Genomic DNA, 56,022 nt, shown 5'->3' on the forward strand with positions numbered 1-56,022 from the left:
GGGTCACTTCGCCATGCACCAGCAGCGGCATGCCCACTTCCGCCATTGCCTCTATGGCCGGGAAGATGTTGTCGATGCTGGTCACGCCCGAATCGGAGTTGGTGGTGGCGCCGGCCGGGTACAACTTGGCGGCGTACACGAAACCGCTGGCCTTGGCCGCGCGGATGTCCTCGGGGCTGATGTTGTCGGTGAGGTACAGCACCATCAGCGGCTCGAAGCGGCTGCCGGCCGGGCGGGCAGCCAGAATGCGCTCACGGTAGGCGCCGGCCTCGGTGGCATTGCGCACCGGCGGCACGAGGTTGGGCATGATGATGGCACGGGCGAAGGTACGCGCCACGTCGCCAACGGTGTGGGGCAGGACGGCACCATCGCGCAGATGGATGTGCCAGTCGTCGGGGCGCAGGAGGGTCAGGCGATCGGACATTGGGGATTCCAGGCGGGTCGAACTCAAGCCCCAATCCTACCGGAAAACCCCGGGGCGAGCACGGCTATCAAGTTTTCCGGACAGCGTCCGATAGCCTGCTGGTAAGCCGTCAGAATTTGTGGAGCCGCCCGTGCGCCAGCGTTACCTAGCCCTGTTGACCCTATTCGCCAGCCTGCCGGCCGGCGCACTGACTTTCCAGACGCGCATGGAGAACATTGCCTGGAAGGTCGAGGGTGACCAGTTCGAGTGCCGTCTGAGCCAGCCGATCGAAGGTTTCGGCAGCGGTACGTTCGTGCGTCGGGCAGGCGAGCAGCCGGTGTTTCAGCTGCGGTCGGACAGCAACGTACTCGGTGCCGGCACCGCCAGCCTGCTGGCTGCGGCAGCGCCGTGGCAACCTGGGCGTGGCGATATCAACCTGGGCAATGTGCGAATGGCCCGCAGTGGCGTGCTGTTCAGCTCCTCCCAAGGGCAGGCCAGCCGGCTGATCAACGGTTTGCTCGACGGGCGTAGCACCGTTGTGCGCAACTACACCGGTGAGGCGGGCAGGCCGATGGAGGTGCGTGTGCTGCCGGTCAGCTTCGCCAAAGCCTACAATGACTATCAGGTCTGTGCTGGCAAGCTGTTGCCGATGAACTACGACCAGGTGCGCCAGACACAGGTGGGTTTCCCCGGGGGCGGTATCGAGCTGGACGCAGCAGCCAAGGCGCGGCTGGACGTGATCCTCGATTACATGAAAGCCGACCCGACGGTGAACCATGTCGAGCTCAATGGGCATTCCGACAACAGTGGCAACCGCCTGGCCAACCGCGACCTGTCGCGCCGCCGCGCATTGGCCGTGGCCGATTATTTCAAGGCTAACGGTGTGCCGGAAGAGCAGATCACTGTGCGCTTCCATGGCGAGCGTTATCCGCTCGCGAAGAACAACAGTGCGTCGAATCGGGCGCGTAATCGGCGGGTGAATATCGAGCTGGATCGGGTGGCGGTGGTTGAAAAAGCCGTGGAAAAGCCGGTTGAGCAAGCGGCGCCGGCTGTTGCACCTGCCTCGGGCGTCCCGGGGGCGAAGGCGCCCTGAGATCTGGTCGGTGCATGTCATGGGCTCGCATCAAGGCCACCAGGGGTTCGTCACAACATTTTCAGCGCCTGTGAGACCGAGCGCCGCCAGGTGTCCGCCTCGACACATTCAGCGCCTGTGAGATCGAGCGCCGCGCGGGCGGCGCTCGATCTCATAGGCGCTGAATATCTTAAGGCGGACACCTGCGGCGCTCGATCTCACAGGCGCAGAATGTCTTGAGGCGGACACCTGGCGGCGCTCGATCTCACAGGCGCTGAACTCCTCAAGGCATGCATGCTGCGGCTCGACGCCCCTCCAAGGTCCTCATGCCACATCCCTCAACCGACCGCCCGTCGCCCCTACGAAAGTTCCTGTCGCTTTGTCGTCAGAAGCTGTCGCCCCACTGTAAATTTATCCGCAACGCCGGTAGAATCGATCCCTTTCCGTACAACCCCGTGGAGTGATGGCATGGCGGACGTAAAAAAGGTCGTACTGGCGTATTCCGGCGGCCTTGATACTTCGGTGATTCTCAAGTGGCTGCAGGATACCTACAACTGCGAAGTGGTGACCTTCACTGCTGACCTGGGGCAGGGCGAAGAGGTCGAACCGGCCCGTGCCAAGGCCCAGGCAATGGGCGTTAAAGAGATCTACATCGACGACCTGCGCGAAGAATTCGTGCGTGATTTCGTGTTCCCGATGTTCCGCGCCAACACCGTCTACGAAGGCGAGTACCTGCTGGGTACTTCCATCGCCCGTCCGCTGATCGCCAAGCGCCTGATCGAAATCGCCAACGAAACCGGCGCTGATGCCATTTCCCATGGCGCCACCGGCAAGGGTAACGACCAGGTGCGCTTCGAGCTGGGTGCCTATGCCCTGAAGCCAGGCGTCAAGGTCATCGCTCCATGGCGCGAGTGGGACCTGCTGTCCCGCGAAAAGCTGATGGACTACGCCGAGAAGCACGGCATCCCGATCGAGCGCCACGGCAAGAAGAAGTCGCCGTACTCGATGGACGCCAACCTGCTGCACATCTCCTATGAAGGCGGTGTCCTGGAAGATACCTGGACCGAGCACGAAGAAGACATGTGGCGCTGGAGTGTCTCGCCTGAGAACGCCCCGGACCAGGCTACCTACATCGAGCTGACCTACCGCAATGGTGACATCGTTGCCATCGACGGCGTCGAGAAATCCCCGGCCACCGTCCTGGCAGACCTGAACCGTATCGGTGGTGCCAACGGCATCGGCCGTCTGGACATCGTCGAAAACCGTTACGTCGGCATGAAGTCGCGCGGTTGCTACGAAACGCCTGGCGGTACCATCATGCTCAAGGCACACCGTGCCATCGAGTCGATTACCCTGGACCGCGAAGTCGCTCACCTGAAAGATGAGCTGATGCCAAAGTATGCCAGCCTGATCTACACCGGCTACTGGTGGAGCCCGGAGCGTCTGATGCTGCAACAGATGATCGATGCTTCGCAGGTCAACGTGAATGGTGTGGTGCGCCTGAAACTGTACAAGGGCAATGTGACCGTGGTTGGCCGCAAGTCGGACGATTCGCTGTTCGATGCCAACATCGCCACCTTTGAAGAAGATGGTGGTGCCTACAACCAGGCAGATGCTGCTGGCTTCATCAAGCTCAATGCACTGCGTATGCGCATTGCCGCCAACAAGGGCCGTTCGCTGCTCTGATTGCTGGCGTGTGCGAAAACCCCGGCTCGGTCCGGGGTTTTTTTATGCCCGCGCAAAGGCGGGTCGTTCAACTTCGATGGCTCACATCATCGCCCTCGAGTGCGCTGATCGAAAGCTGCGCACATTGACGTCTGTCCAGATTACAAAAGCGCCAGACGCGCGCTGGCTCGGGCGGTTGGGCAAGTGCGTGCAAGAGTTGTTGTTCCATCATGCGACAGGCGTCGGGGCCGGAGAACATGAAAGTGACAGGTTCGCCCTGTACCGCCTCGGGGGCATCATTGGCAATTGCGGGTGTGGCCACACTGCTCAGTGCTGGCGTGTTGTCGTGTGCTGTGTTGTTGGGAAGCGGGCTATAGAACGACTTGTAATTGAAGTTGAGTGTCAGAAAAAACAGTGCCGTCAGAAAGAATGGAAAGCCTACCAGGAACCAGGTGTAGAGCTTTTGGCTGGACTCGCCGAGAAATGGCAGTGTAGCAAGGGCGGAGGCTTCGATGATCCCCGCGAAGATGGCAATGATCGTCAGCGGGGCGACAGGTTGTGCTTGGGTCATATAGGCCGTCTCCAGCGGTTTTGTCCATCTTTACCTTACTGCTGTACTCAACTAAAGGCTGGATTGTTTCCCGGGGGAGGAATGATCGTCAGAGAACCTCGTTGTGTTGCTTTTTCGACGTGTTTGAGTCGGAAGTTTTCCTTTGCTGAAGATCAGTATTCAACTGGTACGTTTATGTCAGTGGGTGGTACCTTTTTTTCGGTAATAAGTAATTTATTTGTTACAACCATAGTCATTGTGTGTAGGAAGTTTCTGTAAGTTCTGTAGGCTTTGTCTGTCCATGGCTTTCGCTGGTAAATCGCCGCGCCAGCAAGCGTCCTGTCGGTTATCGTGGCGTGCCAAAGCAACAACAATGTATGGATATCGCATGAATAAAGTGCTTATCGTGGATGATCATCCGGTCATACGCCTGGCCGTACGCATGCTGATGGAGCGGCATGGGTATGACGTTGTGGCGGAGACTGACAATGGGGTAGCTGCGTTGCAGCTGACACGGCAACACCTGCCGGATATTGTGGTGCTGGATATCGGTATCCCGAAACTGGATGGCCTGGAGGTGATCGCCCGCATGGCGACATTCAGCCCGGGTAGCAAGGTACTGGTGCTGACGTCACAGGCCCCCGGCAACTTTTCGATGCGCTGCATGCAGGCAGGGGCGGCGGGTTACGTGTGCAAGCAGCAGGAGCTTACCGAACTGCTCAGCGCTATCAAGGCTGTGTTGTCGGGTTACAGCTACTTCCCCAACCAGGCCTTGCATGCGTCACGTGGCAGGGGGGCGGGCAGCGAGACGGATATGGTGAATCGCCTTTCTGCGCGAGAAATGACGGTGCTGCAACAACTGGCGCGAGGGCGTTCGAACAAGGAGATTGCCGACAGCATGTACCTCAGTAACAAGACGGTCAGTACCTACAAGTCGCGGCTGTTGCTAAAGCTCAATGCACGGTCACTGGTTGACCTGATCGAGCTGGCGCAACGGCAAGGTCTGAACTGATCGCCAAGCCTTGAAGCCTCCAGCCAGGAGGCTTTGCCAAGGCTATCGGTCCCTGACTACGGGACCCGCACTACAGGTCGTAATCGAAATCGGCCAACTGCTTTTGCAGGCGCCGTTCTTCCAGCATGTTGTCGATGGTGCGACGTTTGCTCAGGTTGGTCTTTGCGATTTCAACCTGTGGCTCCGCGTCATCGTCTGCGGCAACAAAATCATCATCGATCGACAGGTCGTCTTTATCGGTACTCATGAGTCGCTCCAAGCCAAGGGGCCATTGGCCGTCCTTATAACCAGAAAGCAGACGCTGGTAAAAAAGATTTTTTCAATCGATGTGAGTGGTTTTTGGCTATCGGCTCAATCGTCGGAGGTTTTGTGCTTGTACTCGCACAAATCTTCGATCCTGCAGCTTCCGCACCTTGGCTTGCGCGCCTGGCACACGTAGCGCCCGTGCAGGATCAGCCAGTGGTGGGCGTCGAGCAGGTAGTCCTTGGGTACAAACTTGAGCAGTTTCTTTTCCACTTCCAGCACCGTTTTGCCTGGCGCGATGCCTGTGCGGTTACTCACCCGGAAGATATGGGTATCCACGGCCATGGCCGGTTGGCGAAACGCCGTGTTTAGCACCACGTTGGCGGTTTTGCGGCCGACGCCGGGTAGCGCCTCCAGCGCTTCGCGGGTTTGCGGTACCTGGCTGTCGTGGCGCTCGATCAGTAGCCGACATGTTTCTATGACATTCTTGGCCTTGCTGTTGTAAAGCCCGATGGTCTTGATGTATTCGCTGAGGCCTTCAACGCCCAGGGCATAGATGGCCTCGGGGGTGTTGGCGACGGGGAACAGGCGGGCAGTGGCCTTGTTGACGCCGACGTCGGTGGATTGCGCGGACAGTGTCACGGCGACCAGCAGTTCAAACGGGGTCGTGTAGGCCAGTTCGGTCTTTGGGTCGGGGTTGTCTTCGTGCAGCCTGCGAAAAATCTCCAGGCGTTTGGCAGCATTCATGAAATCAGGGCTTTCCTTGACGAGGTGGGTGGGCAGGGCCCGGAAGCAGGCGATTGTACAAGGCCAACAGCAGACCCAGCAGCAGTAGCGCACCGGGTGCGAGGCTGGCCAGGTGCAGCTCGGCATGGTCAGCCAGCCATTGGCGGCTGGTGCCCAGCAGCAGGCAAATGGCAAAGACAGCGCCGAGGTGCCTTGCGAGCAGGCGCCAGCGGCGTTGGTCAGGTAGCAGGTGGTCACTGGCCAGGCATTGCAGGCACAACAATGCGGGATAGTGGCCCAGGGCAATGGCCAGCGGTAGCAGCCAGGCCCGCAGGGCCAACTGCAGGCAACTGGCCAAGGCTGCCAGCAGCAGCAGGCTAGCCATTACATAGGCCCAGCTGGCCATGTGTTTACGCAGTGGCGCCAGCAACAGTTGGTGCAGGCACCCCATCAGTACTGCGCACAGGCCGATGGCCGCGCCTTCAGCCAGCGTTCGGGTGGCACCCAGCAGTGGCGCCAGGCTCATGGCCAGCAGGCAGAACCTATTCATGGGTGGCGCCCTCCAGCAATACACTACGCTGCTCGTCGAAATAGCTCAGCGCATCCTGCAATGCGGCGATCACCGCGCGCGAGGTCACGGTTGCGCCGGCCAATTGGTCAAAGTCACCCTGGTCCCGCTTCAGCGCCCAGTGATCGCCCTGATCGCGGTTGTTGAACTGACTCAGCCAGTGCAATCGCGGATCCCCCAGGCGATCGCCCAGCCCGGGGCTTTCCTGTTGTTCGACAACCTGGCTGCCGATCAGCCGGCCGTCCGTGGTGATGGCGACGCTCAGCACGATCGGCCCGGCATACCCCTGGGCCTGTGTGATCAGGATAATGGCGCTTGGCTTACCTGCCACAGTGGCACGGTAAGCCGCCAGGATACGGCTGTTGGGCCTCTGTGCGGCGGGCCTTGGCAGCGGGCTTTCCAGGGGCTGGTTGTCATAGCTACCGTCGGGCAGCACGGCCAGTCGCTGGCGGCTTTGCAGCTGCTTTTCAGCGCCGGCGATGGCCGGACCGGTCGACTGCCGCCAGGCCAGGGTGGCTGACACTGCCAATACTCCCGTCAGTAGCAACAGGCCCACATCCCGAACCCCGCGCTTCATCGGGCTGCCTGCTGACGCTGCGCAGCCATGCGCTCGAGTGCCGGTGCCAAAAGGTTCATCAGCAGGATGGCGAACGCGGTGCCATCCGGATAGCTGCCCCAGGTACGAATCAGGTAGATGAGCACTCCTGTTCCCACGCCGAAGCACAGCTTGGCCCAGTCGTCTCTGGGGCCGGACACTGGCTCGGTCGCAATGAAGAAGGCTGCCAGCATGGTCGAGCCGGAAAACAGGTGCAGCAAAGGCGAGCCATTGGAGTCCGACCCCGAACCGTTCCAGCCCAACAAGCTGAATACCAATAGCCCTGCCAGCAAACCTGCCGGTGCATGCCAACTGATCACCTTGCGCTGCAACAAGAACAGGCCACCAAGCAGGAATGCCAGGTTGACCCATTCGCTGCCTGCCCCGCCAATGTTGCCAAAGCCCGGATGGCTGGCAAACAGCTCGTCGATGGTCAGGCTGCGGTTGTGGCGCAAGCCGTCGAGCAATGTCGGACGGGCCCAGGCATCGATCTGTTCGCCCCCAGCGAACACCTGCTGCACGCTGTCGAGCAGGCCTGGGGCCTGCCCAGGCCAATGGTTCATCTGCAACGGGAAGCTGAGCAGCACGAAGGCATAGCCCACCATGGCTGGATTGAACAGATTTCGCCCGACCCCACCGTAGGCCTGCTTGCCGATACCGAGCGCGACACTTGCCGCGATGACCGGCAGCCACCATGGCGCCAAGGTGGGCAGGGCGGCCGCCAGCAGCACGGCGGTCACCAGTGCGCTGCCGTCGGTTAGCGCCTGGCTCAGTGATTGGCTGCGCACTGCCAGCAGCGATGCCTCGCACAGCAGCGCGGCACTGGCGCACAGCAACAGGTTCAGCATCATGCCCCAGCCATGCAGCCACAACAGCGCCAGCAGCCCAGGCGTGCAAGCGAGCAAGACCAGGCCCATGCTGGTGCGTAGGCGCGGATCGGGACTGCTCATTGGCCAAACATTCCGTTGAAACCGGAAAACGCCATGGCCATCACCCCGGCCCCGATCAACTCGATGGGCAGGCCGCGCAGCGCGTTGGGGATATCGGCGTGGGCGCTGCGCTGGCGCAGGTCGGCGAACACCATCAGCGCCAGCCAGAAGCCGCCACCCGTCAGCAAGCCTTGGAGCAGCATGGTTGGCCAGGTGCTGCCGTCGCTTGTCTGCTGCAGGGCCAGCCCAAGCGCTGCTGCATTGCTCAACAGCAGCGCTGGCAACCCCACTACAGGCCAGGCCGGGCGCCACTTGGCCAAAAGCCAGGGCAGGCCCCAGGCGAGCAAAGCCAGCCAGGGCAATAGCAGAAACAGGGCAAGATCGTGGATGTGCAACGGGGCAAGTACCGCGTGCACCAGCAGCTGCGCGCCGATTACGCCCAGGGCGATGCACAGGGCGCAGGCCAGGCCGTGCACCTGCAGTTGCAGCCCGGAGAGTGGCTGTCGGAGCAGGCACAGGTGATTGATCAGTGCGGCGCTGATCAGGACCAGGATGTAGTCATTCATGAGATGACGATAGCCGGGAATCGGGCCGATTGTCCGGGTTTGGCATGAAGGGGCCTGCGTAATTGTGGGGGCGGGCAGGCCGCTCCCACAATGGCCCGCAGGGCGGTTACTTGATGCGCTGGCCTGGCTTGGCGCCGCTGTCCGGGCTCAACAGGTAGATTTCTTCACCGCCAGGGCCGGCAGCCATGACCATGCCTTCGGACACGCCAAAGCGCATCTTCCGGGGTTTGAGGTTGGCTACCATCATGGTCAGGCGGCCTTCCAGCTTGGACGGGTCTGGGTAGGCCGACTTGATGCCGGAGAACACGTTGCGGCGCTCGTCACCAATGTCCAGGGTCAGTTGCAGCAACTTGTCGGCACCCGTCACGGCTTCAGCCTTGACGATCAGCGCCACACGCAGGTCGACGGCAGCAAAGGTATCGAACTCGATCTCTGCCGACAGCGGGTCCTTGGCTAGCTCGCCATTGCCCGCCGGGGCCTTGGCTTCGGCAGCCAGCAGGTCTTCCTTGCTGGCAGCGACCATGGCTTCGACCTTGGCCGGCTCGATACGGCTCATCAAGGCCTTGAACGGGTTAAGCGCGTGGTTTTCCAGGCGTGTCAGGTGGTCGTTCCAGGTCAGCGGGGCCACGTTGAGGAAAGCCTCGGCGTCAGCGGCCAGCACCGGCAGTACCGGTTTGAGGAAGATCACCAGCTGGCGGAACAGGTTGATGCCTTGGGCGCAGATGGCCTGGACTTCATCCTGCTTGCCTTCCTGTTTGGCCAGTGACCACGGTGCCTTGTCGGCGATCCAGGCGTTGGCGCGGTCGGCCAGTGCCATGATTTCGCGCATGGCGCGGCCAAAATCACGGGCTTCATAGGCTTCGGCGATGGAGGGGGCGGCAGCCAGGAAGGCTTCGGTCAGCTCAGGCGCGGCATCACCGCTGACCATCACGCCTTCGTTGCCCTTGTGGATGAAGCCGGCGCAGCGGCTGGCAATGTTGACGACCTTGCCGACCAGGTCGGAGTTGACCTTCTGCACGAAGTCTTCCAGGTTCAGGTCCAGGTCGTCGACGCCACGGCCCAGCTTGGCCGCATAGTAGTAACGCAGGTATTCCGGCTGCAGGTGGTCCAGGTAGGTGCGGGCCTTGATGAAGGTGCCGCGCGACTTGGACATCTTGGCGCCGTTGACCGTCAGGTAGCCGTGCACGTTGACCGCGGTCGGCTTGCGGAAGCCGGCGCCTTCGAGCATGGCTGGCCAGAACAGGGCGTGGAAGTTGACGATGTCCTTGCCGATGAAGTGGTACAGCTCGGCCTTGGAGCCTTCGTTCCAGAAGGCGTCGAAGTCCAGCTCCGGGCGGCGTGCGCAGAGGTTCTTGAAGCTGGCCATGTAGCCGATTGGCGCATCCAGCCATACGTAGAAGTATTTGCCAGGCTCACCCGGGATCTCGAAGCCGAAGTACGGCGCGTCGCGGGAGATATCCCACTCCTGCAGGCCGGAGTCCAGCCATTCCGCCAGTTTGTTGGCTACCGCGTCCTGCAGGGTGCCGCTTCGGGTCCACTGCTGCAGCATGGCCTGGAAGTCGGGCAGCTTGAAGAAGAAATGCTGGGAATCACGCAGTACCGGGGTGGCACCGGAGATCGCCGACTTGGGGTTCTTCAGCTCGGTGGGTGCGTAGGTGGCGCCGCATTTTTCGCAGTTGTCGCCGTACTGGTCTTCGGCCGCGCACTTCGGGCAGGTGCCCTTGATGAAGCGGTCGGCGAGGAACATGCCTTTTTCCGGGTCGAAGTACTGGGTCACCGAACGGGTGGCGATGTGCCCGGCTTCACGCAGGCGCGAGTAGATCAGGCTCGACAGCTCGCGGTTCTCGTCGCTGTGGGTGGAGTGGAAGTTGTCGAAGTCCACCAGGAAGTCGGCGAAATCGCTGCTGTGCTCGGCCTGGACGTTGGCGATCAGCTGTTCCGGGGTGATGCCTTCCTTTTCGGCGCGCAGCATGATGGCCGAACCGTGGGCGTCGTCGGCGCAGACATAGATGCACTGGTTGCCGCGCAGCTTCTGGAAGCGCACCCACATGTCCGTCTGGATGTACTCCAGCATATGGCCGAGATGGATCGATCCATTGGCATAGGGCAGGGCGCTGGTGACGAGAATCTGGCGTGGCTCGGACATGGTGGCTCGGCTACTTATCTGGCTACGGGGTAAAAATGAGGATGATCGGCCACTATAAAGGGCTGGCGAAGATATTTCACCCCGCAAGCGCATCTGCTGACGATTGACGGGTTAGGATAGGCGGCTGTTTTACATTCAGTTTGCCAATGGGAGTCTCCATGAGTGCCGTCACCCGTGCCGCCGTTGAAGGCGTGCTTCGCCAGTACACCGACCCCTACCTGAACCAGGACCCGGTCAGCGCCGGCTGCGTGCGCGCCATCGATATCCAGGGCGGGCAGGTCAGCGTGCAGTTGCAGTTGGGTTATGCCGCAGGGCTGTTCAAGAACGGCTGGGCCCAGGTGCTGCAGACCGCCATTGGCAGCCTCGAGGGGGTCACTGGCGCCCAGGTTTCGATCGATTGCGTGGTGGCCGCGCACAAGGCCCAGGCCCAGGTGCCAGCCATGGCCAACGTCAAGAACATCATCGCCGTGGCCTCGGGCAAGGGCGGTGTTGGCAAGTCGACCACCGCGGCCAACCTGGCCTTGGCCCTCGCACGCGAAGGCGCACGGGTAGGTATTCTCGATGCCGATATCTACGGCCCCAGTCAGGGGGTGATGTTCGGCATCGCCGAGGGCACTCGTCCACAGATTCGCGAGCAGAAGTGGTTTGTGCCGATCAAGGCCCACGGCGTGGAAGTCATGTCCATGGCCTTCCTCACCGACGACAACACGCCGATGGTATGGCGTGGCCCAATGGTGTCTGGCGCGCTGCTGCAACTGGTCACCCAGACCGCCTGGGATGACCTGGATTACCTGGTGATCGATATGCCACCGGGTACCGGTGACATCCAGCTGACCCTGGCACAAAAGGTACCTGTGGTCGGTTCGGTGATCGTCACCACGCCACAGGACCTGGCGCTGCTGGATGCCAAGAAGGGCGTGGAAATGTTCCGCAAGGTCAACATTCCGGTGCTGGGCGTGGTCGAGAACATGGCCGTGCATATCTGCTCGAATTGCGGCCATGCCGAACACCTGTTCGGTGAAGGTGGCGGCGAGAAGCTGGCCAGCCAGTATGGCGTCGACCTGCTGGCGTCGCTGCCGTTGTCGATGCTGATACGTGAGCAGGCCGACAGCGGCAAGCCCACGGCGATCGCCGAGCCGGAAAGCCAGATTGCCATGGTTTACCAGGAGCTGGCTCGCCAGGTAGGCGCGCGGATCGTGCTGCAGGAAGCTGCGGCGCCGGCAATGCCCAGCATTACCATCAGCGAAGACTGACCTGCCATACCGAGTTTGCCCGCACACAGCGACTGCGCCGTACTTGAAGCCTGTGCAGTCCCTGTGGGAGCGGGCGAGCCCGCGAAGAGGCCAGCGCCTATTTCGAGCAGGCATAAAAAAACCCGCCAGAAGGCGGGTTTTTTTGAAAGCTAGGAAGCTAGATCGACTTAGGCGATCTGAACTTCTTCAGCCTGCATGCCTTTCTGGCCGCGGGTAGCGACGAAAGTAACAGCCTGGCCTTCTTTCAGGGTTTTGAAGCCGTCAGCTTGGATGGCTTTGAAGTGCACGAACAGGTCGTCGCCCGACTGAGGGGTGATGAAGCCGTAGCCTTTCTCATCGTTGAACCACTTAACAACACCGGATTGACGGTTGGACATTTTTCTGTCTCCTTGGACAATTTGATAACGGTCAGGAAAAACCCTGCCCGGGACTGAGCGCAAAGAGAGCAGAAAATTCAGCGATGGGCCGATCAGGATCGTGCATCAAACTAGAGATTCTCGGTGTCACGTGCAGCACAGTGGCAACACCTTACCCCACTTTCCGCAACCTGCCAATGGTCAGAAGACGCTTTAGGCAAATTCGGATCGGCGGCGGCTGCAGCCCCCACCCGGCGCGGGATGAGGGATGGAACTTTAACCTGGGCGCCGGGACCGGTAATATGCGCGTCACGATTTTCACCTCGCAACTCTTCAGGACACCCCGCCATGAGCATCAAATCGGACAAGTGGATTCGCCGCATGGCGCAGGAACACGGCATGATCGAGCCGTTCGTCGAGCGCCAGGTGCGCGGCGAGCAGGACAACCGCGTGATCTCCTTCGGCGTCTCCAGCTATGGGTACGACGTACGCTGCGCCGACGAATTCAAGGTGTTCACCAACATCAACTCGGCCACCGTCGACCCGAAAAATTTCGATGCTGGCAGCTTCGTCGATATCAAGAGCGACGTGTGCATCATCCCGCCAAACTCTTTCGCCCTGGCGCGCACTGTCGAATATTTCCGCATTCCTCGTGACGTGCTGACCATTTGCCTGGGCAAGAGCACCTACGCCCGTTGCGGCATCATCGTCAACGTCACGCCGCTCGAGCCCGAATGGGAAGGCCACGTGACGTTGGAGTTCTCCAACACCACCACGCTGCCGGCGAAGATCTACGCCAACGAAGGCGTGGCGCAGATGCTGTTCTTGCAGTCCGACGAAGAGTGCGAAGTGTCGTACAAGGACCGTGGCGGCAAATACCAGGGCCAACGCGGCGTCACTCTGCCGCGTACCTGAGCCGACAAGCGCGGGGAATTACCCGCGCCTTTGGCACTCCAACGAAGTAACGCCGGTGTGCATGATGTGCATCGGCTTTCGTCAGGAGCAGCCAATGAAACTCCATCCCGCAATCAGTGCCAAGCTGGCAGGCCTGCAGCCCAATCACGTAGGGTTGTTGCCCTGGTCACTGCTGGCGCACCCGCTGCCCATGCAGGCGGGGGGCGTGCCCCATCAGCCTGACCCCGATACCCCGCAACCGCCGGAACCCGGTGAGACGCCTCCCATGGAGCCGGGTGAGCCGACCTTGCCGGACGAGCCGCCTCCCGCCCCTGTGGCCTGAGCGTCGCTAAAGCGGCCAGACGCGTTCAGCGCCAGCCAGGTACAGCCGGCTGGCGCTGGCGGGGGTGATTTCCCACCCCCCGGTGAACTCACCGAATGCAGGTAGCAGGCTGACTTGCTCATCGATCACGAAGCAAGGCAGGCGCAAGCGCTGACGGGCCTTGCCGCGCAGGACGAAGACGGGGTGTACGTGGCCCGCCAGTACCGGGTGTGTGCGGTGGGGCTGCGGCTCGTGCTGCAGGGCAAAGGGCTCCAGAACCCAAGGCTCGTCCACGACCTGAATATCGAGCGAGGCGGGTGGATCGCCGGCGTTGCGGTCATGATTGCCGCGTATCAGCACTATTTTCAGTTCTTTGTGCCGCTTGCGCCAATCATCCACTTTGGCCAGCGTTGCCGGTGCACGGGCCGTGCGGGCATGCAGAAAGTCGCCCAGGATAATCAGTTGCTCACAGTCATGGGCGGCCAGCAGGTGATCGAGCCTGGCGAGTGTCGCCTCGGTCGTTCCACGTGGCACCGGTTGATGCAGGGCGCGGTAGCTGGCGGCCTTTCCGATGTGCACGTCGGCCACCAGCAAGGCGCGGCGGGCGGGCCAGTAGATGGCTTTGTCGGCAAGCAGCCAGAGCGCCTGCCCCCGGTGTTCGATGGGTTGGTAATTCATCCCGCGTCCGCCGCTTGTTCCAGTTCCGCCACCATCCGCGCAATGCGGTCTGCCAGCTTCTCGGTGCTCAATGTCTCGCGCATGCCTTCCACCAACAAGGCAAACGCCAGGGGCCCTGGCCGCTTCAACGCCCGCAGGTCCAGTTGCAACTTACTCATTTTCAGCAGTTGCCGATGCAGCCGTTCGATTTCCAGCTCTTCGCTCAATACTTCATCCCGCGCCTGGCCAAGCAGCAAATTCCCCGCGTCGTGCTTGCGAAACACCTCATAGAACAGCCCGCTGGAGGCCTGGATTTGCCGCGTGCTCTTCTGCGCGGCGGGATAACCACCAAACACCAGGCCGGCAATCTGGGCAATTTCACGAAAACGCCGCAGTGCCATTTCCCCGGCATTCAGGCTGGCCAGCACATCTTCCAGCAGGTCCGTGGTGCCGAGCGCGTGTGGCAAGTGCCTGGCCCAGTCCACCTGGGCAGGGCTGAGGAGTTCGAATCCGTAGTCATTGACGGCAATCGATACCGACAGTGGTTGTGCGCGGCTAACCCGCCAGGCAATCAGATTGGCCAAGCCCAGGTTGGCCATGCGCCCCGCAAAGGGATACAGGAACAGGTGCCAGCCCTGGCGGGATTTGAAGGTCTCGGCCAGCAGTGTGCCTGTGGTGGGCAAGGCTGACCACTGCGCCTGGAGCGCAAGCAGCGGGCGTACTGCGCGCATTTCCGGCCCGTCAAAGCGTTCATGGGCGGCAGCATCGAGCTGCTCGACCAGCGCCTCGGCCAGTTCGCTCGAGAGCGGCATGCGCCCGCCGTTCCAGCGCGCTACCGCAGCCTTGCGCGCCGTGCTGCGACGCACATAGGCCGTCATGTTTTCCACGCGCACCAGCTCCAGTACCCGCCCGGCAAACACCAGCGTATCGCCGGGGCGCAGGCGGGCGATGAACGCTTCTTCAACACTGCCCAGCGTTTTCCCGCCGCCGCCCTTGCTCCAGTATTTCAGTTGCAGGTTGGCATCGCTGACGATGGTGCCGATGCCCATGCGGTGGCGCCGCGCCAGGCGTTCGCTGGTAACCCGGTAAACACCGTCGGCCTGGCGCTCGACGCGCTGGTAGTCCGGGTAGGCGGTCAGTGAGCTGCCGCCGTGGCAGACGAAGTCCAGCGCCCATTGCCATTGGCTGTCGCGCAACTGGCGAAAAGCCCAGGTGCTGCGCACTTCGGCGAGCAGTTGCTCCGGGCGAAAACCGCTGCCCAAGGCCATGCTGACCAGATGCTGTACCAGCACGTCCATGCACAGGCGCGGTGAAAAGCGGGCTTCCATGTGGCCGGCTATCAGCGCCTGCCGGGCCGCCGCCGCTTCCACCAGTTCCAGGCTATGGGTGGGCACCAGGGTGACCCTGGAGTGCCGCCCGGGCGCGTGTCCTGAGCGACCCGCCCGCTGCATCAGGCGGGCGATGCCCTTGGCCGAGCCGATTTGCAGCACCCGTTCCACGGGCAGAAAGTCCACGCCCAGGTCCAGGCTGGACGTGCAGATCACCGCCTTGAGGCTGCCTTGCTTGAGGCTGCGCTCCACCCAGTCGCGCGTATCACGGGCCAGCGAGGCGTGGTGCAGGGCGATCAGCCCGGCCCAGTCCGGGCGGGCCTCAAGCAGGGCCTGATACCAGATTTCTGCCTGGGCGCGGGTGTTGGTGAACACCAGGCTACTGGCACTGACATCGATCTCGTGACAGACCTGGTCGAGCATCTTCAGGCCCATGTGTCCAGCCCAAGGGAAGCGCTCGATCGCTGTTGGCAGCAGGGTGTCGACTTGCAGTGCCTTGTCTTGCCGGCCTTGCACCAGCAGGCCGCCCTGGGGCAGCAAGACATCCCGTGCGTGTTGCAGGTTGCCGAGGGTTGCCGACAAGCCCCAGGTCGGTAGGCCCGGGTGCCAATGCCGCAGGCGCGCCAAGGCCAGCTGCAGTTGTACCCCGCGCTTGTTGCCAAGCAGCTCGTGCCATTCATCCACCACCACCAGTTGCAGCGTGGCGAAATCCTCACGTGCCTGTGCCCGGGTCAGCAGCAGGGTCAGGCTTTCGGGGGTGGTGATCAGCACACTGGGTAGCCGCCGGGCCTGTCGGGCGCGCTCGGCACTGTTGGTGTCGCCGCTGCGCACCCCTACGCTCCAAGGCAGCTGGAGCTCATCAAGCGGCGCTTGCAACGCACGTGCGGTGTCGGCGGCAAGGGCACGCATGGGCGTCACCCACAGCACCTGTATGGGGGCCAAGTGGCGGCCCTGGGGCCTGGGCTTGAACGCACGCAGCGCCGCGAGCCAGACCGCGTAGGTCTTGCCGGCACCGGTACTGGCATGCAGCAAACCGGACTCGCCCCGTTCGACGGCAGCCCATACGCGCCGCTGGAAGGCGAAGGGCTTCCAGCCGCGCTTGGCAAACCAGGCATTGGCGAGGTCGGTAGCAGCAGGCATGAGGCAGGCGGTCCTTCGAAGGCTGTGCTTCTACAGACCACTTGCCGGCTGCAATGGTTTTACCGGATCAATTGGCCAACAGGTAGCCGCTGCGGCATACCTGTTCGCCGGCCACATGGGCGATGACCATGCCAGCGGTGGCCATGCGCCGGACGCTACGCGCATACAGCAGCCCCGGCTGGCTGTTGCGAAGGGGGGTGACTCGGTCACTGAGTGGGTCGATGACTTCGGCGATCAGTTGGCCGGCCTCCAGGTGCTGGCCCGGTTTGGCGTGGTAAACCAGCAACCCACCCAGTGGCGTTGCCACAGGTTCCACCGCGGCCAACGGCGTGGCGTGGCGTAACAGCGCGGGCAGGGGGGCGCTGGTGCCTTCGATGACACCTGCGTGGGTCAGGAAGTCGAGGATCGCCTGGCAGTCCTTGCTGGCCAGATCATGGCTGACATCCGCCTGGCCACGAAGCTCCACGGTAACCGAGCAGCAGCCCAGCGGAATCGGGAAGCGTTTGCCGAAACGTTGCTGCAATTGCCACCAGACCAGGCTGAAACATTCATCGAACGACTGCCCGCCCGAGTCGGTTGCCAGCAGGCTGGCCTGGGCGCCCAGGTAACGGGCCAAGGGTTCGATCTGGGGCCAGGCATCGGGTGTGGTGTACAGGTGCTCGACTGCTTCGAAGTCGCAGTGCAGGTCCAGCACCATATCGGCATCGCAGGCCAGGCGCTGCAGTATCAGGCGCTGGGCTTGCAGGGGTGTGCGGACCGGGTGTGCGTCCAGGCCACGGCGCAGGTATTCGCGGATCAGTGCAAGGTTGTGCGTCGGGTCCTGGGTAAGGTGTTCTTCGATCTGGTCGCCGATGCTGTCCGACAGGTCGACGAAGTTGCGATTGAAGTTCTCGCCGCTTTGCAGTTCAAAACGCCCCAATGGTGCATCCAGCAGCACTTGCTCCAAACCCACCGGGTTGGCCACCGGCACCAGTATGATCTCGCGCTGCAGTCGGCCTTGCTGTTCCAGCTCGGCCAAGCGGCGCTTGAGGTGCCAGGCTACCAGCATGCCCGGCAGCTCGTCGGCGTGCAGTGAGGCCTGGATATAGACTTTGCCACCACTGCGGGGGCCGAAGTGGAAGCTGTGCAGTTGGCGGGTGATCCCCGGTACGGGGGAGAGCAGGTCGTGGGTTGAATGGTGCATGTTGGTCCTGGCTGCGTGGCGAAAACGGTCTGCGACACGGGTCGGCTCAAAAATAGAAGCATAGTTTCAGCGAATGCGCCTCATCCTGCAGCAGTCGGGCATCGCAAACTTTTTCAGGCCAGTAGTGCCTGCAAGGTGGCCAGGTCATCTGCTTCTTCCACTGGCTTGTCCAGCCGCCAGCGCAGCATGCGCGGAAAGCGCACGGCAATACCGCTTTTGTGGCGCCGGGACAGGGCGATGCCTTCGAAGCCCAGCTCGAACACCAACGTGGGAGTGACACTGCGCACCGGGCCGAACGTTTCCACCGTGGTCTTGCGGATGATGGCGTCGACCTTGCGCATTTCTTCGTCGCTGAGCCCTGAATAGGCCTTGGCAAAGGGCACCAACGCCCGACCAGGGGTACCTGCCGGTGCATCCCATACGGCAAAGGTGTAGTCGCTGTACAGACTGGCCCTGCGACCGTGGCCGCGTTGGGCATAGATCAGCACCGCATCGACGCTGAAAGGGTCGATCTTCCACTTCCACCAGATGCCCATGTCCTTGGTGCGCCCCACGCCGTACAGTGCCTCGCGCTGCTTCAGCATCAGCCCTTCCACGCCCAGGCTGCGTGACTGTTCGCGCTGGCGGGCAAGGTCGGCCCAGTCCGGGCCTTGCAGCAGAGGCGACAACAGCACGGGGGCAAGTGGGTGTTCATCCACCAGGTGTTCCAGCTGGCTTCGGCGTTCGTGTTGCGGTCGGCTGCGCCAGTCCTCGCCCTGCCACTCCAGCAGGTCGTAGGCTTGCAGCACCACCGGCGCATCGTTCAGCAGTTTTTTGCCCAGCGTTTTGCGACCGATACGCTGTTGCAGCAAGGCAAACGGCTGCACGGCCAGTTCAGCCTCGGTTTCACCAGGTTTCCAGACCAGGATCTCGCCGTCGAGCACCACGCCATCGGGCAACGTCTGTGCCAGACCATGCAGTTCGGGGAAACGCTCGGTAACCAGTTCTTCGCCGCGTGACCACACCCACAGCTGGCCATCGCGCTTCACCACTTGCGCCCGAATGCCGTCCCACTTCCATTCGATTTGCCAATCGCTTGGTGGTCCGAGCAGGGTATCGAACTGATCGCTGGACACTTGCAGCGGATGGGCCAGGAAGAATGGGTAGGGCTGGCCGCCACGCTGGTTGTGTTCATCGGCGGACTCTGGGGCGATCAGCCTCTGGTAACTGGCTGCAGTCGGGCGATGGCCTATATCGGTGTAGCCGACCAGGCGCTGGGCCACGCGTTTGGCGTCCAGCCCGGCCAGTTGCGCCAGGGCGCGGGTGACCAACAGCTTTGACACGCCCACGCGAAAGCTGCCAGTGATCAGCTTCAGGCATAGCATCAGGCTGGCACGGTCCAACCGGGCCCAGAGCGGCGGCAGGCGCTGGCGGACTTGCTCAGGCGTCAGCCCGCGCAGGGGCAGCAAGTGCTGTTCCACCCAGGTGGCCAGGCCTTCGTCGTTGCCATCGGCGTGCAGCGGCAGCAGCAGCGAAATGGTCTCGGCCAGGTCGCCCACGGCCTGATAGCTTTCTTCGAAAAGCCAGTCCGGCAGGCCAGCCAGCGTCGTTGCCAGTTCACGTAGAAGGCGGGTGGGCACCAGTTGGCGTGGGCGCCCGCCGGCCAGGAAATACACCGCCCAGGCAGCATCGTCGGCGGGCGCCATGTCAAAGTAGTCGCGCAGTGCCTCGAGCTTGGCATTGCTGGAGGTGGTCGCGTCCAGGCGCAGGAACAGCGTAGCGAAGGCTTTCATGGCGAGGGGGCGGTGTTGGGCACATCGTCTTCGTCGCCATACTCGGTGACGAAGGCGCGGGCATCCAGGCCTTGTTCGGTGAGGTAGCGCACCAGTACCTCGACCGAGCCGTGGGTGACCATCACCCGTTGGGCACCGGTCTGGCCAATGGCCCAGAGCAGGCCAGGCCAGTCGGCGTGGTCGGACAGCACAAAGCCCCGGTCCACGCCGCGCCGCCGGCGGGCGCCGCGTAGCAGCATCCAGCCGCTGGCGAAGGCATCACTGTAATCGCCAAAGCGGCGCATCCAGCTACTGCCGCCGGCTGACGGGGGCGCCAGGACCAGTGCCTGGCGCAGCAGTGGATCGTTGCGCGGAATATCGCCTGCGTAGCGGGTTTCCGGCAGGCGGATGCCGGCATCCCGGTACACCCGGTTGAGCGGCTCCATGGCGCCATGCACGAGGATCGGGCCGATGCTGGCATCCAGCCCATGCAGAATCCGCTGGGCCTTTCCGAAGGCATAGCAGAACAGCACGCTGGCCTTGCCCTGTTCACTGTTGGCCCGCCACCAGGCATTGATGCTGGCGAAGATCTCGCTTTGGCTTGGCCAGCGGTAGATCGGCAGGCCGAAGGTCGACTCGGTGATGAAGGTGTGGCACGCCACCGGTTCGAAGGGCGTACAGGTGCCATCGGGTTCTACCTTGTAGTCACCGGATGCAACCCAGACTTCACCTCGATACTCCAGGCGCACCTGTGCCGAACCCAGCACGTGCCCGGCCGGGTGCAGGCTCAACGTCACGCCGTGGTGCAGCAGGCGCTCACCGTAGGGCAGGGTCTGCAGATTGATGTCCTGGCCCAGGCGGCTGCGCAGAATGCCGGCACCGGGGCTGGCGGTCAGATAATGGCCATTGCCGGTGCGTGCGTGGTCGCCGTGGCCATGGGTAATGACAGCCCGGTCCACGGGCCGCCAGGGGTCGATGTAGAAATCTCCGGGCGGGCAGTACAGGCCTTCGGGGCGGGCGATGACGAGGTCCATGGCACGGGCACTGGTTCAGGGGTTACCCGTTAAGAGGCATGGTGCTGGACGTTAGTTCGGATGGATTTGGGAGGGAGCTGCTGAAAAACTTCATCAAGCCCCCTCATGCGCCCCTGAAGAACGCCCTTACCGCCCCGGCACCAACGTAAGCCGCTGGTTGCCATACGCCCTGCCGAAGTTCTGCTGTTGCAGTGGCAGGCTCATGAAGCGCCCTTTGAACCAGGCATCCAGCCCATCGCGGTAATGCGCGCTGGCCGGGTTGCCGGACTGGCCGCTGCTGGTCAGTATCTGCAACGGTTCGGCCTGGCCGAAGTCGACGATCATCCGTGCCGAGGCTGGCAGACGCGTGTCGAAGTCGCTGCCCCAGGCGAATGGTGTGAGGGCCAGGGTAGTGAAGTCGCCGCCTGCGGCAAGCGGCGAACGGCTGATCGCATCACCCAGGCCATGGTAGGCCGGTGCCGGCCAGCGGTACTGGTGCAGCTTGCCCCACTGCCAGGTGCGTCGGTCGGCCCCCAGCTGTGCGATACCGGCCTCCATTGCGCCCGCCAGGCTGCGGGCGAGGATGGCGGGCTTGTCTTCTTTCTGCGGCGTGTTGCGGTCATCCCAGAAGGGGCTGTCATCGCGGCCCAGCAGATGATCGGCCTGCGCCGAGAACGACAAACGTGCATTGCTGACGAATGCCTGCCAGGCCGGGCCGGACTCCGGGCCCAGGTCATCGAGGAAGGTCTGGCGAGCGACCTCCTGCAAGAACAACTCGTACAGCGCGGCATCGGCCGACACCGGGCTCAGGCGGCCATCGAAGGCCTTGAGCCGGGCCAGCGTGTCGCGGGCCTTGTCGCGCTGCCCGGCGGGGAGGGCGTCGATTGCCTGCTTCAGTGGCTGGGCCATGCCGGGTGCGTCGAACATCTGCTTGAGCTTGTTGGCCAGCAAGGTCACCTGGTCGTTCTGCAGGGCCATCAGGCTGCGACTGTCGTGGCGACCGTTGCCGGCCAGCTGTGCCAGTCGTTCGGCACGCTCGGGGTAGTACCAGGTGCTGGACAGCTGCATGCCATAGCCGCGCGGCAGGCTGCGCTGGTTGGCATGGCCGATCCAGCCCGCGGGTGGGTCCTGGTCGTACGGGTGCAGCATCGGGTCGGCATAGCCGTCCCAGTCGTAACGCCCGTCCCAGCCCGGCGAGGGCAGCAGGCCCTGGCCTTCGCGGCGATTGGGGTAGCGGCCACTGACTTGCCAGCCGATGTGCTCAGGCTCGGCGAAAACGAAGTTGACGGCAGCAGCAGTCACCTCACGTGTGCTGTCGAAGGCCCGCTCCACGTTCTTGGCCCGCGTCAGGTCGAACAGGGCATCCAGGCTGCGATCACCTTTGAACTGTGGCAGGTTCAGCGCAAGGCCCAGGCTGGCATTTTCTGGCTGGGCCAGCAGGGTGCCGTGGCGGGTGTCGTACATCACTTCGCGCACGGGGCGTTGGCCACGTACAAAGTAGGTTTCGCTGCGGGCGCGGGCCGGCAGCCATTTACCATCGGCCAGGTAGCTCAGCTGATTGCCTTGGCGGCGCAGCTGCTCGAGGAACAGGTCCTGATTGTCGGCCATGACCGCGCTGCTGCTCCAGGCCAGCTTGCCATTGTAGCCGGCCAGCACAATTGGCAGGCCCGGCAAGGACAGGCCGGCAACCTGGTACTTGCTGGTATTGATTTGTACCGGGCTCAAGGCCCAGGCGGCGCGGCTGTCGCTGGCCAGCAGGCTCTTGCCGCTGCGGCTGCGCTGCGGGCCCAGGGCCAGGTTGGCCGACCCCGGGCTACCGAGCAGGTCGAGGTCGGCCAGCTTCTGGCTGGCAGCCGCCAGGGCTGCCAGCCCCGGCAATTGGCTGGCCAGGTTCAGGCCCTTGAGCTTGTCCACTTCCATTTCGGCCAACGGCTCGTCCGGGGCCCCGGGCAGCAACCAGGCCAGCTTGTCGCTACCGGCTTTCTGCGCCAGGGTCAGGGCGCTGAGTTCCTCTTGCAGGTTGACCGACTGACTGAACGCGTACAGGCAGAAGATCAGCGCCGAGTCTTCAGGCTTCCAGTATTCGGGGCGATAGCCACTACTGGCCAGGCCTGCTGGCAGCTTGTCGCGGTAGCGGAACAGGTAGGCGTTGACCCCGCGCGCGTACACTTCGAAGAAGCGCTTGAGCCGTGGCGATGCGTCGGCGTATTGCTGGGCGGCACTCTGCTTGAGGTTGGCGGCGCGCATGAGGCGGTCGATATCCAGCGCCTCGCTGCCGGCCAGTTCGGCCAGGCGGCCTTGGGCGAGCAGGCGCATGGCGACCATCTGTTCGATGCGGTCACCGGCGTGCACATAGCCCAGGCTGAACAGCGCATCATGGAAGCTGCTGCTTTCGATCAGCGGCGCACCCATGGCATTGCGCCGTACCGAAACATTCTGTGCCAGGCCTTTGAGCGGCTGCACGCCGCTGGTCGGTGGCACGCTGTCCTGGTAGCCGCCCGTCTGGCAGCCGGCCAGCCCGAGCATGCCGAGCAGGGTGGCAGCGGTTGCGAACCGCAGGCGGAAAGGAGGAAAGGCGGGGGCGGCCATGGCAAGGGCTCCTGCAAGGCGAGGCTGGTTTGGAAAGGCGCTAAGGTAGTAAGCGCGCAGGCGCCATGCAAGGTCCCAGGTCGGTTTATTTGATCGCGCCGGGTCCAACGTCGAAGTGCTCGGCCAAGGCGTCGGAAAAATGCGTGCAATTGATGCGCGTGTAGCGTTGGTAGTCACGGCTCACCGCGAATGCAGAGCCGGGCATCAGCAGGATCTTGTGTTGCTCCAGTTTACGCACGAAAGGTTGCAGGTCGGGCAGGTCCGGGTGGTAGACCCAGAGGAACATACCCCCTTGCGGTGCAATGTCGAATTGCCAGCCGCGCTCGAGCAGCAAGCGTTGGGTTTGCACCTGCTGGCGGATCAGGCGCTGCTGCACGTCTTTCATGTGCCGGGCATACGTGCCATCCGACAATATGGTGTTGACGAAGCGTTCGCAAAACGCGGGGACAGCGACGCAGGTCAGCAGTTTAAGGCGTGTGAGCGGCTCGATCAGGTCTTGCGAGCAGGCAATGAACCCTACGCGCAGCGAGGCCGACAGGCATTTGGAGAAGCTGCCGATGTAGATAACCCGGTCAAGGTTGTCCAGCTCGGCAAAGGTCTGGCGCACAGCAGGGCTGAAGTCCCCGTAAACGTCGTCCTCGACCACGAAGAACTCGTGCTCCACCGCCAGGCGCAGGACGCTGAAGGCGTTGTGCGGGCTGATGTTGCTGCCGGTCGGGTTGTGGAAGGTGCTGTTGCAGAAAAACGCCTTGACCTTGTGCCTGGCCAGGTGGCTTCTCATTTCTTCCACGTCCGGCCCGTCCTGGGTCCGCCGAATGCCGACGACGTGTCCGCCAGCCAGTTGGATCAGCTTGATCAGGTTGCCGTTGCCCGGCTCGTCGACGAACACGTGGTCGCCCGGTTTGATCAGCAACCGTGCAACCAGGTCCAGGCCTTGCGTGGCCCCCAGTGTGGTCAGCAACTGGTTGGGGCGGACTTCGACACGGGTCAGCCGTTTCATGTGCACGCACAGCTGTTTGCGCATGGGCAGGTACCCCTGGATGTCGCCGTACTCTGCCAGCGAGCTCTGCTCCAGCCGCGCCGTGCGACGAATCGCCTTGGCCAGCAGTTCGGTGTCGCGCCACGCTGGGGGCAGCCAGCCGCTGCCCAGCTTGGTGAAGTGCTGGCCGCCCTGCAGCAGCCGGAACAGTGGGTCGCCGGCCATGCATTCGGGTTCGTGGATCACGCTGGTTTGCCGGGCGCGGTTTGCCACGAAGTAGCCTCGCCCGGGTGATGCCGTCAACACACCTTCGCTGACCAGTTGGGCGTAGGCCGACACGACGTCGTGGTAACTGAAGTCCACTGCAGCGGTCAGCTTGCGGATGGAGGGCATGCGTTGCCCGGGCAACCACTCGCCTGCATCCAGGCGTTGTTTCAAAAGGTGATGAAGGCTGCAGGGGATCATGGCAGGTCCGAAACCGTTAGAAAAAAAAGCCTAACAGTTAACGGAAATGCTTGTCGACTGTTCGTTTGCAAATGGCCAGCACATGCCAATATCCCTGTGTCGGAACTTTCGGCTGCCAACAAAGGCGGCACTTTTAGCGTCTGTGCAGACCAGACAACTGGATATCAAGCCCATGCACCCTATGGACATGCAATCAGCCGTCATTGCCAGGCTTCCTGTCCCTGACGAACTGGAGTCATTCAAAGTTGTAAAGAATCTTGTGACCTCGGCGTTATTGGAGTGTTGTTCAGTCGTCGAGTTCGAAGCACTGAAAGAAACAATGGTCATAGAGCATGTGACTGAACAGGCACATGCCGATTTACAGGCATTTGCCATGAAGGATCCGGCTGCCGGCCGCGACCTGGTATTCATTGCAAAAACCTACACCTCTTATTCTGCGGTTTTGCATTATCGGCTTGCCCATTGGATTTACAACAATAGCGCCGCGACCTACGGCGCCGGCGGTCAATGCCTGGCCGCCATGATCTCCAGGCGCGGAAAAATGCTTTCGGGGGCGGAGATCCATTTCCGCAGCCGCATTGGTGCGCGCTTCATCATCGATCACGGCATGGGCACCGTCATTGGTGAAACGTCGACCATTGGTGACGATTGCTACGTGCTTGGCGGCGTAACCCTGGGCGCCCGCGGTATCAGTGACAACCCCTCGAGCCCCAGGCATCCGACGTTGGGTAACCGGGTGCAGATCGGCGCTTTCGCCAGTGTGCTGGGCGCAATTCATGTCGGTGACGGTGCGTTTATCGGGCCGGGCTGCATTGTTACCAAAGACGTCCCGGCCGCTGCCCGGGTACAGGTTAAAACATCATTGCAGGTGGTATTGGAATCATGAACGCTCTGAACTATGAAGTTTTAAGAAATACCGAGAAACTGTATTACAAAGACCAGTATTTGGCGGGCGCGAATACGCAAGTAGCGCGGGTGCACAGTGACGGCATCGAGTTGCTGAGTACGGTGGCCTATCCAGAAGGGGGCGGCCAGGAAGCGGACTTCGGCACCATTGAATTACCGGTGGGTACCGTGCGATTCGTCTGGGTTAAAAAACTCTACGGTAGCCCTATTCGCCTGGAAGGTTTCAAAGGTGGAAAACTGGGCGGCATCATTATTCACAGCCTGCACCCTGATGATTTGCACTTGCTGGATGAAGTCACGGTAGGCATGCCGGCCCGCGTCACTATCGATATCGAACGGCGCGAACGGCTGACGTTGTCTCACAGTGCCAGCCACTTCCTGTATGCCGCCGCCATCGGGCTGCGTGAAGAATTGAAGCAATGGACTATCGGCTGCCATATCAAGGAGGACACGGCACGTTTCGACTTCCTGGTCGAGGACGCGTTCACGGCTGAAGACGTACTTGAAATAGAACGACGGGCGAATGAACTGATCGGCTGCGATGCGCCCATCGAGCACTACGCGGTTCAAGGCCTGGAAGACGCGCGTTTGTGGACCTACAACGGCATCGAAATCCCGTGCGGTGGCACGCACCTCGATTCGCCTCGGCGCATCGGGCGCCTTGGCGTCAAGCGCAAACGCCTGGGTAAAGGCAAGGAACGGCTGATCTGCGTGTTCCCCGAGGCCGAAATCGACCTGTCCACTTATCACGAGCACGCATTATGAACAGCACGTTACCGCGGCGCACGTACCTGTACTTCACGGCACAGTCGATCAACCTGACGACTGCCGTGATGTCGGTGACGATGGCCGCCATTGTCGGGGCTGCGCTGGCGCCTGATGCCGCATGGTCCACGGTGCCGTACGGGTTCCAGTTTCTGTGCCTGATGCTGGCAACTTATCCAGTCTCCAGGCTGATGAGCCGTATTGGCCGTAAAAAGGCGTTCATGCTGGGCGCGATTCCCCTGGCGCTGTCTGGCGTCAGCGGCTTTCTGGCGGTGGAGCACCAGCATTTTCCAACGCTGGTACTCAGCCACTCTGCATTGGGTGTGTACATCGCGTTCGCCAACTTCAACCGGTTCGCGGCAACCGACAATCTTTCCCAGGCCTTGAAGCCCAAGGCGCTTTCGCTGGTCGTGGCGGGCGGGGTCATCGCGGCTGTCGTCGGGCCGACGCTTACCGAGTGGCTGCGTGACGTGGGTGGCTACCCACTGTTTTCGCTGTGTTATGCCGCGTTTGTCGGCCTGGCGTTGCTTTCATTGTTGATTGCGCTGTGCCTGCCCAACGATGCCGGTATGGCCAGCGCGGTCAACAGCGCAGCAAAGCCGGCCAGTGTCCGTGCCGAGCCGGCAGGCCCGAGCGTGGTTGTGGCAATGGCTGTCGCTGCGTTGGGCTACGGGATCATGAACCTGCTGATGATCCAGGCCTCGATGCACATGAAACACATGCACGAGGACTTCACTGACGTCCGCCTGGCGATCCAGTGGCATGTGATTGCCATGTTTGCCCCGTCGTTCTTCACCGGCGCCATCATCCAGCGACTGGGTATCAAGACCACCATTTGCGCGGGCCTGGCCCTGTTGATCGGTTGCTCGGCGATGAATATCTGGTCGCACAGCTACGCCATGATGACCCTGGCACTGATTGCCCTCGGGCTGGGCTGGAACCTCACTTACGTAGGCGGAGGCGCCTTGCTGGCCCAGTCACTGCAGAACAGCCCGGCAGCGATGCAGATGCAGGGTAAGAACGACCTGGCCATTGCCATTTTTGCCACCCTCGGCGCATTCAGCCCTTCGCTGTTGCTGAGCTCGGTCGGCTGGGACGGTACCAACGCCATCTGCATGGTCCTCTGCCTGGGGCTGCTGGTTGCCACTGCCGGCCTGCTGCAGAACAAGGTCGGCCTGCAAACTTCAATGGAAGGTAGCCGCAAATGAGCGAGCTCATCAGTGTCAGCGATCGTATCTACACCAAGCTGGAAATGAACAACCCGGGCGGTAGCCACAAATACCGGGCGGCGCGGCGGATCGTCGAACATGCCGTGCGCAAGGGTGAGATCATTCCCGGGGTGACGACCGTCATCGAAAAAACCGGTGGCAGCTTCGGTTTTGGCTTGCTGGCGGCCTGCCACAAGTACCAGGTCGCCGTAGAGCTGGCGGTCGGGCTGAGCTTCAGCCAGACCAAGCGGGATCTGCTGGAGTGTTTCGGTGCCCGACTGATCGGCAAGGAAATGCTGATGGCCGGTGCCACACCCAAGGACGTGGTGATGCATCACCTGGATAACCAGACCGCGCTGGGCAAGTCATACTTCTACACCGACCAGTTCAACAACCCGGTGGGCATCGAAGCCCATCGTTATCAGACCGCCAGCGAACTGGCCGTGCAACTGACCAACGCCGGGGCAGGGCGGCAGATCCTGTTCGTGGGCTGTGCGGGTACTGGCGCCAGTTTCACGGGTATCACCCTGGGGCTGAAGGACCATGGCTTCGATGTGTCGACGGTACTGGTCGATCCCAATGGCTGCGATTCGAGGGCTGGCGTGTTCGCCGACCATCGTTTTGAAGGCATGGCCGTGGGCGTTTGCCCGCCGTTCATGGACTGGTCGCTGGTGGACGAGCGGGCCCAGGTGCAACATGCAGAAATGCTGGCCGCACAGCGCTGGTTCTACATGCAGAGTGGCATTTTCGTCGGTAATACAGCCGCTGCCTGCCTGGCGGTTGCCCAGCGCATGGCCCAGCATCCGCGGTATGTCGAGACCACCCTGGTGACCATCGCCTATGATGCCGGCCTCTGGTACCAGGACCTGTTGGGGGCAAACCGGCGAAAGGCCGCGTAGCCACCTGTGTCAGGCTCATGATCCAGAGGCTGGCACGGAAACTGTGGGAGCGGGCGAGCCCGCGAAGCAGGCGACGCGGTGGATGGCACGGGCTTCGCCCGTGTTCGCGGGCGCGCCGGCTCCCACAGTGTTCGAGCCATCTCTCAGATTTTTATCGCGTCAGTCGATTAGGCGCCGTGGCACTTCTTGTACTTCTTCTCGCTACCGCACGGGCACGGGTCGTTACGGCCAACGTCCTTCAGGGCGTTGCGTACCGGCTCCTGGTGGCCGTGGTTGCAGTGCGGGCCGTGTACATGGCCGTGGTCGTGATGGTGATCATGGCCATGGTTGCAGTCAGGGCCATGAACGTGGGGTTGTTGGGACATTGCAGGGTTACTCCGGTATGTAATCGTCGGGGATTATCTCACCACTGCGCGAGATGTGCAGGTCCCGATGGATGAGCAACCCGGTCGCCAGTTCGCCCTGCAGGGAGTAACGCAGCGGCTGCTTGCTTCTGAGCAGCTTGGCCAGTGGCTTCAGGTGCTGCCACAGGTTGGTTCGTGCGGTGATCTTGAAAGTGCGCCGTGCATGCCCGCCCACGCTGCGCCATACGCTGGCTTCATCCTGCACCAGTAGCAGGTCATTGAGGCGTATTGCATACGACACGTTGCGAATGAACAGGCGGCTGTCATTGGGGTTGTCGACCCGCAGGTGCAACACGAACTCCTGTTCCAGCAACCTGGCCTTGACCGTTTCGACCTCGACCAGATGCACTTCGGGCTCGCGCCAGTCCTCGCCCCAACTGGCACAGCCCGTCAGCCATGCCAGCAGCGCACCGAGCAGTAGCAGACGGGTGCGCTTGATCATGTTCAGCTCCCTACGTAGCTGGCGCAGCATTTCTTGAATTTGTGCCCACTGGCGCAGGGGCAGGGGTCGTTGCGCCCGGCCTTCAGCCCGACCGTTGGGTCGATGAAGTACCAGCGACCGGCATGCTGGACGAAGGCCGAGCGTTCGCGGTGCTGATGATCGCCGTCTTGGTCGTGCCAGCGCGCGGTGAAGGTGACGAAGCTGTGCTCGGGTTGTCCGCCCAGCACTTCTGCGCTTTCCACCTCCAGGCCCAGCCAGGTGCTCTGTGCACTCCAGTCGGCCATGGCAGCACGGTCCAGGCCGGCTTGCTGGGCCGGTAGGGTGGTGGCTACCAGGTAGTCGACCAGGCCCAGCACGTAGGCACTGTAGCGTGAGCGCATCAGGGCCTGGGCATCCGGTGCCGGGGTACCGGCATGGTAATGCCCGCAGCAGGCGTCAAGCAGGTTGCCACTGCCACAAGGGCAGACCGAGACACTCATCATCACCACCAGTACTTGCCGAAGTTTTCAGGGTTGGCCCAGAACCTGGCGTTGAGCCAGTCCGGGACCTGCTTATAGTCATGTAGATCATAGGTGAACAGGCTCAAAACCTGTTGGTCACGGCAGAATTTCTCGCTGGCCGACATGGCCAGGGCGAAAAAGTCGGTGTCCTGCCAGCCGCAGGCAGCCAGGTCGGCCAGCACTGCAACCCGGCTGGCATTGAGGTTGCGAATACCGCCGAGCAGCTCCAGGCCGGTGCGCTTGGGCAAGTGTTCCAGGCAGTCCACCAGTACCGCCAGGTCAAAGCGCTTGGCGGCCAGTTCGGCTGGCAGCGGGCCAGGGGCGGCGGTGTCGATGGTGACCTGGGGGTGTGCCTGGGCGAAGGCGTCCAGCGCCGGAAAGCGCGTACCTACCAGCAGCAGCCGTTGTGGAGTGAAGCGCTCGAGCAGGGCTGCCAGGGCCTGTTGCGGGGTGCGTTTGGAGAAACCTTCGGTCATTGCCATTCCTCGTTCAAGTCATCCAAGACTAGCGGGCTGCGGCGTGCGGGCAAAGAGGCATGTGACCGTGTCGTAGCTTATTGCTGGCAGGGTTGGAATGCGCGGTCTTTACTCCCAGAGATCGGCCTTATGCCGATTCCCCCTAGGAGAAGCAATGAAATGAGCATAGTACGCACAGCGTTACCCCTGGTACTGCTCACCAGTGTGTTGACTGGTTGTGCAGGTTTGCAAAAAACCGACTGGCCGAAATGTGCCGCCGTCGGGGGTGTAGGCGGCGCCGCCCTGGGCGCCATCGAAAGCTCCAGCTGGGCTGGCTGGGGTGCGTTGCTGGGCGGTGGCCTGGCGGCGGGCTATTGCTGGGCCCATGGCGATGGCGACGAGGATGGCGACGGCGTGCCAGACAGCCGTGACAAGTGCCCTGGCACCCCGCGTGGTGTGCAGGTCGATGCCAACGGATGCCCGCCTGAGCCGGTTGCGGTGGTCGAAGAAGTGGTGGTGCAGAAGGAAGAAGTCATTGTCATCCGCGACGTGCACTTCGAGTTCGATTCTGCGCGCCTGACGGCCAGTGACAAAGAGCGCCTCAATACCATTGCCACGCGCCTGAAGCAGGAAGCGCCCTCTGCCCGCCTTAGCGTCAGCGGCCATACCGACAGCGTCGGTTCCGACAGCTACAACCAGAAACTGTCCGAGCGCCGTGCCCATTCGGTGACCGATTACCTGGTCGAGAGCGGTGTACCGCGCAGCAGCTTCGTTTCGGTGGTCGGCGCGGGTGAAACCCAGCCGGTGGCAGACAACGCCACGGGCGAAGGGCGTGCCATGAACCGTCGTACCGAGATCAAGATCCAGCGGTAAGACGGCAGGCGCCCGTGCCTCGAGCAGTGGCACGGGCGCGTCTTCATGCCGGCCAGCCGTTTGTGGCCAATGACACAGGAGCATTCAGCATGAGTGTGACGTCGAAGGCGGCTTTGCCGCTGTTGGTGGCTGCCAGCCTGCTCACGGGCTGCGCTACGCACAGCGATGGCAGCGCGCCCCTCAATCAAAGGACCTGGCCCATCTGCAGCCTGCTGGGCGGCTTGGTCGGTGGTGGCCTTGGTGCCATCGAGAGTTCTTCCTGGGCTGCCGGTGGTGGCGCCTTGGGCGCCATCGCCGGCGGGCTGATTTGTTACGCCCAGGACGGTGACGAAGATGGTGACGGCATTTTCGACCGGCGCGATCACTGCCCCGAGACCCCGGCCAACACGGCGGTCGACCACATGGGTTGCCCACTGAAACAGTACCCGGCCGCGCCACCTGCCAGTGCACCCGAACCCTCGCCAGAGGTGATCACCCTCGATGACAACGGCGCGGTGATGTTCGCCTTCGACTCCGCCGAACTGACGCCGGCGGCCCAGCAACGCCTGCAAGGCCTGGTGGAGAAGCTCAATTCACCGACGGTGGCCAAGGTTCGTGTGATCGGACACACCGACAGTGTGGGCTCCGACAGCTACAACCAGGCACTTTCCGAACGCCGCGCCAGCAGCGTTGCCGAGTACCTGATCGGCCAGGGCCTGGAGATGGGCAAGGTCACCAGCCAGGGCCGTGGGGAAAGCGAACCGGTTACCGACAACGAAACCGAGGAGGGCCGCGCGCGCAACCGACGGGTGGAGCTGCACCTCAACTGAGTGTTGCTGGCGCTTGCCTGGGCATTGCCGTTAATGTTGTTCGCACGGTTTGCTCGATCAGGCCACCTCGACATGACAACCATCTATAGGGGCGTGGTATGAAGTTCATCCTGGGCCTGGGCAAGGTCCTGACGGTCGCTTTCTGGGGGGTGGTGCTGTTCAATCAGCTGATGCCACAACCCTTGCCCTTCAATCTGCTGATCAATGCCGCAGGCATCGTCTTGTTTGGCCTGCACCTGCTTGAAATGCTGTTCTTCAATCGCAGCCTGCGCGGGCGCAGTCACCGTTGGTTTGACCGTTTGCAAATCCTGTTGACGGGAATCTTTCATGTCATGTCCATTCCCCGTCCGCGGGAGGCGCCGCGGGTGAACTGATCTTGCCGCGTAATAATTCTCGCTGCGATCCCTTGCAGGAGTGGGCTTGCCCGCGAACACTGGCAACGCCGGTGCCATCCATCGTGGCACCTGCTTCACTGCCTTTTTCACGCAGCGCCTGTCAGATCACCAGACGCGAACTGGCCACCGCAACGACGGCCAGCCCCAGCAGCAGATTGACCCCCACCATCCGCCGAATGCGCCCCAGTACCGCCGCCCCCGTCGGCCAGTCCTCGGCCTGCACCGCTGCCTTCAATTCCGGCAGCAGCAACGCCTGAATGCGCATGAACAAGGCAAGCATGGCGATCCCGCCACCGATCATCACGTGCACGTACCTGGGCGCCGTCTCGAAACCGCTGAAGCGCATGTGCAACATGCCGATACCACTTATCGCCAAAATCGCCACCGCCAGCCAGACCCAGCCGAAGAAGCGTCGGAAAACTTCCACCCACAAGCGCAGGCGGGCAGGCCCTTCAAGGGCTGCAACCGTTGCCGGGCGCAGCACCAGCCAGGCGAAGAACATGCCGCCGACCCATACGAGTGCGGCCAGAACATGCAGTGTGTAGGGCAGGGCAAAGGCGAGCATTCGGATCTCCATGCGGCAGAAAGGGCAATAGCGGGGTATGATAGCCGCCCCATGTGAAACACTGAAAATATATCCAGCCCTTCGGGCGCCTGCAGACCATGATCAGCAACGAACTCAAAGCCACTATCCAGGGCGCCTATTCGCGTTTTCTCGAAGCCAAGAGCCTCAAGCCGCGCTATGGCCAGCGCCTGATGATCGCCGAAGTGGCCAAGGTGCTTGGCGACATTGCCTGCGACGATGAAGGCCGCCGCGCCGGCGAGCCTGCCGTGGTGGCCGTGGAAGCGGGCACCGGTACCGGCAAGACGGTAGCCTACAGCCTGGCAGCCATCCCGGCGGCCAAGGCCGCCGGCAAACGCCTGGTGATCGCGACGGCCACCGTGGCCCTGCAGGAACAGATCGTCTTCAAGGACCTTCCCGACCTGATGCGCAGCAGCGGCCTCAACTTCAGCTTCGCCCTGGCCAAGGGCCGTGGCCGCTATCTGTGCCTGTCCAAGCTCGACATCCTGTTGCAGGAAGGCCACGCCCAGTCAGCCACAGCTCAGTTGTTCGAGGAAGAAGGCTTCCGCATCGAAGTCGACGAGCGCAGCCAGAAGCTGTTCAACAGCATGATCGAGAAGCTTGCCGGCAACCGCTGGGACGGTGACCGTGACAGCTGGCCAGAGGCCCTGGAAGACCAGGACTGGGCACGCCTGACCACCGACCACAGCCAGTGCACCGGCCGCCACTGCCCCAACTTCCAGCAGTGCGTGTTCTATAAGGCCCGCGAAGGCATGGGCAAGGTCGATGTGATCGTCACCAACCACGACATGGTTCTGGCCGACCTCGCCCTGGGTGGCGGTGCGGTGTTACCCGACCCGCGCGATACCATGTACGTGTTCGACGAAGGCCATCATCTGCCAGACAAGGCCATCGGCCATTTCGCCCACTATTCGCGGCTGCGTTCCACCGCCGACTGGCTGGAGCAGACCGCCAAGAACCTGACCAAATTGCTGGCCCAGCATCCGCTGCCTGGCGACCTGGGCAAGTACATCGAGCAGGTGCCGGAGCTGGCGCGAGAAGTACGCACCCAGCAGCAGTTCATGTTCACCCTTTGTGAACAGGTGGCTGACTTCCGTCCCAGCGAGGACACCGAAGGCCGTGAGCGCCCGCGTTACCGTTTCGAGGGTGGGGTGGTGCCGGAGCAGATTCGTGAAGTGGGCATCGAACTGAAAAAGGGCTTTGCCCGCCTCAACGATCTGTTCACCCGCCTGGCTGACCTGCTCAAGGAAGGCATGGACGGCGAGGTCAATATCGGCATCGCCAGCCATCAGGCTGAAGAGTGGTATCCGCTATTCGGCAGCCTGGTCACCCGTGCCCAGGGTAACTGGGAGCTGTGGACGGCCTTCACCGCCGAAGACCCGGAAGACAGCCCGCCCATGGCGCGCTGGCTGACCTTGGCCGAAAGTGGCGCGCTGTTCGACATCGAAGTCAACGCCAGCCCCATCCTCGCCGCCGATATGCTGCGGCGCAGCCTGTGGAGCGTGGCCCACGGCGCGCTGGTGACCTCGGCGACATTGACCGCGCTGGGCAAGTTCGACCGTTTCCGCATGCGTTCGGGGTTGCCGCGCGACGCGGTCACCTGCGTGGTGCCCAGCCCGTTCGTGCATGGCGATGCCGGCCTGTTGCGGGTCCCCGACCTGCAGGCCGACCCACGCGATGCAGCAGCGCACACCGCGGCGATCATCCGCGAACTGCCGAACATCGTCGAAGATGCCCGTGGCGCGCTGGTGTTGTTCTCGTCACGCAAGCAGATGCAGGATGTGTTTGACGGTCTGGACCGTGACTGGCGCAAGCTGGTGCTCATCCAGGGCAACCTTTCAAAGCAGGAAACACTGAACAAGCACAAGGCGCGGGTCGACGATGGCCAGCACAGCGTGCTGTTCGGCCTGGCCAGCTTTGCCGAGGGTGTCGACCTGCCGGGCGCGTATTGCGAGCACGTGGTCATCGCCAAGATTCCCTTTGCTGTGCCCGACGACCCGGTCGAAGCTGCGCTGGCCGAGTGGATCGAGGCACGTGGCGGCAACCCGTTCATGGAAATTGCCGTGCCTGACGCCTCGTTGAAGCTGATCCAGGCCTGCGGCCGCCTTCTGCGTACCGAGCAGGATCGCGGCGTTATCACCTTGCTTGACCGGCGCTTGGTCACGCAGCGCTACGGCAAGGCTATTCTCAATGCGCTGCCGCCGTTCCGGCGGGAAATTTCCTGACCGCCGGAGCACTTGCGCCGGCGCATTGTCCATTACTCGTCTTGGGCCCATCAGGGTCCTGAAGGAGAGCCCCAGCCTTATGATCCGCCGCACCCTGCCCGCCGTATTCGCCTTGTTGTGCAGTTCACCCTTGCTGGCCGGGCAGCAAACGCTGTTCAGCTTCGTGCGCCCGGCTTCGGTGGTCAATGTGGCGACGGTGGATGCCGGCATGCCGCAGTACAACGCGGAACAAACGGCCGAGGGCGAGGTGTTGCGGCGTGTGGTGTTCAACCCGGCCCAGCAGCCGACCCTGCGCCTGAGCCCGCAGAGCGGGGTGTGGGACTGGTCCGCCGGGCAGTTCCTGACCTTGCGCCTGCAAAGTGCCATGGATTGGGCATTGACCGTGGATGTCACAGTGCAAGGCAGCGATGGCCGCGTCTTGACCAGCCGTATCGACCTGCCTGCTGGCCCCGCGCAAACCGTGATGGTGCCCCTGACGGCCAGTTCGCCGCTGGACCAGGGCATGCGCGTCGGCCCGCCGATGCCCTGGAACCATGGTGGTCAGCGCCTCCTTTTGACCAGCAGTGCCGGTGCAGTCGACCTCAAGCAGGTGACCTCGGTCAGCCTGAGCATCCCCAGCCCCAAGGTGGCGCAGAGCCTGCTGATCGAGCGTGTCGGTATCCAGGATGACGACCAGGCGTACAGGGCGGCCTACCACGAGCTGATTGATGCTTATGGCCAGTCGACTCGCGGTAACTGGCCCGAGAAGGTATCCAGTGACGAGCAGCTCAAGGCGGCCGATACCCGTGAACAGCAACAGCTCAAGGGCTGGTTGGCAGAGCGCGGCAAGCTGCAGCTGGACGCTTACGGTGGCCTGGTGGGCGGGCCGGCCTTTGCAGCCAAGGGTTTCTTTCGCACTGAAAAGCGTGATGGCCGCTGGTATCTGGTAACGCCGGATGGGCACCCGTTCTATTCCCTGGGGGTGAACGCCGTGGCGGCAGACGGCGGGCGTACCTATGTCGCCGGGCGCGAAGGCATGTTCAAGGCCTTGCCCGCTGAGGGCGATGCACTGGCCGCGTTCTATGGCGAAAGCAACAACGACGATGGCAATGCCTCGTCGCAAGGGCGCAATTTCAAGCAGGGGCGCTGGTTCGACTTCTACGCCGCCAACCTGCAGCGTACCTATGGCAAACCCTGCCGGCCCGCAGTGGAGGGCCAGCCAGCCGATTGCGCGCCGCCGGTGCTGGATGCCGACCGCTGGCAGGCGCATGCGCTTGATCGCCTTCAGGCCTGGGGGTTTAACACTATTGGCAACTGGAGCGAGCCGGCGCTTGGCCAAGCCAGACGCATGCCGTACACCTTGCCGCTGTCGATCGTAGGCGACTACGCCAGCATCAGCACGGGCATGGACTGGTGGGGCCGCATGCCCGACCCGTTCGACCCGCGTTTTGCCATGGCCACCGAGCGTGCCGTGGCCATCGCCGCTCGTGATCACCGTGACGACCCTTGGCTCATCGGCTACTTCGCCGATAACGAACTGGCATGGGCCGCCCCTGGAAGCGACCCCAAGAGCCGTTATGGCCTGGCCTACGGCACCTTGCGCCTGACCACCGATGTGCCAGCCAAACGCGCATTCCTCAAGCAGTTGCGCGACAAGTATCGCAACCAGGAAGGGTTGTCCAAGGCCTGGGGCATCGAACTGACCGCCTGGGAACTCATGGAAGATCCTGGCTTCGAGGCGCCGTTGCCTGACCCGGAGCACCCGGAAATCGAACGTGACTACCAGCACTTCCAGCGGGTATTTGCCGAGACCTACTTCAAGACCATTTCCGATTCGTTGAAATGGCATGCGCCCAATCACATGCTCCTGGGTGGCCGCTATGCAGTTAGTACGCCGGAAGCGGTCAAGGCCTGTGCCGAGTTCTGCGATGTACTGAGCTTCAACTTCTATACCCTCAAGCCACAGGACGGCTACGACTTTGCCCGCCTGGCAGAGCTGGACAAGCCGGTGCTGGTGTCCGAGTTCCAGTTCGGCTCGCGTGATCGCGGGCCGTTCTGGCCGGGGCCATTGGAGCTGGCGCGGGAAGAGGATCGCGGCCCGGCCTATGCAAACTTCCTCAAGGCCGCCATGGCGCAGCCGATGATCGTTGGCGCGCACTGGTTCCAGTACCTCGACCAACCGGCCAGCGGTCGCCTGCTAGATGGTGAGAACGGCCACCTCGGGCTGGTGGCGATTACCGATATGCCCTATCCAGGGTTTGTCGATGCCGTGCGCAAAAGCAATCTGCAGACCATGAACCAACTGCGTGCCGAGCTGGAAAAACCGGCCCCCTGAGATCAGGCGGATGCAGTCAACCCAGGTGAGAGCGGCCTTGTGTCGCGACCACTTGGCCCAAGCCTGTTTGCAAAACACCCAACTACTGAAACAATGCACACCTTTTTGGATATGGTCGTACGGAGAGCAGCGGGTGCAGATCCAGGGTCACTATGAGCTGAAGTTCGAAGCTGTGCGCGAAGCTTTTGCCGCACTGTTCGATGATCCCCAGGAGCGTGGCGCCGCGCTGTGCATCCAGGTGGGTGGCGAAACCGTCGTTGACCTGTGGGCCGGCAGTGCCGACAAGGACGGCCAGCAGGCCTGGCACAGCGATACCATCGCCAACTTGTTCTCCTGCACCAAGACCTTCGCGGCCGTTACCGCCCTGCAGCTGGTCGGCGAGGGCAAGCTGGCCCTCGATGCCCCGGTGGCCAACTACTGGCCCGAGTTCGCCCAGGCGGGTAAGCAGTCGATCACCTTGCGTCAGCTACTCAGCCACCGTGCCGGCTTGCCGGCCATTCGTGAGCTGCTGCCGGCTGAAGCCTTGTATGACTGGCAGATCATGGTCGATGCCCTGGCAGCCGAGACTCCGTGGTGGACGCCAGGCACAGAACACGGCTATGCCGCCATCACCTTTGGCTGGCTGATCGGCGAGCTGATTCGCCGTGCCGACGGCCGTGGCCCTGGCGACTCGATCGTGGCCCGCACCGCCCGCCCATTGGGCCTGGATTTCCATGTTGGCCTGGCCGACGAAGAGTTCCACCGCGTGGCGCATATCGCCAGGGGCAAGGGCAATGCTGGAGACAGTGCAGCGCAACGCTTGCTGCAGGTGACCATGCGCGAGCCTGAGGCACTGTCAACCCGTGCCTTTACCAATCCGCCCGCGATACTGACCAGCACCAACAAACCGGAATGGCGTCGCATGCAGCAGCCAGCGGCCAATGGCCATGGCAACGCACGCAGCCTGGCGGGGTTCTATGCCGGGCTGCTGGACGGCAGCCTGCTTGAATCCGAACTGCTCGATGAGCTGACCCGCGAGCATAGCCTTGGCCAGGACCGTACCTTGCTCACCCAGACCCGTTTCGGCCTGGGCTGCATGCTCGACCAGCCCGATGTGGCCAATGCCACCTTTGGTCTCGGCGCCCGCGCCTTTGGCCACCCTGGTGCCGGTGGTTCGGTCGGTTTTGCCGACCCGGAGTACGATGTGGCCTTCGGTTTTGTGGTCAATACCCTCGGCCCTTATGTGCTGATGGACCCACGCGCCCAGAAACTGGTACGCGTCCTTGCCAGTTGCCTTTGATCGGGTAATGCGGGTATTGCCACCCCCCTTTGACTATTCTCAATGGCAACGCCTGAAGTTCGTAGGCAAAATATCTTTCTATTTCATGGTGTATCGCTGATGTCTTCACATAAAACCTTAGCACTCGCCCTGTGCCTGACCGCCGTTACCGGCTGCGCCAGCCACTCCCCGGACGGCTCCAAGGAAGGTGGCTCCAGCTGGTGGCCTTTCGGTTCGGACAAGGTTGCCGAGCAGGAAGTGAAGTCAGCCGTCACTGAAAACGTGGCCAAAGCCGATGCCAAATCGGAAAGCTCCAGCCGCTGGTGGTGGCCGTTTGGCGGTGACGACAAGCAAGCCAAGGGGCCGGTGGTACCGAAGATCGATCAGAAGGCCACGCAGGCCTGGCTGGACGAATACGAGCCCAAGCTGCGCGAAGCGATCAAGGACAGCAAGCTGGAGCTGGAGCGTCGTGACAACGTGCTGGCGGTAACCCTGCCGGTGGACAGCTCGTACAATCCTGATCGCCCGAACATGTTGCTGCCCATGTCCCTGGGCCCGATTACCCGCGTTGCCAAGACTGTCGAAGGCGACCCCAAGACTGCCGTGCTGGTACTGGGCCATGCCGACAGCAGCGGCGCCGCCGTTGCCAACCAGAAGCTCAGCCTGGAGCGCGCCGCTTCGGTATCGGCCATCTTCCGCCTCAGCGGCCTGCAGCGTGACCGCCTGACCCTCAAGGGCATGGGTTCGGTGATGCCGCGCGCTGCCAACGACAGTGCCGAGGGGCGCGCCCTGAACCGCCGCGTGGAGATGTTGCTGACTCCGCAAAACACCATGGTCGCGCTGCTGGCCAAGTACCAGCAGGCCGCCCCGGCACCCGCCCCGGCCTCGATGGTGGCGGTGCAGGATGCCAAGGCACCAGCCGCCAAGGCCGCTGGCAGCAAACCGGCCGTCAAGGCTGCGGCGAAGAAACCGGTAGCCAAGGCCAAAACGCCTGCGAAGACTGCAGCCAAGAAAAAAGCTGCGCCGGCCAAGCCTGCAGCCAAGAAAGCTGCCGTTGACAAGAAAGTAGCTGCCAACAGCCCTGCGAAGACCAACTGATCGTCAAGGAACCGCAGTAATGACCCAATCCCTGGCCGATATGCGCCGCGATTACACCCGTGATGGCCTGGCCGAAGCCCAGGCACCAGGGCAGCCGTTCGCCCTGTTCCACCAGTGGTTTGCCGATGCGGTGAAAACCGAGCAGGTACCGGTGGAAGCCAACGCCATGACCTTGGCCACCGTGGACGGCGAAGGTCGCCCGCATTGCCGTGTATTGCTGTTGAAGGGGCTCGACGAGCAGGGTTTCACCTTCTTCACCAACTACGACAGCGCCAAGGGTCAGCAACTGCAAGCCAACCCCTTTGCGGCAATGACCTTCTTCTGGCCTGCGCTGGAGCGTCAGGTGCGGATCGAGGGCCGGGTGCAGAAGGTCACGGCGCAGGAGTCGGATGCCTACTACCAGGTGCGCCCGCTGGGCAGTCGCCTGGGGGCCTGGGCTTCGCCACAGAGCCGCGTGATTGCCGGGCGCGAAGAGTTGGAGAGCCTGGTAAAGGCCACCGAAGCGCGTTTCTCCGACACCCAGCCGCACTGCCCTGAGCATTGGGGGGGGTACCGGTTGTTGCCCGAGCGCATCGAGTTCTGGCAGGGGCGGCCAAGCCGCTTGCATGACCGGTTGAACTATCGACTGGTGGATGGGCAGTGGCTGCGAGAGCGGCTGGCGCCCTGAGCAACCGGGGCCGCCAAGCGGCCCCAGCCATTGATCAAGCTACCCCGGATAACCTGCCGCCTCGCGCTCCAACCACCCCGCCAGTTGCTTACGCCCCACCTTCTCCTGCCGCGCCTGCGCCAACCTTTCCAGCATGAACGCGCGTTTTTCAGGATCGGTCCCTGCCAGCGACAACGCCAGGTCGCGGTCCATCCAGCGGCGCATGCGCACATACAGCCACCAGTGGAAATACAGTCCCGCAACGGTGGTGACCACGACGATGAAGTAATCCATGGCTATTCTTGGTCTCACTTGAAAGGCCTTCGACACAGCCCGGCAGGCTGTACCCCGGCTGAATGAAAACAATTTTATTACGTTTGTACCGTGACAGCCGTCAATGTGCAGCGTCTAATGAGCACCTGACTTATGGAGACTTTACCCATGCGTAAATCCGCTTTGCTGGTGGCGACCTTTACCACCATGTCGCTGCTGCTGGGGGGCTGTGCCTCGAGCCTGACCGGTGACAGCTACTCTCGTGACGAAGCCCGCCGCGTGCAAACCGTGCGTATGGGTACCATCGAATCCCTGCGTCCGGTCAAGATCGAGGGCACCAAGACCCCGATTGGCGGCGGTGCCGGTGCCATCGTGGGTGGCGTAGCCGGCAGCGCCGTGGGCGGTGGCCGTGGCAGCATCGTGGCTGCCGTGATCGGTGCCGTGGCCGGTGGCTTGGCCGGCTCCGCAGCAGAAGAAGGCCTGACCCGTACCCAAGGTGTCGAAATTACCGTTCGTGAAGATGATGGCAGCATGCGCGCTTATGTGCAGGCTGTGCAGGAGAACGAAATCTTCCGCGTTGGCGACCGCGTGCGCATCATGACAGTTGACGGTACCAGCCGCGTTTCGCACTGACCGTAGCGCAGTCAAACAAAACCCCGACATGGCTGATGCCAGTCGGGGTTTTTTCAGGCCTCAGCCAAGTCAGGCAATGCTGGTTTTGCGGCTGGCCATTGCGGTGACGGCGTAGCCGATCACCGCGGCAAAGAACGAACCAGTAAGAATGCCCATGCGGTCCATGCCGGCGTACTCACTGCTACCCGGGGCGAAGGCGAGCGAGCCTACGAACAGGCTCATGGTAAAGCCAATGCCGCAGAGTATCGCCACCCCCAGAATTTGCCCCCAACCAGCGCCCGCAGGCAGCGCGGCCAGGCGCAGCTTGACCGCCACCCAGGTCAGGCCGAAAACCCCCACGGTCTTGCCCAGCAACAGGCCGATCGTGATGCCCATCGGCACGGGGTGGGTGAAGCTGTCTACGGTCATGCCTGCCAGCGAAACGCCGGCATTGGCAAAGGCGAAAATTGGCAGGATGGCATAGGCCACCCAGGGCTGCAGGGCGTGTTCCAGCGCCAGCAGCGGCGACGATTCAGCATTGCGTGTACGCAGCGGGATGCAAAAGGCCAGGGCGACACCAGCCAAGGTGGCATGCACGCCACTCTTGAGCACGCAGACCCACAGGATCAGGCCAACGATCATATACGGGCCAAGCTTGATCACACCAAGCCGGTTCATCGCCACCAGCACCAGCAGACAGGCCGCAGCCAGCAGCAGCGATACACTCGACAGGGTGCCGGAGTAGAACAGGGCGATGACAATGATCGCACCCAGGTCGTCGATGATCGCCAGGGTCATCAGGAACAACTTCAGTGACACCGGTACGCGTTTGCCGAGCAGGGCCAGGACACCGAGGGCGAAGGCGATGTCGGTGGCGGTAGGGATCGCCCAACCGGCCACGGCCGCAGGGTTGTCCCGGTTGATGAACCAGTAGATCAGCGCTGGCACCACCATGCCGCCCACGGCTGCGGTGGCAGGCAGAATCACTTGTGAGGGCTTGGACAGGTGACCGTCGACCACCTCGCGTTTGACCTCCAGGCCGATGAGCAGGAAGAACAGGACCATCAGGCCGTCGTTGATCCACAGTAGCAATGGCTTGGCGATGTTCAGCGCGCCGACCTGGATGGCGACGGGTACCTCGAGCAAGCCGCCGTACAGGTAGGACAGTGGCGAGTTATTGATGATCAGGGCCAGAACGGCGGCGGCGATCAGCAGCAGGCCGCTGGCGGCTTCGAGCTGGAAGAATCGGGTAAACAGGCTACGCACGGGCTGTAGGCCCTCCATGAGCAGTTTACGCAGGGTACGGGCGTACACCCTAGCCTGTAGAGATATGCTTTCAAACAAAAGACATATTCGTTTTTGTTATATGTTGTTGCTGACAGGCCTGGGGCAAGCCTAGATGGATTTGGGGAAGGATGGGGGAGGGGAAGTCTGGAGTAGGTGCTGGAATAGTCTGATGCCGGACCGGGCCCTTTCGCGGGTAAACCCGCTCCTACAGGGGGCCATTGTTCCGTGTAGGAGCGGGTTTACCCGCGAAGAGGCCCTGTCAGTCGATAAAGCATCAGAGGCCGAGCATATCCCGCGCCACTGCCTCGGCGATGCGAATGCCATCCACACCGGCTGACAGGATCCCGCCCGCGTACCCGGCCCCTTCACCCGCCGGGAACAGCCCTTTGAGGTTCAGGCTCTGGTAATCCTCACCGCGGGTAATCCGCAGTGGCGAAGAGGTACGCGTCTCGATACCGGTCAACACCGCATCATGCAGGTTATAGCCCTTGATCTGCCGGTCGAACGCCGGCAGTGCCTCACGGATCGCCTCGATGGCGAAGTCCGGCAGGCTCGGCGCCAGGTCACCCAAGGTCACGCCCGGCTTGTAGGACGGCTCGACACTGCCCAGTGCGGTCGAGGGCCGGCCGGCGACAAAATCACCCACCAGCTGTGCCGGGGCCTGGTAGTTGCTGCCGCCCATTACATAGGCGTGCGCCTCCAGGCGCTCCTGCAGTTCGATACCGGCCAACGGGCCACCCGGGTAGTCGCGCTCGGGGTCGATGCCGACGACGATGCCGGAGTTGGCGTTGCGCTCGTTACGCGAATACTGGCTCATGCCGTTGGTGACGACTCGCCCTGGTTCGCTGGTGGCCGCGACCACGGTGCCACCCGGACACATGCAGAAGCTGTATACCGAGCGGCCATTCTTGGCGTGGTACACCAGCTTGTAGTCTGCGGCACCCAGTTTCGGGTGGCCGGCGTACTTGCCCAGGCGTGCCTTGTCGATCAGCGTTTGCGGGTGCTCGATACGGAAGCCCACCGAGAACGGTTTGGCTTCCATGTAGACACCTTTGGCGTGCAGCATGCGGAAGGTGTCGCGGGCGCTGTGGCCCAGGGCCAATACCACATGGCGCGAGTGCAACTGCTCGCCGCTTTCAAGCACTACACCGGTCAGTTGGCCATCTTCGATCAACAGGTCGGTGACCTTCTCCTGGAAGCGCACTTCGGCCCCCAGGGCGATCATGTCCTGGCGCATCTGTTCGACCATGCCGGTGAGGCGGAAGGTGCCGATGTGCGGCTTGTTGATGTACAGGATTTCGTCTGGCGCACCGGCCTTGACGAATTCTTCCAGCACTTTGCGGCCGTGGTGTTGCGGGTCCTTGATCTGGCTATACAGCTTGCCGTCCGAGAAGGTACCGGCGCCGCCTTCGCCGAACTGCACGTTGGACTCGGGGTTGAGCACGCTCTTGCGCCACAGGCCCCAGGTGTCCTTGGTGCGCTGGCGCACTTCCTTGCCACGTTCGAGGATGATCGGCTTGAAGCCCATTTGTGCCAGCAACAGGCCGGCAAAGATGCCGCACGGGCCGAAACCGACCACGATCGGGCGCTCCTGCAGGCCTGCCGGGGCCTGGCCGACGAACTTGTAGGTGACGTCTGGGGCCGGGCCGATGTTGCGATCATCGGCGAACTTGCTGAGCAGCTCGGCCTCGTTGCTGGCTTCCAGATCGATGGTGTAGATGAACAGCAGTTCGCTGTTCTTCTTGCGCGCATCGTAGCTGCGCTTGAACAGGTTGAAGCTGAGCAGTTGCTCGTCGCGGATGCCCAGGCGCTGGACGATGGCTTCGCGCAGCGCTTCGTCGGGATGGTCCAGGGGCAGCTTCAGTTCGGTGATTCGTAGCATGGCAGGGTCCAGTATCCCGGCCATGGGCGGCCGGCGGCTTTACACAAACCGCCAAGTATAAGCTGTTAGCCGCCCCGACTGGCAGGATAAAAGCGCCCGGCGATCAGTTGTCGCGCGCACCACCGTAGTAACCGCAGCCGCGCAGGGTCTGGCCGTCGATGCGCAGTTCGGCGCGCAAGTGGCGTACGGCGCCGGTGGCGCTGTCGACGCAGCGTTGCGGGGCGACCCACAGTTCCACGTGCTGGCCGTTGGCTTCGCTGGTCAGGGTCAGGCCGCCGCCGGGCACTTCTTCTTCGAGGAATGGCAGGGGCAGCGGGTCTTTGCCGATGCGGTTAAGCACCATGCCCTTGCCGCTGGCCTTGATGTCCCAGTCCGGTTCATGGCCATTGGCGCGCAGGGTCAGCTGCTTGAAGTTGGGGTCGTCGCAAGCGCGGGTGGAGGGCTCCAGGCGGTACAGGCGGCTGACTTCCAGCTGGCCGTCGTTGTCGGCCTGCTTGGCGCCAGTGAGGCGACCGCGCACGTCGGCGAACAACTTGGCGTTGGCGTCCTTGGCCAGGTTGGCGGACTCCTGCAGGATGCCGGTGCCGGCGACGTCGTTGATCACGAAGCGGCGTGCTTCGCTGCAGGGCTTGAACAACAGGCGGCCGCCGTTGGCGCTCAGTTCGCCCTGCATGCGCGTGGTGCCGATGTTCGGGTCACGGGGCTGCTCGGCCAGTAACTGGCAGCCAGCGAACAGGGGCAGCAGGGCACTGAGCAGCAGGGTAGGGGTGAGACGCATGAGCGGGCTCCGGGGAATCTTTGCCAAAGAGCTGGCCACGATACACGTCCTGCGGGTAGAAAAAAGGGCCCGAAGGCCCTTTTTCATTCAACCCCCGAGGTAGGCATCGCGTACCTTCGGGTCGGTCAGCAGTGCCTCACCGGTGCCCTGCATCACCACCCGACCGTTCTCCAGCACGTACGCCCGGTCAGCGATCTTCAACGCCTGGTTGGCGTTCTGCTCCACCAGGAACACCGTCACGCCATCGCGGCGCAGCTGTTCGATGATGTCGAAGATCTGCTGGATGATGATCGGCGCCAGGCCCAGCGAAGGCTCGTCGAGCAGCAGCAGCTTGGGCTTGCTCATCAGCGCCCGGCCGATGGCCAGCATCTGCTGCTCGCCACCGGACATGGTGCCGCCGCGCTGGATGTAACGCTCTTTCAGGCGCGGGAACAGTTGCAGGACCTTGTCCAGTTGTTCCTGATAGTCGCCCTTGTCGGTGAAGAAACCGCCCATGGCCAGGTTTTCCTCGACGGTCAGGCGAGCGAACACGCGACGGCCTTCCGGCACTACCGCGATGCTTTTGCGCATGATGTGCGAGGACGGCTGGCCGACCAGCTCTTCACCCATGTACTTGATGCTGCCGCTGTGCGCCTGCGGCGAACCGCACAGGGTCATCAGCAAGGTCGACTTGCCGGCACCGTTGGCGCCGATCAGGGTGACGATCTCGCCCTGGTTGATCTCCACGTTGACGCTGTGCAGCGCCTGGATCTTGCCGTAGAAAGTGGAAACGTTTTCAAACTTCAGCATTTACGCTTCCCCCAGGTAGGCTTTGATCACGTCAGGGTTGTCGCGGATCTCCTCCGGCGTGCCATGGGCCAGGGGGGTACCCTGGTTGATCACCACGATATGGTCGGAAATGCTCATCACCAGCTTCATGTCGTGCTCGATCAGCAGCACGGTGACGTTGTGCGACTCACGCAGGTAGGCGATCAGAGCCTTGAGGTCTTCGGTTTCCTTCGGGTTCAGGCCGGCTGCCGGTTCATCGAGCATGATGATGCGTGGCTGGGTCATCATGCAGCGGGCGATTTCCAGGCGGCGTTGCTGCCCGTAGGCGAGGGTGCCGGCGGTACGGTTGGCGAACTCGGTCAGGTTGACCTTCTCCAGCCAGTACTGCGCACGCTCCAAGGCTTCCTTCTCGCTGCGGCGGAAACTCGGGGTCTTGAACAGGCCGGCGAAGAAGTTGGTGTTGAGGTGGCGGTGCTGGGCAATCAGCAGGTTTTCCAGCGCGGTCATTTCCTTGAACAGGCGCACGTTCTGGAAGGTCCGCACCACGCCCTTGCGGGCGATCTGGTGTCCGGCCAGGCCCTGGATCGGCTGGCCATCGAGCAGGATGGTGCCGTCGCTGGGCTTGTAGAAGCCGGTCAGGCAGTTGAACACGGTGGTCTTGCCGGCGCCGTTCGGGCCGATCAGCGCCACTACCTGTTTCTCCTTGACGGTCAGGCCCACGCCGTTGACCGCCAACAAGCCGCCAAAGCGCATGCTCAGGCCGCTGACTTGCAGAATTTCGCGGCTCATCGGGGCAGCTCCATCTGTGGACGTTGCATAGGCAGCAGGCCTTGCGGACGCCAGATCATCATCAACACCATCAGCGCACCGAACATCAGCATGCGGTATTCGCTGAACTCACGCATCAGCTCAGGCAGCAGGATCATCACGATGGCCGCGAGAATCACGCCCAGTTGTGAGCCCATGCCACCCAGCACGACGATGGCGAGGATGATCGCCGACTCGATGAAGGTGAACGACTCCGGCGTCACCAGACCTTGGCGCGCGGCGAAGAAGCTGCCGGCGAAACCGGCGAAGCAGGCACCCAGGGTGAATGCCGAGAGCTTGATCACGGTCGGGTTCAGGCCCAGAGCACGGCAGGCGATCTCGTCTTCACGCAGGGCTTCCCAGGCACGGCCGATCGGCATGCGCAGCAGGCGGTTGATCACGAACAACGCCAGCAGGGCCAGCAGCAGGGCCACCAGGTACAGGAAGATGACCTTGTTGATCGAGTTGTATTGCAGCCCGAAGAACTCGTGGAAGGTCTGCATGCCCTCGGCCGCACGGCGTTCGAAGGTCAGGCCGAAGAACTCCGGCTTGGGGATGTTGCTGATGCCGTTGGGGCCGCCGGTCCAATCGGTGAGGTTACGCAGGAACAGGCGGATGATCTCACCGAAACCGAGGGTCACGATCGCCAGGTAGTCACCACGCAGGCGCAGCACCGGGAAGCCGAGCAGGAAGCCGAACGTGGCAGCCATCAGGCCGGCAATCGGCAGGCACACCCAGAAGCTCCAGCCCAGGTAATGCGAGAGCATGGCGTAGCTGTAGGCACCGACGGCATAGAAGCCCACGTAGCCGAGGTCGAGCAGGCCCGCCAGGCCGACCACGATGTTCAGGCCCAGGCCCAGCAACACGTAGATCAGGATCAGCGTGGCGATGTCGACCGCACCGCGAGAGCCGAAGAACGGCCATACCAGTGCCACCACGATCAACCCGATGATGACATAGCGCTGGGTCTTGGGCAGGGTGAGGTAGTTGCTGACTGCCGGGGGGATCAGCTTGCGATCCGATCGGCGGCCCATCACCGAACTCCACTGCTTGTCGAACAGCACGCGCAGGAACATCAGCACCGAACAGACGGCGATGATGCTGATGGTGAACGAGCCCTGACTGTGCACGACCAGGCTGATGCCGTCGATGCTCAGTTTCAGGCCCAGTACCGGGAAGGCCACGGCCCAGACCAGCAAGGCGCTGAAGAACGCCTGTTTGAGATTTCTGTTCATACTTTTTCAACCTCCGGGCGGCCCAGAATGCCGGTCGGCCGGAATAGCAGGACAAGAACCAACAAGCCGAATGCCACCACGTCCTTGTACTGGTCGCCGAAGATATCGGCACCGAACGCTTCGGCCACGCCCAGCACCAGCCCGCCGAGCATGGCGCCCGGGATGCTGCCGATGCCACCCAGTACCGCCGCGGTGAAAGCCTTCAGGCCCACCAGGAAGCCGGCGTTGGGGTTGATCACCCCGTACTGCATGCTCAGCAGCACGGCCGCCACGGCAGCCAGGGCGGCACCGATGACGAAGGTGAGGGCGATGATGTTGTTGGTGTTGATGCCCAGCAGGTTGGCCATCTTGATGTCCTCGGCACAGGCGCGGCAGGCGCGGCCCAGGCGGGAACGAGAGATGAACAGGGTGAGCAGGGTCATGGCCACCAGGGTGACGACGAACACCAGGATTTGCATGTAGCTGATCAGTACTTCTTCAGCACCGCCTGGCCCGAAGGAGAAACTCCCGGGGATCAGGTTGGGGATGGACTTGTCCTTGGAGTCCTGCGAAAGCAAGACCGTGTTCTGCAGGAAGATCGACATGCCGATGGCAGAAATCAGCGGGATCAGACGGTTGCTGTTGCGCAGGGGGCGGTAGGCAACCCGTTCGATGCTGTAGCCATAGGCACTGGTGACGAAGATCGTCGCGACGAAGGCGACGGTCATCAGGATCGGCAGCGAATGGATACCCATCATGGCCAGGCCCGCGAGGGCGATGAAGGCCACGTAGGAACCGATCATGTACACCTCGCCGTGGGCGAAGTTGATCATGCCAATGATGCCGTACACCATCGTGTAGCCGATGGCGATCAAGGCATAGGTGCTGCCGATGGTCAATCCATTAACCAGTTGTTGGAAGAAATGGTAGATCTCAGGCATTACAGCGCTCCTAAAAACCTGATTTGCATTTCACTGGCAGGGGTACGGCCAGGAAACCGCGGGTGACGGTTTTAAGATTTTCAGGTGAGCCGGCCCCCGGATCGCGGGGATCGGGCCCATGAACCTCATAAAACGAAGCCCACTGCTCGCACAGTGGGCTCGTAGGTCAGCTATTAGTCACGCAGTTACTGAGGGGAGACTTCGGTCTTCGGCTTGCCGAAGTGCCATTCGTAGACCACGAACTTGAAGTCTTTCAGGTCGCCTTTGTCGTCGAACGACAGGTCGCCGGTCGGGGTCTTGAAGGTGCCTTTGTGGATGGCCTCGGCCACCTTGTCGGTATCATCGGAACCGGCTTTCTTGATGCCTTGAGCGATCAGCTCGACAGCCGAGTAGGCAGGGAATACGAACGGGCCACTTGGGTCCTTGCCGTCAGCCTTGATGGCGTCGACGATCTTCTTGTTCGCCGGGTCTGCGTCGAACGACTTCGGCAGGGTGACCAGCAGGCCTTCGGAGGCGTTCTGGGCGATCTGCGAAATGGAGTCGTTACCCACGCCTTCCGGACCCATGAACTTGGCTTTCAGGCCCTTCTCTTGAGCCTGGCGCAGGATCAGGCCCAGCTCTGGGTGGTAGCCGCCGTAGTAGACGAAGTCGACGTTGTTCTGCTTGAGCTTCTGGATGATCGAGGAGAAGTCCTTGTCACCCGCGTTCAGGCCTTCGAACACGGCAACCTTGGTGCCTTTGCTTTCCAGGGTTTGCTTGACGGCGGTGGCGATGCCTTCACCGTACTGCTGCTTGTCGTGCAGGACGGCAACGACCTTCGGCTTGACGTGGTCGGCGATGTAGTTGCCGGCAGCCGGGCCCTGGGCGCTGTCCAGGCCGATGGTGCGGAAGATCAGCTTGTAGCCACGGGCGGTGATTTCCGGCGAGGTGGCGGCCGGGGTGATCATGATCACGCCTTCGTCCTCGTAGATGTCGGACGCTGGCTGGGTGGAGCTGGAGCACAGGTGGCCGACCACGAACTTGACGCCGTCGTTGACCACTTTGTTGGCGACTGCCACGGCCTGTTTAGGGTCGCAGGCGTCGTCGTATTCCTTGGCTTCGAGCATCTTGCCATCCACGCCGCCCGCGGCGTTGATATCCTTGATGGCTTGCTTGGCGCCGATGAACTGCATGTCGCCGTACTGGGTCACGGGACCCGTCTTGGGACCGGCGATGCCGATCTTGATGGTATCGGCGGCAAACGAATGGCTGGCTACCCCGGCCAGTACCATTGCGGCGAACAGCTTGGAAATCTTGATCATAGTGCTCCACTCATTCTGTTGTAATTCTTATAGTCCTGGCGGCCAGGGCTACAGACCGGGCGGGATTTGCGGCGTGGCCATGCCAACGCGCTAGCCCACCTTCCCCCGGAACATGTCCCGGAACTGTACCGGTACAGTGTAGAGCGCTGTTCGAGCGCTTGAAAAGCGGTCGAAAAGTGCGTCTTTCCTGCGTTGTCGCTTGATCGACAGAAAGATACAGAAAGGCGCCATCAAACTGCCTGCATCTGCGACCCCGTCCCACAACTTCGGGGCCAATCGACCAAATTACATATTTGAAACCGGGTTTTTCTGCAAAAATGCCGGCCTTTTTATTGACCGATTTTTTGCGGATACCACCCATGACTGATCAAACAAGCACCCTCTATGCCAAATTGCTTGGCGAGACGGCAATCATCGAGTGGAAAGCGCTGGAGCGTTTTTGGGCCAAGGGTGACCTGATTTGGGTCGACCCCAGCCTTGACCTGATCGCCGTTGCCGAGGCGATGGCCGAGAATCGCAGCGAGATCTTCGCCAAGTGGCGTAGTGATGGCACTGTTGGGCCGGTGTCGGCCGAGCAGGCATTGGACCTGCAAAGCCGCGACCCAGAGATCTGGGCGGTGGTGGTTTCACCGTTCATCGTGATTCAGGTGAAGGGCCAGGAAGAGGCGTGATCTTTTTTAGTGCGCAAAAATACGCATCAGCGCCGTTTTGGTGCTTGAAAGCAATCAAGACGGGTAGAGGGAAGTAACAATTCGGCGTGGCGGTAACAGTTTACGGGATGCGTAATGTGGCCATCGTTCTGCCAGGCGCCACCGGGACCGCCGCCAGCCTGGGAAATGTTCGAATCAGTCAGGAGTTTATCGATGAGCACTGCACTACCTTCGCTTGGATTCGCCGGCATCGGCCTGATGGGCCTGCCCATGTGCCGCCGCCTGCTGGCAGCGGGTTATCCGCTGACGGTATGGAACCGCAGCCCGGACAAGTGCGCCGCGCTGGTCGCTGCTGGTGCGCGCCTGGCCAGCAGCCCGGCCGAATTGTGCCGTGACAGCGACATGGTGCTACTGTGCCTCGCCGACACGGCGGTGGTGCGTGAAGTGGTGTTCGGCGAGCAAGGCGTTGCCCAGGGCGGGCGCAGCGGCCAGTTGCTGATCGATTTCTCCAGCCTGGAACCCACCGCCACCCGTGAAATGGCTGCCGAACTGGCCGCACTGTGCGGCATGGCCTGGCTGGATGCACCGGTATCTGGCGGTACGCCCGGTGCCGAAGCGGGCACGCTGGCGATCATGGTTGGCGGTGAAGCGGCCGATCTGCAGCGTGCACGCCCGGTGCTGCAGGTGCTTGGTCAGCGCGTGACGCATATGGGCGCGGTAGGCGCGGGCCAGGTGACCAAGGCTTGCAACCAGATGATCGTAGCGTGCAATGCCCTGGTAATTGCAGAAGTGGTGGCACTGGCCGAACAGTCGGGCGTGGACGCGACGCTGATCGCTGAAGCGCTGGCGGGGGGCTTTGCCGATTCCAAGCCATTGCAGATTCTTGCACCGCAAATGGCCGAGAGCCGCTTCGAGCCAATCAAGTGGCACGTACGCACGCTGCTCAAGGACCTCGATGGCGCGGTCAAGTTTTCCCGCGAGCAAGGCTCTGCGACGCCGCTCAGTGGCCTTGCCGCGCAACTGATGCGCTTGCACGGTAGCCAGGGTTACCTGCAAAAAGATCCGGCGACCCTGGTAGAGCTGTACCGCAACAAGGTGTGATCCGGCCGTTCTGGCGCTGCAACCGCTCCAGCAGTGGGCGCAACTCGGCCAGCGGTACGGGGCGCCCCAACAGGTAGCCCTGCAGGTAGTCGCAGCCATGGCTTTCGAGGAACGCCTGCTGTTCGGCGGTTTCCACGCCCTCGCTGACTACCCGCAGGTGCAGGGTATGCGCCATGGCGATGATCGCCTGGACAATTTCCCGGTCTTTCTGGCTGCCCGGTACATCCTGCAGGAAGGTGCGGTCGATCTTCAGCACATCCAGCGGCAGGCGCTTGAGGTAAGCCAGTGACGAGTAGCCGGTACCAAAATCATCGATCGAAAGTGCCACCCCCAATGCCCTGACGCGTTTGAGCAGGCTGACCGTGCGCTGGATATCGCCCACCAGGGCGTTCTCGGTCACCTCCAGCTCCAGGTGGCGCGGCGCAAGGGCGGCGTGGAACAGCGCCTTTTCTACTTCCTTAGGCAGTTCGTCGTGGCTGAGGGTGACTGCCGAGCAATTGACCGTGACCTGGACCTCGCCGTAGCCGTGGCGCTGCAAGTGGGCCAGGTCGGCACAGGCATGGCGCAGCACCCACAGGTCAAGGTCGATGATCAGGCCGTTGGCTTCGGCAATGCCGACAAAACGGTCGGGCCCGAGCAGGCCGTGTTGAGGATGCTGCCAGCGTACCAGCGCTTCCAGTTTGGCCATTTGCCCGCTGCGCAGGTCGAAGATCGGCTGGTAGTGCACACACAGCCCGCGCTCTTCGAGCAGCGCCAGGCGCAGCTCTTCTTCCAGTTGCAAGGCGATCGACGCGCGAGCCTTCAGGCTGTCATTGAAGAAATTCAGGCTGTTGCGCCCGTTGTCCTTGGATTGGTAGAGGGCCAGGTCGGCATGCTTGAGCAGCTCTTCGGCTGTGCTGCCATCGTCCGGGAAGATACTTATACCAATGCTGGTGGTCATGACCATGCGCCGCCCGCCCAGGTCGATGGGTTCTTTCATCCGTTGCATGATGCGCTGGGCCAGGTGGCGGGCTTCGTCGCGGCTGTTCAGGCTGGTGACCACACAGAACTCGTCGCCACCAAAGCGCGCAACCAGGTCGTGGTTGCGGGTAGCGGCCTTGATGTGGTTGGCGATCACCTTGAGCAGCTCGTCACCGGCATCGTGGCCAAGGCTGTCGTTGATACGCTTGAAATGGTCGATGTCGAGGAACATGACGGCCAGGCGGTTTTCGCTGGCCTGATGTTCGACCAGGCGCTCGGCGAATACCTGGTTGAATCCACGGCGGTTGAGCAGGTTGGTCAGGGCATCATAGTGCGCCGCCTGCTGCAGCGAAGCGCGGGCCTGGTCCAGTTGGCTGAGCAGTACGCTGACCCGGCGCAGGTCGTGCTCCTTGCTTTGCAGCTTCTTGTCGGCCAGTGCGGCGCTGATGCTGGCGCCACTGATCAGCAGGGTGATGAAGCCGATGCCCAGTCCCAGTTGCAGGCTGTTGTCGCCCGAGGGCAGGCGCAGTGCGGTATCGGCAGGGATGACCAAGGTCATGGCCGACATCGCGGTGAAATGAGTGGCGACGATGCCGCCGGCCATCAGCAGGCTGGCGCCGTACTTCATGGCCTGGTACAGGGTGCCGCTGCCATTGCGCAAGTAGCGGGCCAGGTACAGCGCGGTCAGGGCGGTGAGCAGGGCAATGGCGGCAGAGGCAAGTAGCAAGCCGGTTTGGTAGTACTGGCGGGCACCCGTTTCCATCGCGGCCATGCCGACAAAATGCATGAGGATGATGCCCAGGCCGATCAGCCCTGCGCTCGGCACGAAATGGTGCGCGCGCATGTTGCTGCGTTCGAGGCTGTGCATGGCCAACCAGGCCACGCCCAGTGCGATGAGCAGTGAAAGAATGGTCAGGGATACGTCGTAGTGCACGTCCACCGGGGCCCGAAAGGCCAGCATGCTGATGAAGTGCATGGCCCATATGCCGCCGGCCAGGCAGCAGGCTCCAAGCATGTTCCATTGCCGGTGGGCGGTGGGGTCGTCGCTGTGGGACTGACGCTCGGCCATGTCGAGCGTGGCGAAACAGGCCGCGCAAGCAACGAAATAGGCGAGCAGAACCAAGAGCGGTTCATGACGGCAGTCGATGACGATGCGCCCGGTTGCGGGAAGATCGGCGAACAGTTGCAGCCCCAGCCATTCCATGGAATGCCTCTTGATCGAGTCTTCACTCGTCTGCGCTACAACCCTGTGCAGACTGTCCAGAGGCAGTATAGGAAGGAGTACTTAAGCCTTCCTGACTAATGGCACAATGATTTCTACGATTTGGTTATAACTCCAATCGCAGTGAGGAATAAATTTGGGGCCCTAATGCCTTCCTGTGGGAGCGGGCGAGCCCGCGAAGCATCCACTGCGGTGGATGCCACCGGCTTCGCCGGTGTTCGCGGGCGTGCCCGCTCCCACAAGGGGCGCGGGGCCTGCGTTAGCCAGCCACCAGCACGCGAATGGCTTCCAGGCGCAGGGCGGCCTTTTCCAGCATTGCCAGGCCATCTTCGCGCCGCTTGCGCAGGGCGTCGATTTCGCTGTCACGCACACTTGGGTTGACCGCTTGCAATGCCACCAGGCGCGCCAGCTCTTCGTCGGCCTCGGCTGTCAGGCGGCGCTGGGCTTCGGCCACGCGCTCGTTGTGGGCCGGCAGGATCTTCTCCTCGCCGCCACTGATACGCTTGGCCAGCACATCGCGCTGGGCCTGGACGAACTTGTTGGCGCTGGCGCGCGGTACACTCTCGAGCTGGTCGTTGAGGGTTTCGAAAGCAACGCGTGACGCCAGGTCGTTGCCATTGGCGTCGAGCAGGCAGCGCAGTGCCGCCGGCGGCAGGTAGCGGCCCAGTTGCAGGCTACGGGGTGCCACCACCTCGCTGACGAACAGCAGTTCAAGCAGGACAGTGCCTGGTTTGAGCGCTTTGTTCTTGATCAACGCCACGGCGGTGTTGCCCATCGAGCCTGACAGCACCAGATCCATGCCGCCCTGTACCATCGGGTGCTCCCAGGTGAGGAACTGCATGTCCTCGCGTGACAGCGCCTGGCCACGGTCGTAGGTGATGGTCACGCCTTCATCGTCGCCCAGCGGGAAGCTGGCATCGAGCATCTTCTCGCTCGGCTTGAGGATCAGTGCGTTCTCGGAATGGTCTTCGCTGTCGATGCCGAAGGCGTCGAACAGGGTTTCCATGTAGATCGGCAGGGCGAACTGGTCGTCCTGTTCCAGAATGGCCTCGACCAGCGCCTGACCTTCGCCGGCGCCGCCGGAATTGAGTTCCAGCAGGCGGTCACGGCCAGTGTGCAGTTCGGCTTCCAGGCGTTCGCGTTCGCTGCGGGCGTCGGCCACCAGGGTATCCCAGGCCTTGTTTTCGCCGCCTTCGAGCAGCGGCAGCAGGCGTGGGCCGAACTGGTGCTGCAGGGCATTGCCGGTGGGGCAGGTGTTGAGGAAGGCGTTGAGGCCTTCGTGGTACCACTGGAACAGGCGCTCTTGCGGGCTTTCCTGCAGGTACGGGATGTGCAGCTGGATAGTGTGCTTCTGGCCGATCCGGTCAAGGCGGCCGATGCGCTGTTCGAGCAGGTCGGGGTGCGCCGGCAGGTCGAACATCACCAGGTGATGAGCGAACTGGAAGTTGCGGCCTTCGCTGCCGATTTCCGAGCAGATCAGCACCTGGGCGCCAAACTCTTCATCGGCAAAGTAGGCAGCGGCACGGTCGCGCTCGAGGATGCTCATGCCTTCATGGAACACCGAGGCCGGGATGCCGGAGCGCACGCGCAGGGCGTCTTCCAGGTCCATGGCGGTTTCGGCGTGGGCGCAGATCACCAGCACTTTGGTGCGCTTGAGCATCTTCAGGGTGTCGATCAGCCAGTCGACGCGTGGGTCGAAACGCCACCAGCGCTCGTCATCGGCCACTTCACCCTGGGCCTGGAAGGCAACTTCCGGGTACAGCTCGGCGTGATCGCCGGCTGGCAGGTCGCGGTATTGCTCGGGCGTGGGCAGCGGGTAGGGGTGCAACTGGCGCTCGGGGAAGCCCTGGATCGCCGCACGGGTGTTACGGAACAGCACGCGGCCAGTGCCGTGGCGATCCAGCAGCTCGCGAATCAGCCGCGCGCTGGCCTGGGTATCGCCGTCGCTGACTGCCGCCAGCAGGGCTTCGCCTTCGGCACCCAGGAAGCCCAGGATGGTGGCGTGGGCCTTGGGCGACAGGCGGCCTTCGTCGAGCAGTTC

The 56,022-nt window shown here is 62.4% G+C and carries 54 protein-coding genes (2 of these 54 running past the window's edge); 21 read left to right on the forward strand and 33 right to left on the reverse strand.

Going from position 1 to position 56,022, the window contains the following annotated elements:
- Positions 1-424 carry the 5' end (the start) of a dihydroorotase gene (pyrC, locus tag V7787_RS12495; RefSeq protein WP_003254943.1) on the reverse strand. 623 nt of this gene lie to the left of the window's left edge, so only the first 424 of its 1,047 coding nucleotides appear in the window; its start codon is at positions 422-424; its stop codon lies off the left edge, out of view.
- Positions 425-554: 130 nt separating this feature from the next.
- Here pyrC and V7787_RS12500 point away from each other — a divergent pair, with 130 nt between their 5' ends.
- Together V7787_RS12500 and V7787_RS12505 are read left to right on the forward strand one after the other, a co-directional pair.
- Positions 555-1,496: a flagellar protein MotY gene (locus V7787_RS12500; RefSeq protein WP_064492326.1), complete on the forward strand. Its 942-nt coding sequence runs from the start codon at positions 555-557 to the stop codon at positions 1,494-1,496.
- Positions 1,497-1,943: 447 nt separating this feature from the next.
- A complete protein-coding gene (locus tag V7787_RS12505; RefSeq protein ID WP_003254941.1) occupies positions 1,944-3,161 on the forward strand; it encodes an argininosuccinate synthase in 1,218 nt (405 codons plus the stop codon).
- 67 nt (positions 3,162-3,228) lie between these two features.
- Here the strand turns inward: V7787_RS12505 and V7787_RS12510 are convergent, their stop codons facing one another.
- A complete protein-coding gene (locus tag V7787_RS12510; protein WP_064492967.1) occupies positions 3,229-3,711 on the reverse strand; it encodes a hypothetical protein in 483 nt (160 codons plus the stop codon).
- Between the two features lie 367 nt (positions 3,712-4,078).
- Here V7787_RS12510 and V7787_RS12515 point away from each other — a divergent pair, with 367 nt between their 5' ends.
- Positions 4,079-4,702 (forward strand): response regulator transcription factor, encoded by a 624-nt coding sequence (locus V7787_RS12515; RefSeq protein WP_003254939.1) that lies wholly within the window; start codon positions 4,079-4,081, stop codon positions 4,700-4,702.
- A gap of 70 nt (positions 4,703-4,772) precedes the next feature.
- Here the strand turns inward: V7787_RS12515 and V7787_RS12520 are convergent, their stop codons facing one another.
- From V7787_RS12520 to metG, 7 genes are all read right to left on the reverse strand, one after another.
- A complete protein-coding gene (locus tag V7787_RS12520; RefSeq protein WP_010952256.1) occupies positions 4,773-4,949 on the reverse strand; it encodes a PA3496 family putative envelope integrity protein in 177 nt (58 codons plus the stop codon).
- A 104-nt stretch (positions 4,950-5,053) separates the two neighbouring features.
- On the reverse strand, positions 5,054-5,692 hold the full coding sequence (nth, locus tag V7787_RS12525) for an endonuclease III (RefSeq protein ID WP_020193232.1): 639 nt from the start codon (positions 5,690-5,692) through the stop codon (positions 5,054-5,056).
- A gap of 4 nt (positions 5,693-5,696) precedes the next feature.
- Positions 5,697-6,221, reverse strand: coding sequence for a hypothetical protein (locus tag V7787_RS12530; protein WP_064492965.1), 525 nt, complete (start codon positions 6,219-6,221; stop codon positions 5,697-5,699).
- A complete protein-coding gene (locus V7787_RS12535; protein WP_064492964.1) occupies positions 6,214-6,816 on the reverse strand; it encodes an RnfABCDGE type electron transport complex subunit G in 603 nt (200 codons plus the stop codon). The genes V7787_RS12530 and V7787_RS12535 overlap by 8 nt, the downstream gene beginning before the upstream one ends.
- On the reverse strand, positions 6,813-7,784 hold the full coding sequence (locus tag V7787_RS12540) for an RnfABCDGE type electron transport complex subunit D (protein WP_064492963.1): 972 nt from the start codon (positions 7,782-7,784) through the stop codon (positions 6,813-6,815). Before V7787_RS12540 ends, V7787_RS12535 begins: the two co-directional genes overlap by 4 nt.
- On the reverse strand, positions 7,781-8,329 hold the full coding sequence (locus tag V7787_RS12545; protein ID WP_064492962.1) for an Rnf-Nqr domain containing protein: 549 nt from the start codon (positions 8,327-8,329) through the stop codon (positions 7,781-7,783). The genes V7787_RS12540 and V7787_RS12545 overlap by 4 nt, the downstream gene beginning before the upstream one ends.
- 106 nt (positions 8,330-8,435) lie before the next feature.
- The gene (gene metG, locus V7787_RS12550) at positions 8,436-10,475 is read right to left on the reverse strand and encodes a methionine--tRNA ligase (protein ID WP_336088512.1); all 2,040 of its coding nucleotides are present in this window, start codon (positions 10,473-10,475) and stop codon (positions 8,436-8,438) included.
- A gap of 158 nt (positions 10,476-10,633) precedes the next feature.
- Between metG and apbC the strand changes: the two genes are divergently transcribed.
- The gene (gene apbC, locus V7787_RS12555) at positions 10,634-11,728 is read left to right on the forward strand and encodes an iron-sulfur cluster carrier protein ApbC (protein ID WP_003254924.1); all 1,095 of its coding nucleotides are present in this window, start codon (positions 10,634-10,636) and stop codon (positions 11,726-11,728) included.
- A gap of 167 nt (positions 11,729-11,895) precedes the next feature.
- On the opposite strand, the gene V7787_RS12560 is transcribed toward apbC, so the two are convergent.
- Positions 11,896-12,105, reverse strand: a complete 210-nt coding sequence (locus tag V7787_RS12560) for a cold-shock protein (protein WP_003254922.1) — start codon at positions 12,103-12,105, stop codon at positions 11,896-11,898.
- Between the two features lie 327 nt (positions 12,106-12,432).
- Here V7787_RS12560 and dcd point away from each other — a divergent pair, with 327 nt between their 5' ends.
- Positions 12,433-12,999: a dCTP deaminase gene (gene dcd, locus V7787_RS12565; RefSeq protein ID WP_003254920.1), complete on the forward strand. Its 567-nt coding sequence runs from the start codon at positions 12,433-12,435 to the stop codon at positions 12,997-12,999.
- Positions 13,000-13,093: 94 nt separating this feature from the next.
- Entirely contained in the window at positions 13,094-13,321 is a 228-nt protein-coding gene (locus tag V7787_RS12570) for a hypothetical protein (RefSeq protein WP_003254918.1), read from the forward strand.
- Between the two features lie 6 nt (positions 13,322-13,327).
- Here the strand turns inward: V7787_RS12570 and pdeM are convergent, their stop codons facing one another.
- The 7 genes from pdeM to V7787_RS12605 form a co-directional block, all read right to left on the reverse strand.
- Complete coding sequence (pdeM, locus tag V7787_RS12575) at positions 13,328-13,978, reverse strand: ligase-associated DNA damage response endonuclease PdeM (RefSeq protein ID WP_064492960.1); 651 nt, start codon at positions 13,976-13,978, stop codon at positions 13,328-13,330.
- Positions 13,975-16,425 (reverse strand): ligase-associated DNA damage response DEXH box helicase, encoded by a 2,451-nt coding sequence (locus tag V7787_RS12580; RefSeq protein WP_064492959.1) that lies wholly within the window; start codon positions 16,423-16,425, stop codon positions 13,975-13,977. Before V7787_RS12580 ends, pdeM begins: the two co-directional genes overlap by 4 nt.
- A gap of 67 nt (positions 16,426-16,492) precedes the next feature.
- Positions 16,493-17,608, reverse strand: a complete 1,116-nt coding sequence (locus V7787_RS12585) for a succinylglutamate desuccinylase/aspartoacylase family protein (RefSeq protein ID WP_020191303.1) — start codon at positions 17,606-17,608, stop codon at positions 16,493-16,495.
- Positions 17,609-17,721: 113 nt separating this feature from the next.
- A complete protein-coding gene (locus V7787_RS12590; RefSeq protein WP_064492958.1) occupies positions 17,722-19,380 on the reverse strand; it encodes an ATP-dependent DNA ligase in 1,659 nt (552 codons plus the stop codon).
- Positions 19,377-20,393, reverse strand: coding sequence for a ligase-associated DNA damage response exonuclease (locus V7787_RS12595; RefSeq protein WP_020191305.1), 1,017 nt, complete (start codon positions 20,391-20,393; stop codon positions 19,377-19,379). Before V7787_RS12595 ends, V7787_RS12590 begins: the two co-directional genes overlap by 4 nt.
- A gap of 126 nt (positions 20,394-20,519) precedes the next feature.
- Positions 20,520-22,961, reverse strand: a complete 2,442-nt coding sequence (locus tag V7787_RS12600; protein ID WP_064492957.1) for a penicillin acylase family protein — start codon at positions 22,959-22,961, stop codon at positions 20,520-20,522.
- 85 nt (positions 22,962-23,046) lie between these two features.
- Entirely contained in the window at positions 23,047-24,405 is a 1,359-nt protein-coding gene (locus V7787_RS12605; protein WP_064492956.1) for an aminotransferase-like domain-containing protein, read from the reverse strand.
- Between the two features lie 172 nt (positions 24,406-24,577).
- Between V7787_RS12605 and V7787_RS12610 the strand changes: the two genes are divergently transcribed.
- Genes V7787_RS12610 through V7787_RS12625 form a run of 4 tightly spaced genes read left to right on the forward strand, consistent with a single transcriptional unit; the run spans position 24,578 to position 28,183 of the window.
- Positions 24,578-25,291 carry a serine O-acetyltransferase gene (locus tag V7787_RS12610; protein ID WP_177409993.1) on the forward strand — a complete coding sequence of 238 codons (714 nt, stop codon included), beginning with the start codon at positions 24,578-24,580 and terminating at the stop codon, positions 25,289-25,291.
- Positions 25,288-26,076, forward strand: a complete 789-nt coding sequence (locus V7787_RS12615) for an alanyl-tRNA editing protein (RefSeq protein WP_010952274.1) — start codon at positions 25,288-25,290, stop codon at positions 26,074-26,076. Before V7787_RS12610 ends, V7787_RS12615 begins: the two co-directional genes overlap by 4 nt.
- Positions 26,073-27,284, forward strand: a complete 1,212-nt coding sequence (locus V7787_RS12620) for an MFS transporter (RefSeq protein ID WP_014589932.1) — start codon at positions 26,073-26,075, stop codon at positions 27,282-27,284. Before V7787_RS12615 ends, V7787_RS12620 begins: the two co-directional genes overlap by 4 nt.
- Positions 27,281-28,183 (forward strand): pyridoxal-phosphate dependent enzyme, encoded by a 903-nt coding sequence (locus tag V7787_RS12625; protein ID WP_064492955.1) that lies wholly within the window; start codon positions 27,281-27,283, stop codon positions 28,181-28,183. The genes V7787_RS12620 and V7787_RS12625 overlap by 4 nt, the downstream gene beginning before the upstream one ends.
- A 167-nt stretch (positions 28,184-28,350) precedes the next feature.
- On the opposite strand, the gene V7787_RS12630 is transcribed toward V7787_RS12625, so the two are convergent.
- From V7787_RS12630 to V7787_RS12645, 4 genes are read right to left on the reverse strand one after another with little or no spacing between them, the layout of a single operon-like run.
- Positions 28,351-28,548 carry an SEC-C metal-binding domain-containing protein gene (locus V7787_RS12630; protein ID WP_060489328.1) on the reverse strand — a complete coding sequence of 66 codons (198 nt, stop codon included), beginning with the start codon at positions 28,546-28,548 and terminating at the stop codon, positions 28,351-28,353.
- Between the two features lie 7 nt (positions 28,549-28,555).
- The gene (locus V7787_RS12635) at positions 28,556-29,029 is read right to left on the reverse strand and encodes an LEA type 2 family protein (protein ID WP_020191309.1); all 474 of its coding nucleotides are present in this window, start codon (positions 29,027-29,029) and stop codon (positions 28,556-28,558) included.
- Between the two features lie 2 nt (positions 29,030-29,031).
- The gene (locus V7787_RS12640; protein ID WP_029615445.1) at positions 29,032-29,508 is read right to left on the reverse strand and encodes a YchJ family protein; all 477 of its coding nucleotides are present in this window, start codon (positions 29,506-29,508) and stop codon (positions 29,032-29,034) included.
- 2 nt (positions 29,509-29,510) lie between these two features.
- Positions 29,511-30,005: a DUF6231 family protein gene (locus V7787_RS12645; RefSeq protein WP_020191311.1), complete on the reverse strand. Its 495-nt coding sequence runs from the start codon at positions 30,003-30,005 to the stop codon at positions 29,511-29,513.
- A 159-nt stretch (positions 30,006-30,164) separates the two neighbouring features.
- Between V7787_RS12645 and V7787_RS12650 the strand changes: the two genes are divergently transcribed.
- From V7787_RS12650 to V7787_RS12660, 3 genes are all read left to right on the forward strand, one after another.
- Entirely contained in the window at positions 30,165-30,857 is a 693-nt protein-coding gene (locus V7787_RS12650) for an OmpA family protein (RefSeq protein WP_064492954.1), read from the forward strand.
- Positions 30,858-30,946: 89 nt separating this feature from the next.
- Entirely contained in the window at positions 30,947-31,666 is a 720-nt protein-coding gene (locus V7787_RS12655) for an OmpA family protein (protein WP_049588526.1), read from the forward strand.
- Between the two features lie 98 nt (positions 31,667-31,764).
- Entirely contained in the window at positions 31,765-32,040 is a 276-nt protein-coding gene (locus tag V7787_RS12660; RefSeq protein WP_064492953.1) for a DUF1145 domain-containing protein, read from the forward strand.
- Between the two features lie 121 nt (positions 32,041-32,161).
- Here the strand turns inward: V7787_RS12660 and V7787_RS12665 are convergent, their stop codons facing one another.
- Positions 32,162-32,626: a CopD family protein gene (locus V7787_RS12665; protein ID WP_020191313.1), complete on the reverse strand. Its 465-nt coding sequence runs from the start codon at positions 32,624-32,626 to the stop codon at positions 32,162-32,164.
- A gap of 98 nt (positions 32,627-32,724) precedes the next feature.
- Between V7787_RS12665 and dinG the strand changes: the two genes are divergently transcribed.
- From dinG to pdxH, 5 genes are all read left to right on the forward strand, one after another.
- Positions 32,725-34,869, forward strand: a complete 2,145-nt coding sequence (gene dinG / locus V7787_RS12670) for an ATP-dependent DNA helicase DinG (protein ID WP_003254889.1) — start codon at positions 32,725-32,727, stop codon at positions 34,867-34,869.
- A 79-nt stretch (positions 34,870-34,948) separates the two neighbouring features.
- Entirely contained in the window at positions 34,949-37,183 is a 2,235-nt protein-coding gene (locus tag V7787_RS12675; protein WP_336088525.1) for a beta-galactosidase, read from the forward strand.
- A gap of 133 nt (positions 37,184-37,316) precedes the next feature.
- A complete protein-coding gene (locus tag V7787_RS12680) occupies positions 37,317-38,462 on the forward strand; it encodes an EstA family serine hydrolase (protein WP_010952288.1) in 1,146 nt (381 codons plus the stop codon).
- A 99-nt stretch (positions 38,463-38,561) separates the two neighbouring features.
- Positions 38,562-39,539, forward strand: a complete 978-nt coding sequence (locus V7787_RS12685; RefSeq protein WP_064492951.1) for an OmpA family protein — start codon at positions 38,562-38,564, stop codon at positions 39,537-39,539.
- A 19-nt stretch (positions 39,540-39,558) separates the two neighbouring features.
- A complete protein-coding gene (gene pdxH / locus V7787_RS12690) occupies positions 39,559-40,206 on the forward strand; it encodes a pyridoxamine 5'-phosphate oxidase (RefSeq protein ID WP_104886601.1) in 648 nt (215 codons plus the stop codon).
- A gap of 39 nt (positions 40,207-40,245) precedes the next feature.
- On the opposite strand, the gene V7787_RS12695 is transcribed toward pdxH, so the two are convergent.
- Positions 40,246-40,479 carry a hypothetical protein gene (locus V7787_RS12695; protein WP_064492949.1) on the reverse strand — a complete coding sequence of 78 codons (234 nt, stop codon included), beginning with the start codon at positions 40,477-40,479 and terminating at the stop codon, positions 40,246-40,248.
- A 147-nt stretch (positions 40,480-40,626) separates the two neighbouring features.
- Between V7787_RS12695 and V7787_RS12700 the strand changes: the two genes are divergently transcribed.
- Positions 40,627-41,091 (forward strand): glycine zipper 2TM domain-containing protein, encoded by a 465-nt coding sequence (locus tag V7787_RS12700; RefSeq protein WP_009684613.1) that lies wholly within the window; start codon positions 40,627-40,629, stop codon positions 41,089-41,091.
- A 69-nt stretch (positions 41,092-41,160) separates the two neighbouring features.
- On the opposite strand, the gene nhaA is transcribed toward V7787_RS12700, so the two are convergent.
- The 8 genes from nhaA to V7787_RS12740 form a co-directional block, all read right to left on the reverse strand.
- On the reverse strand, positions 41,161-42,354 hold the full coding sequence (gene nhaA / locus V7787_RS12705; RefSeq protein ID WP_177409992.1) for a Na+/H+ antiporter NhaA: 1,194 nt from the start codon (positions 42,352-42,354) through the stop codon (positions 41,161-41,163).
- Between the two features lie 277 nt (positions 42,355-42,631).
- Positions 42,632-44,239 carry an NAD(P)/FAD-dependent oxidoreductase gene (locus V7787_RS12710; RefSeq protein ID WP_019750617.1) on the reverse strand — a complete coding sequence of 536 codons (1,608 nt, stop codon included), beginning with the start codon at positions 44,237-44,239 and terminating at the stop codon, positions 42,632-42,634.
- A gap of 103 nt (positions 44,240-44,342) precedes the next feature.
- Positions 44,343-45,017 carry a COG3650 family protein gene (locus V7787_RS12715; protein WP_014589946.1) on the reverse strand — a complete coding sequence of 225 codons (675 nt, stop codon included), beginning with the start codon at positions 45,015-45,017 and terminating at the stop codon, positions 44,343-44,345.
- An 87-nt stretch (positions 45,018-45,104) separates the two neighbouring features.
- On the reverse strand, positions 45,105-45,806 hold the full coding sequence (locus V7787_RS12720; protein WP_064492947.1) for an ABC transporter ATP-binding protein: 702 nt from the start codon (positions 45,804-45,806) through the stop codon (positions 45,105-45,107).
- Positions 45,807-46,574 carry a high-affinity branched-chain amino acid ABC transporter ATP-binding protein LivG gene (livG, locus tag V7787_RS12725; protein WP_047605048.1) on the reverse strand — a complete coding sequence of 256 codons (768 nt, stop codon included), beginning with the start codon at positions 46,572-46,574 and terminating at the stop codon, positions 45,807-45,809.
- The gene (locus V7787_RS12730) at positions 46,571-47,827 is read right to left on the reverse strand and encodes a high-affinity branched-chain amino acid ABC transporter permease LivM (RefSeq protein WP_020192375.1); all 1,257 of its coding nucleotides are present in this window, start codon (positions 47,825-47,827) and stop codon (positions 46,571-46,573) included. Before V7787_RS12730 ends, livG begins: the two co-directional genes overlap by 4 nt.
- Positions 47,824-48,747 carry a high-affinity branched-chain amino acid ABC transporter permease LivH gene (livH, locus tag V7787_RS12735; protein ID WP_008097482.1) on the reverse strand — a complete coding sequence of 308 codons (924 nt, stop codon included), beginning with the start codon at positions 48,745-48,747 and terminating at the stop codon, positions 47,824-47,826. Before livH ends, V7787_RS12730 begins: the two co-directional genes overlap by 4 nt.
- A 185-nt stretch (positions 48,748-48,932) precedes the next feature.
- Positions 48,933-50,048: a branched-chain amino acid ABC transporter substrate-binding protein gene (locus V7787_RS12740; RefSeq protein ID WP_010952299.1), complete on the reverse strand. Its 1,116-nt coding sequence runs from the start codon at positions 50,046-50,048 to the stop codon at positions 48,933-48,935.
- 359 nt (positions 50,049-50,407) lie between these two features.
- Here V7787_RS12740 and V7787_RS12745 point away from each other — a divergent pair, with 359 nt between their 5' ends.
- Together V7787_RS12745 and V7787_RS12750 are read left to right on the forward strand one after the other, a co-directional pair.
- Positions 50,408-50,719 (forward strand): DUF2288 domain-containing protein, encoded by a 312-nt coding sequence (locus tag V7787_RS12745; RefSeq protein ID WP_012051427.1) that lies wholly within the window; start codon positions 50,408-50,410, stop codon positions 50,717-50,719.
- A gap of 192 nt (positions 50,720-50,911) precedes the next feature.
- Positions 50,912-51,799, forward strand: a complete 888-nt coding sequence (locus V7787_RS12750) for an NAD(P)-dependent oxidoreductase (RefSeq protein WP_190869647.1) — start codon at positions 50,912-50,914, stop codon at positions 51,797-51,799.
- Here V7787_RS12750 and V7787_RS12755 read toward each other — a convergent pair.
- Positions 51,699-53,963, reverse strand: a complete 2,265-nt coding sequence (locus V7787_RS12755) for a putative bifunctional diguanylate cyclase/phosphodiesterase (RefSeq protein ID WP_336088529.1) — start codon at positions 53,961-53,963, stop codon at positions 51,699-51,701. The genes V7787_RS12750 and V7787_RS12755 overlap by 101 nt on opposite strands.
- A 277-nt stretch (positions 53,964-54,240) precedes the next feature.
- On the reverse strand, positions 54,241-56,022 hold the 3' portion of the coding sequence (rapA, locus tag V7787_RS12760; RefSeq protein ID WP_064492944.1) for an RNA polymerase-associated protein RapA. 1,065 nt of this gene lie beyond the right edge of the window; 1,782 of the gene's 2,847 nt are visible here — the last part of the coding sequence; its start codon lies beyond the right edge, outside the window; it ends in the stop codon at positions 54,241-54,243.

The organism is Pseudomonas sp. CGJS7 (assembly GCF_036961695.1).

Bases quoted from the DNA above. Each gene is read 5' to 3' on its own strand.
- V7787_RS12535 (WP_064492964.1), bottom strand. From the start codon at position 6,816: ATGAAGCGCGGGGTTCGGGATGTGGGCCTGTTGCTACTGACGGGAGTA.
- V7787_RS12520 (WP_010952256.1), bottom strand. From the start codon at position 4,949: ATGAGTACCGATAAAGACGACCTGTCGATCGATGATGATTTTGTTGCC.
- V7787_RS12625 (WP_064492955.1), top strand. From the start codon at position 27,281: ATGAGCGAGCTCATCAGTGTCAGCGATCGTATCTACACCAAGCTGGAA.
- V7787_RS12745 (WP_012051427.1), top strand. From the start codon at position 50,408: ATGACTGATCAAACAAGCACCCTCTATGCCAAATTGCTTGGCGAGACG.
- V7787_RS12750 (WP_190869647.1), top strand. From the start codon at position 50,912: ATGAGCACTGCACTACCTTCGCTTGGATTCGCCGGCATCGGCCTGATG.
- nhaA (WP_177409992.1), bottom strand. From the start codon at position 42,354: ATGGAGGGCCTACAGCCCGTGCGTAGCCTGTTTACCCGATTCTTCCAG.
- V7787_RS12730 (WP_020192375.1), bottom strand. From the start codon at position 47,827: ATGAACAGAAATCTCAAACAGGCGTTCTTCAGCGCCTTGCTGGTCTGG.
- V7787_RS12695 (WP_064492949.1), bottom strand. From the start codon at position 40,479: ATGGATTACTTCATCGTCGTGGTCACCACCGTTGCGGGACTGTATTTC.
- V7787_RS12660 (WP_064492953.1), top strand. From the start codon at position 31,765: ATGAAGTTCATCCTGGGCCTGGGCAAGGTCCTGACGGTCGCTTTCTGG.
- V7787_RS12755 (WP_336088529.1), bottom strand. From the start codon at position 53,963: ATGGAATGGCTGGGGCTGCAACTGTTCGCCGATCTTCCCGCAACCGGG.
- V7787_RS12700 (WP_009684613.1), top strand. From the start codon at position 40,627: ATGCGTAAATCCGCTTTGCTGGTGGCGACCTTTACCACCATGTCGCTG.
- V7787_RS12580 (WP_064492959.1), bottom strand. From the start codon at position 16,425: ATGCCTGCTGCTACCGACCTCGCCAATGCCTGGTTTGCCAAGCGCGGC.
- V7787_RS12590 (WP_064492958.1), bottom strand. From the start codon at position 19,380: ATGAAAGCCTTCGCTACGCTGTTCCTGCGCCTGGACGCGACCACCTCC.
- V7787_RS12675 (WP_336088525.1), top strand. From the start codon at position 34,949: ATGATCCGCCGCACCCTGCCCGCCGTATTCGCCTTGTTGTGCAGTTCA.
- V7787_RS12610 (WP_177409993.1), top strand. From the start codon at position 24,578: ATGCACCCTATGGACATGCAATCAGCCGTCATTGCCAGGCTTCCTGTC.
- V7787_RS12740 (WP_010952299.1), bottom strand. From the start codon at position 50,048: ATGATCAAGATTTCCAAGCTGTTCGCCGCAATGGTACTGGCCGGGGTA.
- V7787_RS12585 (WP_020191303.1), bottom strand. From the start codon at position 17,608: ATGCACCATTCAACCCACGACCTGCTCTCCCCCGTACCGGGGATCACC.
- V7787_RS12505 (WP_003254941.1), top strand. From the start codon at position 1,944: ATGGCGGACGTAAAAAAGGTCGTACTGGCGTATTCCGGCGGCCTTGAT.
- apbC (WP_003254924.1), top strand. From the start codon at position 10,634: ATGAGTGCCGTCACCCGTGCCGCCGTTGAAGGCGTGCTTCGCCAGTAC.
- V7787_RS12600 (WP_064492957.1), bottom strand. From the start codon at position 22,961: ATGGCCGCCCCCGCCTTTCCTCCTTTCCGCCTGCGGTTCGCAACCGCT.
- V7787_RS12720 (WP_064492947.1), bottom strand. From the start codon at position 45,806: ATGCTGAAGTTTGAAAACGTTTCCACTTTCTACGGCAAGATCCAGGCG.
- dcd (WP_003254920.1), top strand. From the start codon at position 12,433: ATGAGCATCAAATCGGACAAGTGGATTCGCCGCATGGCGCAGGAACAC.
- livG (WP_047605048.1), bottom strand. From the start codon at position 46,574: ATGAGCCGCGAAATTCTGCAAGTCAGCGGCCTGAGCATGCGCTTTGGC.
- V7787_RS12540 (WP_064492963.1), bottom strand. From the start codon at position 7,784: ATGAGCAGTCCCGATCCGCGCCTACGCACCAGCATGGGCCTGGTCTTG.
- pdxH (WP_104886601.1), top strand. From the start codon at position 39,559: ATGACCCAATCCCTGGCCGATATGCGCCGCGATTACACCCGTGATGGC.
- V7787_RS12510 (WP_064492967.1), bottom strand. From the start codon at position 3,711: ATGACCCAAGCACAACCTGTCGCCCCGCTGACGATCATTGCCATCTTC.
- V7787_RS12605 (WP_064492956.1), bottom strand. From the start codon at position 24,405: ATGATCCCCTGCAGCCTTCATCACCTTTTGAAACAACGCCTGGATGCA.
- livH (WP_008097482.1), bottom strand. From the start codon at position 48,747: ATGCCTGAGATCTACCATTTCTTCCAACAACTGGTTAATGGATTGACC.
- V7787_RS12615 (WP_010952274.1), top strand. From the start codon at position 25,288: ATGAACGCTCTGAACTATGAAGTTTTAAGAAATACCGAGAAACTGTAT.
- V7787_RS12570 (WP_003254918.1), top strand. From the start codon at position 13,094: ATGAAACTCCATCCCGCAATCAGTGCCAAGCTGGCAGGCCTGCAGCCC.
- V7787_RS12545 (WP_064492962.1), bottom strand. From the start codon at position 8,329: ATGAATGACTACATCCTGGTCCTGATCAGCGCCGCACTGATCAATCAC.
- dinG (WP_003254889.1), top strand. From the start codon at position 32,725: ATGATCAGCAACGAACTCAAAGCCACTATCCAGGGCGCCTATTCGCGT.
- V7787_RS12635 (WP_020191309.1), bottom strand. From the start codon at position 29,029: ATGATCAAGCGCACCCGTCTGCTACTGCTCGGTGCGCTGCTGGCATGG.
- V7787_RS12640 (WP_029615445.1), bottom strand. From the start codon at position 29,508: ATGAGTGTCTCGGTCTGCCCTTGTGGCAGTGGCAACCTGCTTGACGCC.
- V7787_RS12665 (WP_020191313.1), bottom strand. From the start codon at position 32,626: ATGCTCGCCTTTGCCCTGCCCTACACACTGCATGTTCTGGCCGCACTC.
- V7787_RS12560 (WP_003254922.1), bottom strand. From the start codon at position 12,105: ATGTCCAACCGTCAATCCGGTGTTGTTAAGTGGTTCAACGATGAGAAA.
- nth (WP_020193232.1), bottom strand. From the start codon at position 5,692: ATGAATGCTGCCAAACGCCTGGAGATTTTTCGCAGGCTGCACGAAGAC.
- metG (WP_336088512.1), bottom strand. From the start codon at position 10,475: ATGTCCGAGCCACGCCAGATTCTCGTCACCAGCGCCCTGCCCTATGCC.
- V7787_RS12715 (WP_014589946.1), bottom strand. From the start codon at position 45,017: ATGCGTCTCACCCCTACCCTGCTGCTCAGTGCCCTGCTGCCCCTGTTC.
- V7787_RS12530 (WP_064492965.1), bottom strand. From the start codon at position 6,221: ATGAATAGGTTCTGCCTGCTGGCCATGAGCCTGGCGCCACTGCTGGGT.
- V7787_RS12515 (WP_003254939.1), top strand. From the start codon at position 4,079: ATGAATAAAGTGCTTATCGTGGATGATCATCCGGTCATACGCCTGGCC.
- V7787_RS12630 (WP_060489328.1), bottom strand. From the start codon at position 28,548: ATGTCCCAACAACCCCACGTTCATGGCCCTGACTGCAACCATGGCCAT.
- pdeM (WP_064492960.1), bottom strand. From the start codon at position 13,978: ATGAATTACCAACCCATCGAACACCGGGGGCAGGCGCTCTGGCTGCTT.
- V7787_RS12685 (WP_064492951.1), top strand. From the start codon at position 38,562: ATGTCTTCACATAAAACCTTAGCACTCGCCCTGTGCCTGACCGCCGTT.
- V7787_RS12655 (WP_049588526.1), top strand. From the start codon at position 30,947: ATGAGTGTGACGTCGAAGGCGGCTTTGCCGCTGTTGGTGGCTGCCAGC.
- V7787_RS12645 (WP_020191311.1), bottom strand. From the start codon at position 30,005: ATGACCGAAGGTTTCTCCAAACGCACCCCGCAACAGGCCCTGGCAGCC.
- V7787_RS12595 (WP_020191305.1), bottom strand. From the start codon at position 20,393: ATGGACCTCGTCATCGCCCGCCCCGAAGGCCTGTACTGCCCGCCCGGA.
- V7787_RS12620 (WP_014589932.1), top strand. From the start codon at position 26,073: ATGAACAGCACGTTACCGCGGCGCACGTACCTGTACTTCACGGCACAG.
- V7787_RS12650 (WP_064492954.1), top strand. From the start codon at position 30,165: ATGAGCATAGTACGCACAGCGTTACCCCTGGTACTGCTCACCAGTGTG.
- V7787_RS12710 (WP_019750617.1), bottom strand. From the start codon at position 44,239: ATGCTACGAATCACCGAACTGAAGCTGCCCCTGGACCATCCCGACGAA.